We start from the raw sequence: 52,557 nt of genomic DNA on the forward strand, positions 1-52,557 counted from the left end.
ATCGCTGAGGGCGTCGCCCATCCTCTTCTAGCTCCTTCCACCCCCCGTGATCGCCTCTGAGGTCAAGCTCTTTCCCCTTACCCACGTGCCAGCAGGCACGCCATGGGTTCCAATGTCTGAACTGCAGGTCACGGCAGGTAGGGTTGACAACCGGCGGATGCCAACTATAATATGGGTTGGCCTGGACACAAGGAGCTGATTGGGTGAGGAAGCCGAGCGAATAACCGCATACGGCATCCCCGATGAGCGTCCCGGAGGGGAACTGGCTCAGCCCCTCCTTTTTGTGCCCTGTCCCGAGCCCTGCCGCCGGACTGCGGAGGCAGTGATCGGAAAGAACGCCTCAATGTTCCTGTCGGCGGCCCCGGCAGGATCCGTCACGCGAGCGGTGACGGGGCGAACCTTGACAACCGAAGATGGACGAAGACATCCCGACCCGCGGGGGAACGCAGCCCGGCGGGAAGGTGATGTGTTACCAGGCTCTATACAGCTGCTCCTAGGGCGGGTTACAAGCTACTAAGGGCACACGGTGGATGCCTTGGCGCCAAGGGCCGAAGAAGGACGCTGCTGGCGGCGAAAGGGTCGGGTAGGTGCTAAGCAACCTTCGATCCGACCATCTCCGAATGGGGCAACCCCGCGCGGGTCATGCCGCGCGATCCCGCGCTGAATCCATAGGTGCGGGAAGGCCAGCCGGGGAACTGAAACATCTAAGTACCCGGAGGAAGAGAAATCAATCGAGATTCCCCGAGTAGTGGCGAGCGAAAGGGGAAGAGCCCAAACTCCGGATGCGCGATAGCTTGCGGGCGTTGTATCCGGGGGGTTGTAGGGCACCGCCGGGCCGGACCGCAATCCGGCCGGGAAGTTACCAATCGCCATCCTAGTCGAACGGCCCTGGAAAGGCCGGCCACAGCGGGTGATAGCCCCGTAGACGAAAGGGTGGCGGCTTCCTCGGCGGTGTTCCTGAGTACCACGGGACACGAGGAACCCCGTGGGAACCCGGGAGGACCACCTCCCAAGGCTAAACACCCTTGGCGACCGATAGCGCACGAGTACCGTGAGGGAAAGGTGAAAAGAACCCCGGGAGGGGAGTGAAACAGAACCTGAAACCGTGTGCCTACAAACAGTCGAAGGGCTATGCTGGGTCTTCGGACCCGGAATGCCTGACGGCCTGCCTATTGAAGAATGAGCCGGCGAGTTGCGGCGTGTGGCGAGCTTAAGGGAGCGTATCCTGGAGGCGCAGGGAAACCGAGTCTGAATAGGGCGCCGTTCCCGGATGGGAACCCGACGCGAGTCGGGAGTCACATGTTGCAGACCCGAAACCGGGTGAGCTACCCATGACCAGGGTGAAGCGCGGCTAATCCCGCGTGGAGGCCCGAACCCTTTGGTGTTGAAAAACCATGGGATGAGTTGTGGGTAGGGGTGAAATGCCAATCGAACCCGGAGATAGCTGGTTCTCCCCGAAATGCATTTAGGTGCAGCCCCGATGCAGCACGGCGGTGGTAGAGCACTGAATGGGCTAGGGCGGGAAAACCCGTGCCGAACCCAATCAAACTCCGAATGCCGCCATGTGGTCGTCGGGAGTGAGACGGCGGGGGATAAGCTTCGTCGTCGAGAGGGAAACAACCCAGACCGCCAGCTAAGGTCCCAAAGTGATGGCTAAGTGGGAAAGGAAGTGGCATCGCTAAGACAGCCAGGAGGTTGGCTCAGAAGCAGCCATCCTTCAAAGAGTGCGTAATAGCTCACTGGTCGAGTGGTGCTGCGCCGAAAATCCAACGGGGCTCAAGCCATCCACCGAAGCTGCGGATCCAGCGCAAGGTTTCGTCCTGCGCAGGGTGGTAGGGGAGCGTTCCGCGACAGGTTGAAGGCAGACCGGAAGGACTGCTGGACGAGGCGGAAGTGCGAATGCCGGCATGAGTAGCGAAAAGGCAGGTGAGAATCCTGCCCGCCGTAAGGCCAAGGTTTCTTACGGAAGGTTCGTCCGCGTAAGGTTAGGCGGGACCTAAGGCGAGGCCGAAAGGCGTAGCCGATGGACAGCCGGTTGACATTCCGGCCCCGCCGTGAATCCGTTACGAGCCAGGGGGGGACGCAGGAGGGTAGGCCTACCGGGGGATGGTCGTCCCGGGCTAACCGTGTAGGCGGAGGCGCCAGGCAAATCCGGTGCCTCATTCAACGCCGAGACGCGAATGCGAGCTCAAGGGCAACCGCGAGCGAAGTGGCCGAGCCCACGCTGCCAAGAAAAGCCTCATGGCCAGGGTTCACGGTGCCCGTACCGTAAACCGACACAGGTGGCCGGGCACGTAGAGTGCCAAGGCGCGCGAGATAACCCTCGTCAAGGAACTCGGCAAATTGACCCCGTAACTTCGGAATAAGGGGTGCCTCAGACGGTGACCGGCCTGCGCCGGAAGCCTGATGAGGCCGCAGTTAATTGGCTCAGCCGACTGTTTAGCAAAAACACATGTCTCTGCTAAGCCGCAAGGCGACGTATAGGGGCTGACGCCTGCCCAGTGCCGGAAGGTTAAGGGGACGGGTTAGTGCGGGTTCGCCCGTGCAAAGCCCAGAACCGAAGCCCCGGTGAACGGCGGCCGTAACTATAGGCTGGACCGCTGTAGTTACGATACCAAAATCCGGCTATATGCTGGGAACCCTGTGAATCCGTCTGGACTCGCCGGTCGCTCTGGCCGGCAGTGACACACAGGCGGTGCAGGCTATCAGCAGGAAAGATCGCAACGCTCGTTGCGATTTCCTCAGAGGCCATACGCCGGACGCGAGCGCCGCCTGGCTGCTTGCGATGATATGGTCCGAACTGTGCGGCGACGCGCAGAGTGGGTAGCCAATCCCACCGCCCAACAACGGGTCGCAACAAGACGAACGGTCCTAAGGTTCATAGCGAGCCTCGCCGGCGGGCGACCGCCGGTTGTAATCCGGCCATATGCTGGGAAGTCTGAGAATCCCACGCTACCTCAGGGGATGCAAATCGGCGGAGTCCCTGCCGATGAAATGCTGAGGTGAGAACGCGATGGGTGCAGATGATCAGCAGGAAAGGCCGTCGGCTCGAGCTCGAAGGGAAGAGGGAGCACTCGACGTAGCTGGGATCCCCGTCAGTACCGGTTGGTATCTGGCTGGATTCACAGACGGCGAGGGGAGTTTCAACGTTTCCTTCCGACCCCGTACCGACTACAGCTTCCCGTGGAAGATCTCGCTGTGCTTCAATATCTCCCAGCGCGACCCAACGGTGCTCAGGCTCTTTCAGGGAACCCTGGGTACCGGAACGCTGAGACAGCGGAGCGACGGAGGCAAACGACGGTACGTGGAAGCGGAGATCCTTCGAAGACTCGAGTTGGCGGCTTCCTCAGAGACTGCACGCCGGACCCTCTGACGCAGAGGAGAAGATACAGTCCGTACTCCTGGGCGACCAGGAGAGGTCGGCAGAAATGCCGGCCCGCCTGATGAAGATCAGGTCAGTAGGCTGAACTGGCCGAAAGTAACAGACTAGAGCGAAGTTCCTTGTCGGGTAAGTTCCGACCTGCACGAATGGCGTAACGAGCTGAGCGCTGTCTCGACGAGGGACTCGGCGAAGTTGTGAGACCCGTGAAGACACGGGTTACCCGCAGCTGGACGGAAAGACCCCGTGGAGCTTTACTGTAACTTGCCATTGGACTTGCTCTTACCATGTAGAGGATAGGTGGGAGGCACAGAAGCGGGGGCGCTAGCCTCCGCGGAGCCAACCTTGGAATACCACCCTTGGCAAGATTAAGTTCTAACCGGCACCCTGATCGGGTGTCGAGACATTGGCAGGTGGGCAGTTTGACTGGGGCGGTCGCCTCCCAAACGGTAACGGAGGCGCCCAAAGGTCCCCTCAGCACGGATGGAAACCGTGCGTTGAGTGCAAGGGCATAAGGGGGCTTGACTGTAAGGCTGACAAGCCGAGCAGAGGCGAAAGCCGGGCCTAGTGATCCTACGCTGGCAAGTGGAAGCGGCGTGGCTTAACGGATAAAAGCTACCCCGGGGATAACAGGCTAATCTCTCCCAAGAGTCCACATCGACGGAGAGCTTTGGCACCTCGATGTCGGCTCATCGCATCCTGGGGCTGCAGTAGGTCCCAAGGGTTGGGCTGTTCGCCCATTAAAGCGGTACGTGAGCTGGGTTCAGAACGTCGTGAGACAGTAAGTGACCGCTGCTGTCTATAAATCTGGCTAATTGCTGGGAAGCCTGGGAATCCCACGCTACCTCCGAAAACCGACGGTCAAGTGCCGATGGGTTTGGCGAGGTGACAATGCGATGGGTGCAGGTGATCAGCAGGGAAGGCCGGATGAGCAGATCGGCCACTATGTAGCAGGTTTCGTTGACGGAGAAGGTAGCTTCCACGTGGCGGTGCAACGTAACACCACCACACGGCTGAAGTGGCAGGTGGTTCCTGAGTTCCACGTCTCGCAGAACGATCACAATCAGCACGTGTTGGCGCTGATCCGGGACGTCTTGGGCTGTGGATACCTCAAGCCGAATCATGCCGGAAGTCTCCGTGATAGGACCTGTGTACTGGTGGTGCGGAATCACACCGACCTGGTTGGGAAGGTGATACCGTTCTTCCGACGGTATCCCCTCCGGACGACGAAGCGAGCCGATTTCGATCGGTTCGCGACGATCGTCGCGATGATCGATGATGGCAGGCACCGCGATCTCTTTGGGCTACGCGAGATCGTGACGTTGGCCTACTCGATGAACCGAGGCGGAGTGGGGCGGCGAAGGCCGCTGGAAGAGATCCTTGCTCATCTGGAACCCTCAGAGACTATACGCCAGACGCCCGAACGGGGCGAAGATATAGTCCGAGCTTCTGGGCGACCAGAAGAGGCAGGCAGAGATGCCCTGTCCCCTCCAGATCCTGGAGGAGTAACAATACTGTCGGTCCCTATCCACTGTGGGCGCAGGTGACTTGAGGGGAGTTGCTCCTAGTACGAGAGGACCGGAGTGAACGGACCTCTGGTGTACCGGTTGTCCTGCCAAGGGCATGTGCCGGGTATCTATGTCCGGACGGGATAAGCGCTGAAAGCATCTAAGTGCGAAACCCACCCCAAGATTAGGTCACCCACCGGGTAACCGGGTAAGTCCCCTGGGAGACTACCAGGTTGATAGGCCGCAGGTGCAAAGCCGAGAGGCTCAGCCTAGCGGTACTAATAGGACGAGGGCTTGTTCCTGCTCTGGGAGTAGCTGTATGGAGCCTGTTTCAATGTTGTGACCGGTCTGGGGGCCGTTGATCGAAGGCCCATGTGTGCAGTAGTCCGACTCTCAGACCTGGTCAGGCAGTGTTTCCCGCAGCCGCGGGCCGCGCTGGCGGCGGGACGTAGCGAATTCCCGGTGGTGATGCCGGAGGGGCCACACCCGTTCCCATACCGAACACGGTCGTAAAGCCCTCCAGGGCCGATGGTACTGCGCTGGCGACGGCGCGGGAGAGTAGGTCGCCGCCGGGAGTAGTGCAGAGGGGAGGCGAGAGCCTCCCCTCGATGCTTCTTGGGTGACGAACTGGCCCTGCGGGCAGGGGCCTGCCCGGCTTCCTAGTTCCTCCAGACCCTACTGAACACGCGAAGCGCGTTCCCTCCGAGGATCTTGTGGATCTGCTCCACGTTGTAGCCGCGCCGCAGCAGCCCAATGGTCAGGTTTGGGAGCCGGGAAAGGACCCGCTCCGCGGTGGCCTCGCCAAGGAGTTCAGGCCAGAAGTTGACCCCGACCACGCCGCCCCGGCCGGCGATGGCTCGGAGTTGCTCATCGGTCAGGTTGCGGGGATGTGGTCGGAGCGCAGCCGCATTGGAATGGGAAGCAAGGAGCGGGCCTCGGGTCGTTCGCATCGCGTCCCAGAACGCGGCCTCAATCTTCCCGACCGTTGTGGCAGGTCCTATCTGCAGGGCGTTGGCTGTCAGAGCGTCGTGCAATGCTCGGATCAGCTCCCAGGCCCGGGCTGGCCCCTGGCCCGGCGCGGTGTAGGCCGCGAACACCTGCACTCTGCCCCCGCCCTCGCGCAGGCGCGGCAGGTCAACGTGGCCTGGCGCAGAGCGCTCCGCCAGGGTTCGCCTGCGGGCGTGGAGGTCGAGCAGGGTGTCGCAGTGCAGATCAACGATGGTCGCCGTCCTGTGCACGTCCGGCTGCTGGCTCCCCACCTGCCCGACAGCCGACCCCGTGGGCCATGTGGACGGCAAGCCAAAGACGATCAGACCGCAGGCGAGCAGGGCGACCTTCATCGTTCTCACGGCTCATCCCCCCAGGGAAGGGTTTGTGAGGCGCTACGGCGAGAACGACCGGGTGATGATGATCGTGCCGAAGGGCGCGGAGGTGCTTCGCCTCAGCACCTCCTGATCGTCCACCAGTACCCTGACGACGAGTTCGCCCTCTGCCGCGGTCTTGGTGAACGTTGCGGCCAGGCCCACCCGCGTCTTCAGCACGAACTGCGCCGGCACGGTCCCTTGCGCGGATGTGCTCTGCGCGGGCGTGCGGTAGGAGGCCTCAAACGCCAGGCCTGGAGTGCCCTCCACCAGCAGCACCACTGTCCTCTCGGCGAAGGCCCCAGGACGCACCTCGGGCCGCGGCGCCACCAACAGGCAGCCGCCGCTCACCAGGGCGAGGACCAGCAGAGACGGTACGCGCAACACTGCCATGGAGGTCTATGCCATGGGGCCTGTGCCATGAGGCCCATGCCATGGAGGCCCGGGCCCATAGGGCCTAGGCGGGCTCCTGCTCGCGTGCGAACATAAAGACGGAGTAATCCAGATTCTGCGCGGCCACGCCCATCTGCCTCAGCATGGACATCACCTGCGATCGGTGGTGCGCCTCGTGCAGGATGAGCTGCGCGCCTACCCCTGCCCGGGTCGTGGTGATGCGGACCGCCGGGCTGCCGGGTCCCTGTGGATAGATGCGGTATGCCACGGGCTCATCCCATGAGGTGACCCCTGCCAGGGCAGCGCGAGTCCCCTCGGCCATGGTGGACCAGGCAGTCTCGAGTTCGGAAAACGACCGGATCTTCTCCGGGGTGTAGGGGCTGTCGGTCGCGGCCACCTGCTGGCCCTGCAGGCGGTGGGAGTAGGCCCACTCGGCGCCGGCGGTGTGGAGCAACGTGGCATGGATGGTCTTAAGGCCGTACGGGAACTCGCGTTCGTACTGCTCCTTCGACAGCGGCCGAATCCAGTCAAAGAGCCGGCGGCGGGCCTGCACGAGGTACTCGTACATCATCTGAGGTTGCATGCGCGTCAACCCTCCCGGATGGTATACATATCGTATGGCTGGACTGTTCTTGACTCACGCGGGCATGCCCTGCCAGAGGCGGATCAACGCCGCGATGCTTGCGCTCGTCACGATCTGGGGGCTCAACTTCCCGATTGTGAAGGGCGCGTTTGCCGAACTGCCACCGTTCGCCTTCAACGGGCTGAGGTTCGCCGGCGCCGCGGTGTTGCTACTCGTCGTTCTCCGCCGCCTGGAAGGACCGCAACACATCCCGCCCTCGGACCTCCCCGGGCTCGCGCTGTTGGGTCTGCTGGGACACGCGGGCTACCAGACGCTGTTCATGGCCGGTCTCGCCCGCACAACCGCGGGCCACTCATCGTTGATCCTGGCGCTGGTGCCGCTGTTCGTGGGCGTGCTTGGTGTCGCAGTCGGCCTTGAACGGCCGTCGCTTCGCATGTGGGCAGGTCTCGTCATCGCCTTTGTCGGCGTGTTCGCGCTCATTGCCGGCCGAGGCGGCCTTCCTACCGAGGGCGGTTCCGTCGTGGGCGACCTGCTCACTCTCTGCGCATCGCTGTGTTGGGCCGCGTACACGGTGCTGTCCCGGCCCTTCTTGCGGAAGATGTCGGCCCTCCGACTTACCACGGTGACGCTCGTCCTGGGCCTGCCGGTCATCCTTGCCTCCGCGATTCCGGGCCTTCTCAGGGTGGACTGGCCGGCCGTTGGCCTGCGCTCGTGGGCCGCTCTGTCCTTCTCGGCGGTCTTTGCTGTGGTGGTCAGCTACGTGATCTGGTACACCTCGGTGCAGGCGTTTGGCAGCGCGCGCACCGCGGCGTTCTCCTACTTGATTCCGGTTGTGGCGCTGATCTCGGCGTGGGTGCTGCTGGGGGAGCCGCTGGGTGCGCTGCAGATTCTGGGGGGAAGCGTGGTGCTGTTTGGTGTGTGGCTCGCAAGGAGGGAGGTAGTTGCAGATGGGCGCAGGTGATCTGGCCGCGGGAATCGCGGCGATCGAGCGGGCACGCCAGGCGGTGATCGAGGACGCGGTAGCGATATGTGAGGTGCCCGCGCCCACCTTCGACGAGGGCGAGCGTGCCGCGCTTGTGCGCCGCCTCGGCGCCGGATTGGGTCTCGGGGCGGCATCTGTGGACGATGTGGGCAACGTCATCTGGGAGTTGCCCGGTGACCATGCGCTGGCCACCGTCGTGTTGAGCGCGCACCTGGACACGGTCTTCGGCATGGAGATCCGGCCGCGCGTGGAGCGCCGCGGCAGCGTCCTTGTTGCCCCTGGCATCGGCGACAACAGCCTGGGGGTTGCGGCGCTGCTGCACCTGGCCGATGCCCTGCGGCGGGAACTGACCCATCGAGGCACATTGGTGGCCGCGGCCAACGTGTGCGAGGAGGGCCTGGGGAATCTGCGAGGGATGCGCGCGTTGTGGGACCGCTACGGCTCGCGCGCCGGGATCTGGGTTGTGCTGGAGGGAGGGACCTTCAACACGGTGGAGGTAGCGGGGATCGGTTCACGGCGCCACCGCATCACCGTACGCGGGCCCGGCGGCCATTCCTGGCACGATTTCGGGCAACCCAGCGCGATCCACGGCCTGGCCCGCTTCATCGCAGGCCTGTCGGAGATCGAACTTCCATCAGGCGATCGGACGACCTACAACGTGGGCGTGATCTCCGGCGGGACCTCTGTGAACACCATAGCGGCCGAGGCTTTCTGCCTGCTCGACCTGAGGTCGGAGGGCCAGCAATCCCTGGCACAGATCGAGTCCAAGGTGCGCGTGCTCGCGGATGCCGCTGCCGCCTCCGCCGGGATCTCCCTCGATTTCGAGCTCGTGGGCGACCGGGCCGGCGGGCGGCTCCCCGCAGACCACTGGCTGATTCGACTTGTGGAGTCCGGTGCCGGTGCCACGGGCGTGGAGGTCCGGTGGCAGGCGGGTAGCACGGACGCCAACGTGCCGCTCAGTCACGGGGCGCCAGCCGTCTGCCTTGGGATCGGCCAGGGACGGAACCTCCACACGGTGCAGGAGGAGGTGGACACCGCCTCGGTCGGGCCGGCGCTCGAGATGGCATACCGCGTCATCGCCGCGTCGCTGCAGAGGAAGACTAGGGTTAGAACACCAGGGGCATGAACGATGTAGTGTCCTTGCGATCTCAGAGCTTGTCTATCCTTCCACCCCCGGGGGCTCCCAGATGACCATGGATTCCCTTCTGCGCGCTGTCGTGGAGCGACGGGCGTCGGATCTCCACATCAAGGCCGGTACCCCTCCGACGCTGCGCATTGACGGCAGATTGGAGCCTGCCCATGACGGGCGCCTCTCGCCGGAGACGGTCCGGGAGCTCATTGCCGAGATCCTCACGCCCGCGCAGCTCGAGGAGTTCCACCGGCAGCTGGAGCTGGACCTGGCCTACAGCCTGCCCGGCGTCTCGCGCTTCCGCGTGAACATCTACATGCAGCGGGGCAACATCGGGGCCGCGATCAGGACGATCCCGGCCGTGGTGCCGACCGTTGAGCAGTTGGGACTCCCCAAGATCCTAACGCACCTCGCCTCGCTGCCGCGGGGGCTCGTACTCGTCACGGGGCCAACCGGGAGCGGCAAGTCCACCACGCTGGCGGCGATGGTCAATCACATCAATCACACTCGGTCTTGTCACATCGTGACCGTGGAGGATCCGATAGAGTATCTACACCACGACGATAAGTGCCTGATCACCCAGCGCGAGGTCGGGGCCGACACGCACTCGTTCTCTGAAGCCCTTCGCCACGTGCTCCGCCAGGATCCCGACGTGATCCTAATAGGCGAGATGAGGGACCACGAGACGATCTCCACCGCGATCACCGCGGCCGAGACCGGTCACCTAGTCCTGGCAACGCTGCATACTGTCAACGCCCCGCAGACGGTGGACAGGATTGTGGACGTCTTCCCACCGCATCAGCAGCCACAGGTTCGGATGCAGCTATCGGTGGCAGTCGAGGGCGTGCTCTCGCAAACGTTGCTTCCGCGCCGCGAGGGGAACGGTCGCATCGCGGCGGTGGAGGTCATGGTGGGAACCTCGGCGATTCGCAACCTCATACGCGAGGGCAAGACCCACCAGATCCCTTCAACCATCCAGTCGGGCAGCAAGGACGGCATGCAGACACTCAACCAGGCCCTGCGGCACCTCGTGAAGCAGCATCTCGTCAAGTATGAGGTTGCCATGTCCCATTCGAGCAACCCGCAGGAACTGGCTCAGCTCTGCGGCCGGGATGGTCTGGCGGCCGCCGCATACTGACGCCCGGCAGCCTGTAGCCGCCGTACAGCTGGGGTGTTGACGGTTCCCTCCTGGCTGCTACAATACGGGGGTGCCACGCCGAGGTGACCGAAGTGATCAAGCCCCCCCTAGAAGAACTGCTTGAGCATGTTGAGAGCAAGTACAGTCTTGTCATCATCGCGGCGAAGCGCGCCCGCCAGTTGAAGGACAACGTTCTGCCGCTGGTGGATGTGGACAGCGCAAACCCGGTCAGCATCGCCCTCGAGGAGATCGCCACCGGCCGGGTGCGGGCGGACGCCCCTCACTCCCTGGACCGCTAGCCCTGTCGCGACAAGGGAACTCCCGGCTCCGGCCCGCCGTATCTCAATGCGACGGGAGGAGGGCTCCCCATGTACGGACTGATCGCCGCGTGCCTGCTGCTCCTGGCGCTGGTCGGCGGCGCAGCGCCGCCGCGCGCAGAGCGGACCGCCGGGGATCTGAGGGTTGAGTTGACCATCGGAAGCGCGGCCTACGCGCCCGGCGCCACCGTACAGGTGACCCTGCGGGTCACGAATCTCGCGGCGCTGCCCGCGGTGCTGACCGCTTCCAGCGCGCAGGAGTACGACTTCTTCGCCCGGCAGCGCAGTGCGCTGATCTGGCAGTGGTCGCACGATAGGGCATTCGCCCAGGTAGTCCGCGAGATGACGCTGGCTCCCGGCCAGACGCGCACCTATACCGCCTCGTGGGACCAGCGCGATCTTCAGGGGCGCCGCGTGGAGGCCGGGGCCTACGAGGTCTCCGCGGTCTTCCTGGGCGCGCAGCGCCAAGGCCCGGCAAGCGTTGAGGTGGGACCGGTCCGGATCACGATAGGTCCGTAGTCCGTCACCGGCGGTGAGCGGCAGGCAGGAGTGCCGCTCGACCGGGCTGAAGTCAGAAACCCGCGACCCGCGTGAGCGGGCGCGGGCTCCGATGCGAATCGCCGACAGGTACATCGCGAGGGAACTCCTTCCCCCGTTCCTTCTGGGGGTAGGAGGGTTCTTCGTTGTTCTGGTTGGTGATGTTCTCTATACGCTTGCCGACTACATAGTCGCGGGAACTGCTACGCCCGATGTCATCGTGCGGTTACTCGGCTACAAGCTGCCCGCGATCATGGTGATTACGTTCCCTGTCTCGACCCTCTTTGGGACGCTCCTGGGATTGGGACGCCTAGCAAGGGACCACGAGCTCCAGGCCATGCGGCTGATGGGCACCAGCCTGGTGCGGGCGTTCGCGCCCGTGATGGCGTTTGGGGCGCTGATCATGGGGCTTACTTTCCTGACGAACGAGGTCGTCTCGCCCTGGGCCAACCACAGGGCAAACAATCTGATCAGGGCGACGCTCTTCGGCGCGGCCTTCCCTCAGGTGCGCGAGCAGGTGTTCCTGCGGGGCCCCGGCAACCGGTTCCTCTATGTCCACCAGGTGGACCAGGACGCGGGGGTGCTGCGCAACGTTATGATCTACGAGGCAGAGGGGCCTCTGCCCCGTCTCATCACCGCGCGGGAAGCCACATGGTCCGCTAAGACCTGGATGCTTCATCATGGCGTGGCGCGGGAGGTGGGCCCCGACGGGTTCACGGCGTATGAGGCCGGGTTTGCGTCCATGGAGATCAACGTGGGGCTCGACGCCGGGGCGTTCCTGACCGGTCAGCGTACGCCGGAGGAGATGACGTTCCGTGAGTTGAGGGTTCAGTCGGGGATGTTCAAATCCGGGCTCTCGCCTCGGGTGGCGGTGGAGTTCCATCGCAAGCTGGCCGTCCCAGCCGCCAGCGTGATATTCGCCCTGGTGGCGGCACCGCTCAGTTTGCAGGCGGCCCGGGGCGGACGGTTCGTCGGGGTGGGGCTGTGCATCGCGCTGCTCTTCACCTACTATTCGGTCATGTCCATCGCGCGCGCGTTCGGGTCCTCCGGCGCTCTCTCACCGTTCCTGTCGGCGTGGGCGCCCAACCTGCTGTTCCTGGCCGCGGGGGGCCTGCTCATCGCCAGGGAAGAAGGCTGGTTCCGGATGCTCTTGGCGCCGCGCCGCGGGTGGGCTGCGGGAGTGCGGCCGTGAACGCACGCCGGGTGACAGTCCTGGCCTCCATCGTTGCCGCGGCGGCTGCGGGCGCCGCGGTATGGCTGGCCCACTCACCCGGCCCGGCGGCCGTTGAGCCAGCACAGCAGGCAGCGGTGCGCATGACTGGGGCGCATCTCGTGTTGCGCCAGCAGGGGGAGAAGCAGGCGGAGATCACGGCCGCTCGCGTTGAGGTCAGCGGCGACCAGCGTACCACCACCTTCACCGGGCGACCCAGCGCTGTTATCCACGTGAACGGCGTTCCTGTTTTGACCGCCACCGGAGGCCGTATCGTGCTCGATCGTCGCGACGGCTCGATGCGCATCAAGGGCGGCCTGCGCATCACAACCGTGCGGGGCGAGACCCTGTCCGCGCCGGACGCGGCGTGGAATCCCTCAACGCAGGTGGTCGAGCTGACCGGCGGTGTCACGGCGTCGGCGGCCCGCCTGCCCACAGCCCTTTTATCCACGGCCGGCCCGTCTTCGAGCCCGAAGCCCCGCTCCGATATCCCAGGACGGCTGCGGGCCGAGCGCGTCCGGTACGATGCACGCGCTCAGGTTGTGGTCGCCTCGGGCAACGTCGTGCTGATCCTGGGAGAGGTCGAAATCCGCTCCGACGTACTGCGGCTGGAACAGGTGCCCCAGGTAGTTACCGCCGAGGGCCGGGTGAGCGTGCAGCGGCGGGACCAGCGGCTTACAGCACCCGCCGTGCGCTACGAGATGCGCACTGAGACCGCCGAGGCATCAGGCGGCGTGGTACTCGTTCAGAAAGACATGACGATGAGAGCACCTCAGATGCGATTTGACCTTAGGGGAGAGGTCACGATCGCCTCCGGGGGCGTGGAGGCATCGCACGGCGGCACCACGATGAACGCCGCGTCGCTGCGGCACGAAGCCAAAACCGGTGAGGTAGTGGCCGAGGGTGGCGTGACGCTGACACAACCGGGGGGCCGGGTGACCGGGGTCCGGATGCAGGCCAACCTGCTGACCAGGCGCGCGGACGTGCGCGAGGAGGCCACCCTGATCCGCTCCGACATAGCCGTTAGCGCCGCGCGCATCGTCTTTCGTTGGGACGTCAACGAGGCCGAGGCCGAGCACGGAGTCGTTGTCCGCCAGAGCGACCGGACGGTCTGGGCCGACCGGATGACCTACTCGGAGCCCGCCGACCGGGCGGTACTGACCGGTCGAGTGGTTGTCGAGCAGCCGAGCGGCGAAGGGCTGGTGACACTCACCTGCAACCGGATGGTGATGACGCTGCGGAACAAGGACATCACCGCCGAGGGCCAGGTGACCGTGGTCCAGAAAGACCGGCGGGCGACCGGGGACCGGGGGACCTACACCGACGCAACGCGGATACTCGTGGTTACCGGGAACGTGCGTCTTCAGGACGCGGACGGAACCCGTCTGAGGGCCGACCGGGCGGTCATCTCTCTGGCCGACGAGACATTCGAGGCAGAAGGGAACGTGGAGACCGAGTTCGTCATCCGTCCCAGCCCGACCAGGAGACCGTGAATCACGCCCGCGTGCGCCACCGGCCATCCCACCGGCCGCCCAACCCGGCATCCCATCGGGTTCGCAGTTCCCTGGTCCTGATTGCCCTTGCCCTGGCAGCAGGCGCGGTTTCCGTGCCTCCGGCCATGGCGCAGGCGGAGATCCCGGTTACGCTGCGGGCTAAGACGTTTCAGTACAACCGCATCACGCGCGTGCTGGTCGCCGCCGGCGACGTGATGGTTACGTATCAGGACATCACTATCAATGCCGACCGCCTGCGCGCCGATCTTGGGACAAACGACGTGCGCGCTGAGGGGCGGGTCCGGCTGGATGTGGGCAGGCAGAGCATCCGGGGCGACTCCCTCGACTACAACCTTGTAGCGCGCCGCGGCCGAGTGACGCGGGCGGCGGCGGCGTACTCAGGGCCCATGGTTCTGGGCACAGTGTTCATTCGAGCCGAGACCATGGAGGGCGCGCTCGACTCGTTTTTCTCCGCACGTGTCTCTTCATGTACAACCTGCGAGGGCCCGAATCCAGTCGTCAATCTTACCGCGGGCGAGTTGACCGTGCACCTGAACGACAAGATCGTGGGCCGCAGGGTGACGGTGTGGATCGCGGGACGCAAAGTCTTCACCTGGCCCTCTTTCGTGATCTTCATCCGTGAGCAACGGGCCAGCCGGCTGCTCCCGGTTGTGGGTTACTCCGAGACAGAGGGGTACTTCCTGAAGACCTTCTACTCGTACGCCCTCAACGAGAACCACTACGGTTACCTGCGGCTCGACCTGATGGACCGGCTTGGTGTCGGGTACGGGGTCGAGCATGCCTACCGTCTGCGCCGGGGCAGCGGCGTGGCATTCCTCTATCGCCTTGAGAACAAGCAGACCGGGGGTGCGGACTCGCGCATCGTCCTCAGCCACCAGCAGCAGATGGGCGACGTTACCGCGCGGTTGTTTGCGGATCACGTCACTGCCACCATGCCCGGTGCACCGGTTGAGCTTTTCGCAGTCGTGGATGCCTACCACCGCGGACCGCGTTCACACTCGATGCTCTACCAGAGCTACTCCGGGCGCGACTGGCCCGGATTCTGGTCCCGCACCTACTCGGGCCGCGCTGTTCACTCCCTGCAGATGAGCGATGCGCTGTCCGCGGAGCTGGTCGCCGATTTCTCGCGCGCCGCGTCCTCGTCGGGAACCGACGACGAGCTGTTTCCCCGCCTCGTCCTACGGTACCGCGGCGCCGGCTACAGCGCGTCACTGGTTGCCGAAGGGCGCGTTGACCTGGACGGCGACGCGTTCCCAGGCGATGTCCGGTACACCGCCGAGCGCCTGCCGGAGCTGACCGTAGTGGGCGACCCGCGGCTGCTGGCCGGGACGCGTCTCGTCTACCAGTTGCAGGCCGGACTGGGGCGCTTCCGCGAAACGCTCCTCTCGGGAACCACTGATGCGCTGCGCACCGACGCGGCGGTGACCGTGGGCGGGCCTCTGCTCGTCTCTGACCGCGGCTACCTCAACCTGCGGGCTCAGGCGCGTGGATCGCACTACTCCAACGGCGATGCGCGGGCGTTCGTCTCGGGCCGGCTCGACTATACCCACCAGATCAACCCGTCCTTGACAGGCCAACTCGGCCTCACCTATCAGGATCAGGCCGGGCAGTCGCCGTTTGCGTTCGACCGGCTGTCCGGGCGCATGGCACAGGCCGATGCCACGCTGACCTACAGACAGCCGGGCCTGATCGCTACTGCCACTACCTCCTATGATGGGATCGCAGGCCGCATGGCGCCGGTAGTGGCACAGGTGCAATACGCGCCGCGGCCGGGATGGACCGCCGCGGCTGCCGCGGCCTATGATCCTTCGCTGGGAGGGCTCTCACGGGCGGAGCTCGCCTTTGACGTGACGTTGAGCCCCCACTGGCAGGCGGCCTACTACGGGTTCTATGATGGGACCACCGGCCGCTTCTACCACGACCGGCTGACGATCACGCGGATCTGGGACGACTGCCTGGCCGCGGCGATTACCTATCGCGGCGTCGCAGGGGAGATCTGGTTCGAGACATGGCTGACCGCGCTTCCCTGGGTCAGGGGACGCGTGGGGGTAAGCGGCCAGGGCACGATTCTGTTTGACCAGCCGTGGCTGTGGCCCAGGCAGTGAGATCCCAGGCCGTGGCCCCCAGGCATGCCGCGGTACACGGAGGTGAGGCAGGATGAGGCGGCTTCGAGTTCTATCGGCAGCGGCGCTGGTGACGGCGCTGATCGTGGCACCGATGATGCCCGCGGGAGCTCAGACCGGCCAGCAACTCGCGATCACCATGAACGTCGCCGGCACGCTCCAGGATCGCGGTGGTGCCTACTACATAGCGTTCACGGTCAGCGACTCGCTCCTGCTGGGCCCGCAGCCGGACAGCACTAACTGGACGCACTACGCCGTGTACCGCGACGGCCGGTTCTTCTTCGGAACAGTGCCCCAGACCACGGTTCCGCCGTTTGGGTTCAACGTGATCCGCCCTCCGGCGCCGTTCTTGGGCGGGACCGTGCTGCCCGACGGACGCGCGCTTCAGGTAGTGGTGTCCCTGACCGACCTGCGCGTCGGGCCGGCCCTACCGACGCGGGTCATGGTGAACTTCGTAACGACGGACGGGTCGAACAGGCCGCTCGATGCGCTGGGGCCGGGTGCCACCGATCGGTTCGGATTCGTGACCGTGGATCTGCGGCGCGACCTTTACGTGACCGCGCGCGACCCCCGCGGGGACTGCCCCGACCCAAACTTTGACATCCTCGGCGGCGAGATCCGAATCGTGACGCCCTGAACAAGCCGAGAAGCTGAGGCGGCGGCGTTCTCTGGGCGGCGCCGCTTCCAATGCGGCCTGACGGCTGCCGTTGGGCATAGTAGAATACGAGAGTTGTGCTTCGACTTCCCTCTGGAGGTGCAGATTGATCCTTCGCCGTGCCAGTCTTCTTGTAGTCGCTGTGCTTGTCACCGCCGCGTGCGGTGGCGGTGTGACCGGGGTAACACCACCGCCGCCCGGGACTACGGGTACCGTGACCGGGACCGTGAGCGTGGCGCCCACCGGAGCCGGTGCGCCCTCTGTCGCCGTGCCGGCGCTGCCGCTGCGGACCAGGATCGACCGGCCCGTGTACGTGCCCAACCAGCTCATGGTGAAGTTCAGGCCGGGCGTCGCGGCCGCGGCCGCAACCGGCCTGCACGCCCAGGCCGGCGGGGCGGTTCTGCGGACCATCGAACGGCTGGACGTGCAGGTTGTGCGCCTGGGGCCGGGAGTTGAGGCCGCTTCGGCCATGGCCGCCTACCGAGCTTCCGGCCTGGTTGAGTATGTTGAGCAGGATGCCTACGCCTACACGGCGGTGACGCCCACCGATCCCATGTACACCTCCCAGTGGCACTACCCGCAGATCCAACTGCCTGCCGCCTGGGACGTGACCACCGGCGGTCCGGTAATCGTGGCGGTTCTCGATACCGGCATTCGAACCGATCACCCAGATATCACCACGGCCGTGACCGTCACGGGGTACGACTTCGTCAGTCACCTAACGAACGGCGATGGGGACGGCCGAGATTCGGATCCGACCGATCCGGGATGCCCTGATGTCAACCCCGCGGACACGAGCCACGGAACCCACGTGTCCGGCACGGTGGCGGCGCGGACGAACAACGGGACCGGCGTAGCCGGGGTCAACTGGGGCGGGGTCTCCGGCACGAAGATCATGGCACTGCGGGTGTTGGGCCAGATGATGCCGCCCGACGGCTCCAGCTCCTGTGGATCGGGTTACTTCTCTGACATCGCCGCCGCGATTATCTACGCGGCCGACCGCGGGGCCAAGGTTATCAACATGAGCCTCGGGGCTCCTATCCTCTCGGATACGACCGTAGACAACGCCATCACCTACGCACGGAATCTCGGCGTGACCCTGGTGGCCGCCGCAGGGAACAACAACTGCGGCGCGGTTATCTATCCTGCCCGCAACGCGAACGTGATCGCGGTCGCCGCGACTACTAACACGAACGCACGCGCGTCGTACTCGGCGTGCGGCGCGGAGATTGATGTGGCCGCGCCGGGCGGCAGCAGCGGTGCCGGCGTGCTCAGCACCACCTGGAGCATCAGCGGTGGACACGTGTACCAGAGCTGGCAGGGCACCTCGATGGCCACGCCCCACGTGGCCGGCCTGGTCGCCCTGATGATATCGCGCGGCATCACCGGGCCCGCGACCATCCAGAGCACATTGCAGAGCACGGCGACAGACCTGGGCACGCCCGGCTTCGACAACCAGTTCGGCTGGGGTCTGGTCAACGCGGCCGCTGCGGTGAGCGGCGGTGGCTCGGGCACACAGATGCGCGCTTTCTCCGGCGTGATCGTCGGCTCGACCATCACGCGGCAGAGCAATCTCGCGAACGTCGCGGCCGGCGACGCGTTCACGATCACGAACGCCCAGACCGGCACGAAGTCCGTGTTTGTCTGGCAGGACTTCAACGGCAACGCCGTTGTGGACACCGGGGACTACTACGGGAGGGTGGACGGCGTAGTCATCAATCCCGGCGCCACGACAAACGTCGGGTCTGTGCCTGTCCAGCGGTACACCGGGACGCCCATTTCCGTGGCAGGCGTACCATTGTCCGTGGCAGGCGTTCCACTATCCGCGGCAGGTCGAGGGCATCAGGGGTTAGACGGCCTATCTGGACCGGGGCGCAGGCGCGGCTAGTTAGACCTACGCTCCGCCCAGCGGCGGAGCTCGAGCTCCAAGTCAACGGCGGCGACCATCCTGGGATAGAACTCCACCAGGGTGGTCGCCGTGCGTTCGTAGTCGGTCAGTTGCGCGGAGAAGTGATCCACCAGCACCAGCCCGCGGCGGTCCACCCCCACAGGGGCTCCGGCGGGCGGCGGTTTGGAACCCTCACGCCGCGGAGAGCCGCCTGACCTTGAGCTTGTTCCTATGCCGCTCGGCCTGCGACAGATCGAACATGGCCTGCTGGTTCATCCAGCTCTCGGCGGACGCGCCGAAGGCAATGGAAAGGCGAATGGCCATCTCGGGGCTGACGCCGGCACGGCCGTTCAGGAGACTGGAGAGCGTCTTGCGGCTCACCCCAAGCGCCCGGGCAGCCTCTGTGACACTCAGGCCCAGAGGTTCCAGGCACAGCTCGCGAAGGATCGCTCCAGGATGTGGAGGGTTGTGCATCAACATCGTTTCACCTCAATGATAGTCCGCGTAGTCGACCGCCTCGGCATCTCTGTCACGGAAGACGAACGTGACTCGCCAGTTCCCACTCACCGTCACGGCCCATGTCCCCTTCCGGTTCCCCTTGAGTTCGTGCAGACCCAGACCGGGAAGGTTCATGTCCTGTGGGCTCGTGGCCGCATGCAGGCGGGCCAGTATAAGGCGGAGTCGTTCTGCATGCTTGGCTTGGATGCCCGCCTTCGTTCCCTTGAGAAAGTATCGTTCAAGCCCCCTGTGCTTGAAGCGCTTGATCACAGATCAGAGTGTAACCCATAACGCTACAGGTTACAAGCCCTGACCTACTGAGGGCCTCGGACGATCGCGCCACTCCGGAACCCCGACCACGGTCGCGGGCGGGCCTTAGCGCGGCTAGTTAGACCTACGCTCCGCCCAGCGGCGGAGCTCGAGCTCCAAGTCAACGGCGGCGACCATCCTGGGATAGAACTCCACCAGGGTGGTCGCCGTGCGTTCGTAGTCGGTCAGTTGCGCGGAGAAGTGATCCACCAGCACCAGCCCGCGCGCGTACGCCGCGCGCAGGGCCGCCGTGGCGGCGTCGCCGGGAAGCGCCAGCCGGATAGCCGTTGCCTCCACCAGACTCTCGACCACGACCTCGGGCCACGCGCGGTACCCACCACGGGCCGCGATCTCTCGCGCCTGGAGGAACAGCGATTCTGTTCGCTGCACCTGGTCAGGGGACTGCCCGCGGACCGGATCGAGCAGCATCCGGACGAACGGGCGCACCAGCCCAATGCGGTCCACCCCCACTGGCGATCCTGCGACAATGTAGGTGCGTTCGCCCTGCCGGATCAGGAACCCCTGGCCAGGCGCGCCGAGCAGATTTGGCAGCACCGTGATCCGCCCGCCGGGCACCGCGGCTACCCGCATGTAGTCGGCGGCGCGGCCCAGCAGCGCCGGTGCTTCCCTGCGGTGGGCCTCCAGGGCCTCGGCGTAGGCGCGCTCATGCGCCTTCCACAGGTCCGCCAGCCCAGCCTGGGCATGCAACTGCGCCAGCACCGGGCCGAGGCCGGTTAGCCCCCCTGAGGTGCCAGGAGCGGGTCCGGGCCCTGGTTCTCGCAGCCCGGGCGGGCTTGTGAGCATCAGCGCCACGGCCACGTACTGCTCGGTCGTGGCCGGTCGCTCTGCCATGAACCGCCGGACCGGATCCACCGTGCCTGCCGGTAGCCCGGCGAGCCTGGCGCGCACCGCGGCGCGCACCGATCCCGGTTCTCCGGGAGGGGCGTCGGGCGTCGTGGCCAGGATGGCCGCGAAGAGGGTGAACACGCGGGCGTCCAGGCCGACGTCTATGCGCTCGGCCAGCCGGAGCCGACCTTCACCGGCCACGCCGGTGGGCGCCATGGCTGAGAAGCTCCAGGTGTAGTCCGCCGCCAGCGGGTTGCCCTGCCGGTCCCTGGCCCGGAGCCGGACCGTGTACCGCACCCCTGGAACCAGCGGGGGATTGGGCCGTACGGTGACTGTCTTGGCGTCGTCCGACCACTGGGCAGGCCCGAACGAAAGAGAAGGTTCCGCCTTGACCTCGAGCGCATCAGGGCTCATCGGTTTGTTGAACGTCGCGGTGACCGGCGTATCCGAGGGAGCGACGGAATCCGCGGCCGGCACTACCGAAGTGACAGCCGGTGGCGTGTTCTCGGAGACGCCGGGATTGGGCAGTCCCATCAGGCCTCCGACGGAGCCGCATCCGGCCAGCAGTACGGCAGCCACCAGCACGCCCGGCAGCGTGCGAGGGCAGAAAGCAGACACGGCGCGCCTCTCCATTGGGTAGATGCTTGCATGCAGCGCGCCGCGTTTCCTCCTGCTGGGATGCCGCAGGGGCGTGGACTCGTTCCCGGGCCCAGGGTATAATTAAGGATGGCTGTGGCGGTGTAGCTCAGTTGGTTAGAGCACGCGGTTCATACCCGCGGAGTCGGGAGTTCGAGTCTCCCCGCCGCCACCACGATTGAACCGGCGGTTCCAGAGGGACCGTCGTGTTTCGCTATTATGGGTAATCCGAGGTGCACCGACCAGGTGACCCGAGCGCAGACACTCCGGATGCTGCACCGCGTGCGCCAGACGCTCCGGCGCTACCGCATGCTTTCCGGCGGCGAGACGATGGTTGTGGCGGTCTCAGGCGGGCCGGACTCAATGGCGCTGCTGCGCATTCTGTGGCGGTTGCGCGATGAGCTCTCGCTGCGGCTGCACGTCGTCACGGTAGACCACGGCATCCATCGAACCAGCAGCGCGCATGCCGCTTTCGTCCGGCGCACCGCGCGGGCCTGGGGAATCCCGGCATCGTCCGTCCGGGTGAACGCCAGATCCTGGGCGCGTCGACACCGTCTCACGCTTGAGGAGGCCGCAAGGGCCGTGCGGTACGAGGCGCTGGCGAAAGTGGCCAGGCGCATCGGTGCCTCGCACATGGCCCTGGCGCACACGGCCGACGATCAGGTGGAGACCGTGCTGCTCTGGCTCCTTCGGGGAGCGAGCGCCGGCGGGCTCGCTGGCATGCCGGCCACCAGGCAGCACAACGGGGTACGTGTGATCAGGCCCCTGCTGGATCTGTGGCGCAATGAGATCGTCGCCTACCTGGAGGCCGAGGGCGTGCCCTGCAGGACCGACCCGACAAACCGGCTGCGCGGGCCGCTTCGGAACCGCATCCGCCTGGACTTGATCCCACACCTGTCGGGGTATAACCCGGGTGTCAAAGCCGTGCTGCGGCGCCTGGCTGAACAGGCGGCCGATGACGCGGACTTGATGGACCGCCTTTCAGGGGAGGCCGGATCAAGGGCGCTCAGGCGCCGTGCGGGTGTCATTGCGATTGATGCGGCGCGGTTCGCCGCGTTGCCCGTGGCCCTGCAACGCCGGGTTGCGCACCGGGCGCTGTGTGAGGCCAGCGGGAAGATTCGGGACTTGAAGTTCGTCCATGTAGAACGTATACGCGCCATGGCTGAGGGCGGGCGGTCCGGGGAGGTGGCGGACCTGCCCGGGTTGCGAGCCGAGCGCAGGGGAGGCCGCGTCGTGCTCAGGCGTGCACGCCGCACCGGCTCCCGGCGGATGCTACAATAGAGACGCGGCGCCGCGCCGTTACGGCGACACCGCCTCGGAGGAAGTGCTGGCAGTGACGAACCGTTACATGCGCAGTCTGATCGTCTGGGCCGTGATCCTCGCGGTCGCGTTCCCCTTTGCCCTGCAACTCTGGCGCCGCACCCCGCGCGAGGAGATGTCCTACAGCGCCTTCATTGAACAGGTGCAGTCCGGGCAGGTGAGCCAGGCCGAGATCGGGGACGGGGTCGTCGTAGGGAAACTGAAGAACGGCCAGCAGTTCACCGTCTACGTGCCGCAGGGCGACACGTCGTACATAGACCTGCTGAAGGCCCGGGGCGTTGCGATCAAGGTCGAGCCCCGCTCGCGCTCGGCGCTGTGGCCGACCCTGCTGTCCACGATGCTGCCAATCCTGCTGCTGGTAGGTCTGTGGATGCTGATGCTGCGGCAGGCGCAGTCGGGCAGCAACCAGGCGATGTCGTTTGGCAAGAGCCGGGCCCGGCTGCACTCCGAGGGCAAGCCCAAGGTAACCTTCGGGGACGTGGCCGGCGTGGAGGAAGCCAAGGAAGAGCTCCAGGAGGTCATCGAGTTCCTGAAGTACCCCAAGAAGTTCCAGGCGCTGGGTGCCAAGATCCCGCGCGGCGTGCTGCTCGTGGGCCCGCCGGGCTCGGGCAAGACGTTGCTGGCCAGGGCGATCGCCGGCGAGGCCGAGGTTCCGTTCTTCTCGATCTCCGGCTCGGAGTTCGTCGAGATGTTCGTCGGCGTGGGCGCCTCCCGCGTGCGCGATCTATTTGACCAGGCCAAGAAGAACGTGCCGTGCCTGGTCTTCATTGATGAGATAGACGCGGTGGGCCGCCAGCGCGGGGCAGGGCTCGGCGGCGGGCACGACGAGCGCGAGCAGACCCTCAACCAGCTCCTGGTCGAGATGGACGGGTTCGATCCCAACAGCGGGATCATTGTGATCGCGGCTACGAACCGGCCCGACATCCTGGACCCGGCCCTGCTGCGTCCGGGGCGGTTTGACCGGCGAATCGTCGTGGACAATCCCGACACCAAGGGCCGCCGCGCCATCCTGGAGGTACACGTCAAGGGCAAGCCCATGGCCGAGGACGCGGATCTTGGCGTGCTTGCCAAGCGGACGCCCGGGTTCTCCGGCGCCGATCTGGCCAACATGGTCAACGAGGCGGCGCTGCTGGCGGCGCGGCGCGACAAGAAGAAGATCGGGGCGGCCGAGATGGACGAGGCGATAGACCGGGTGATCGCCGGACCGCAGCGCCGGAGCCGCGTCCTGACCCCGAAGGAACGCGAACTGACGGCCCACCACGAGGCAGGCCACGCGTTGCTGGCCAAGGTGATTCCAGGGGCCGACCCGCCGCATAAGGTCACGATTCTACCGCGCGGCATGGCGCTCGGATACGTGATGTTTGCGCCGCCGGAGGACAAGTACACGTACACGCGCCAGGAGATCCTGGCCCGGATCACGGTGGGGTTGGGCGGGCGCGTCGCAGAGGAGATCGTCTTCAACGAGGTCACGACCGGTGCGCAGAACGACTTCGAGGCGGCTACCGACCTCGCCCGCAAGATGGTCACGGAGTACGGCATGAGCGATAAGCTGGGCCCGCTCGCACTGGGCAAGAGGCACGGGCCGGTCTTCCTCGGCCGCGACCTGGTGGAGAGCCGCAACTACAGCGAGGAGATCGCCTACGAGATAGACAAGGAGATTCGCCGGATCATTGACGAATGCTACGGGCAGGCGCGCGCGGCCATCCTGGAGCATAGGGGCGCGCTTGACCGCATCGCGCAGGCGTTGATTGAGCACGAGAGCCTGGAAGCCGAGGATCTTGCGCGGCTGTTCGCGGGCGAGCCGCTAGCGCCGGAGGGGCCAGCGGCGACCGTGGTGCCGGAGCCGCGCGCCGAACCCGCAGCACCCGAGGCGCGCCAGAGGCCGGAGGTGCCGGTGACGCAGTTGCGGCCGAAGCCGGAGGCGTCCGGATAGGCGCGCGGGCCGCACGAGGAAGGCAGAGCATGACCCGCGAGGTCGAGGTTCCTCCCTACATCGTAGAGGCACCCGTGGTCGCGTCCCCGGCGACCACGGCCATTGTAGTAGTGGACATGCAGCACGACTTCGTCACCCCCGGGGGCGCGCTCGTGGTCCCCGATGCCGCCGGCACGGTCCCGGCCATCGCGCGGCTGCTGGCGCGGAGCCGTGCGGCCGGCACGCGCATCTTCTACACCCAGGACACGCACCGCAGCGGCGACCCTGAGTTCGCGATCTGGGGGGAGCACGCGGTCGAGGGCACCTGGGGATGGCAGATCGTGGAATCCCTGCGGCCTGTCCCCGGCGACCAGGTAGTACGGAAGCCGAGCTACGACGGGTTCTTCGAGACCTCGCTGGACCGCGACCTGCGTGCGGCCGGTATCCGGACCCTGGTAGTTTGCGGTACAGTGGCCAACATCTGCGTCCTGCACACGGCCGGGAGCGCTACGCTCCGTGGCTACAAGGTGGTCTTGCCCGTGGACGCCGTGTCGGCCATCGTACCGTTTGACCTTGAGGCGGCGATCCGCCAGGTCGCGTTTCTATATCGCGGGACGATTACCACGACCGATGCGCTGGCATGGGGACCGTGACGCCACGCGCCGTCTGCGCGGCACCAGGTCGCAAGAAAGAGAGATGAGAGAGGAGCCTTCGCGATGCGCCGATTCATTGTCGTAGGCCTGATTGTTCTTGCCCTGGCCGCGACCTCCGCGGCCCAGAGCCCGGCGGTCCGGCTCACACTCCTGTACACCAGCGAGCACCACGGAAGCGTCCTGCCGTTCGACACGCCCACTGCCAAGGGCGTCGGAGGAATGGCGGCCAGGGCCTCGCTGATCGCGCAGATCAGGGGCGAAGCCCCCAACGTGCTGCTCTTGGATTCCGGCGATATCTTGATGGGAACCGCGATGTCGTCGGTCTTCCGCGGCGAGCCCGACATCCTGGCGATGAACCTGATCGGCTACGACGCGATGGCGGCCGGCAATCACGAGTTCGACTACGGGGTCGAGCACTTTCGTCGCCTGGTGCGTCTGGCCAAGTTCCCGATCATCTCCACATCGCTCCGCGGACGCGGGCAGGAACTCACGCCGCTGTTTGTCATCAAGCACGTGGCTGGACTGCGGGTGTTGATCTTCAGCGCGATGGACGAGGAGTGGGCGGATGTCATTCACCCGAGCATTTCGCGCGACCTCGAGTACTTCGACCCGATAGGGAGCGCGCAGGGACTGATTCGAGGGCTGGGCCGGAGCGTGGACCTGGTCATAGCCCTGACCCACATGAGCAACTCGCTGGATCTGGCGCTGGCCCGCGCGGTTCCTCAGATCCACGCCATCATCGGGGGCCACACGGACGGTTTTGACGGCATGCTGACCGCCGCGGGCGGCCGGCCCGTGGATGCGATTGACAACCCGCCCACCGTCTATGTCAAGACCCACCGGTTGGGAGCCACAGTTGGGCGCCTTGATCTGGTCGTACAGGACGGCAAGGTGCGCAGGGCGTCTATCCGCAACCTGCCGGTAACCGGCGCCCTGGCCCCTGATCCGGCGGTGGCAGGCCTGGTCAAGCAGTACGAGGACAAACTCCAGGCCCGGTTCGCGGAGGTGATCGGACGGGCAGCGCTGTTCCTCGACGGTGAACGTGGAACGGTGAGGGCGCGGGAGACCAACCTGGGCAACATGATCTCCGACGCGGTCCGGGAGTTCGCGCGGACCGAGGTGGCGATCATCAACGGCGGCAACATACGCGGCTCGATCAACGAGGGGCCGATTACCCTGGGCGACGCCTTCCGGGTGCTGGCTTTCGACAACACCATCGTCGTCTTCCAGTTGACCGGCGCGCAGATTCGCGAGGCCCTGGAGAACGGCGTCAGCATGGTGGAGCAGGGGGCAGGGCGCTTTCCCCAAGTCGCCGGGATGTCCTACACGTACGAGCGGGGCCGCCCGTCCGGCCAAAGGATAGTGGAGTTGCGGATCGGCGGGCAGCCGGTGGATCCTGCCCGGCGCTACTCGGTCGCCACCAACGACTTCCTCGCCGACGGCGGCGATGGATACGCGGTCTTCAAGCTGGGAGTGCAGCGGCGGGACACGCAGATGGACCTGCGTGACCTGTTCATCGAGACGGTCCGTCGTGCCGGGGTTGTCTCGGCGCGGTTGGATGGTCGCATTACAGTCCGGTAGGACGGGCTGCGCATCGGCAAAATGCGCCACGCGGGCGCAAAGGAGGGAATCATGTCGCCACGTTTGATGGCCCAGGTGGCTGTCCTAGCGGCAGTCTACGTTGTGCTGGGGCAGGTAGTCCGGTTAATACCCAACCCGATGGTGCCCGGAGCCATTGTGGCCCTCAACATGGTCGTGGTTGTGATAGCGGGCATGCTCCTGGGGCCCGCGGCCGGTGCGTCCGTCGGGCTGATCGGTACACTCGTAAACGCCCTCAGCCCCGCGGGCAATCCCTTTGAGTGGGCCGCCATTGTCCCGCACACGGTCATGGGGTTTGTGGCCGGCCTGGCCGGCCAGCGACACCTGATCCTGGGTGCGCTGACGATCATCGTGGGCCACGCCCTCAACATCCTGGCCTTCATACTGGTGGGGCTGATCCCTGCCTCGCAGGTCGCGGTGACGATCTTCTCGGTCGGCCTGCTGGCCGAGGTGGTGATTGATGTGGCCGTGATCCTGGCGGCGGTTCCGCTCCTGCGACCGGTGGTGCGCGCCGTCTTGCCCTCCCGGTAGCCCAGCCCCGCGGGCTCGCGCAGCAGGGAGTCCGGTCTCGGGGTGGAATAGACTGCTGGTCTGCCGACGGAGGTGTCAGGTGTGAGCATGCGGCCCAAGAATCTTGCGCGCAAGACCGGCATCAATCTAGTACCAATCTTGATCTACATAGGCGTGGCCGTGGTCGTGGCGGCCGGGATGTACGCCTGGGACGTGAAGTACCGCAGGGACGAGGAGGCCAGGCGGCGTCCCCCTCCGCCGGAGGTCATCGCCAAGAACTTGGTTGAGAACATCGTCGGCTCCGACACCGTTCGAGATGTTAAGGTGGATCAAGAGAAGAAGACGATCACGGTGACCTTCGGCTCGGTCCTGTTCAAGCCGGAGAAACGCAAGAAGGACCTGCGCGAGCTGCTGGAGGCCGAGGCGACACTGGCCACCCAGGCCGTTCTGATGCAGATGCGCGAGTACGGCCAGGTGAACGCCGTCCTCATGAGCCAGGGCAAGACCCTGGCGGTTGCCGAGGCAGTCCGTGGCAAGGACAAGATCTCTATCAACTTCGTGGACGAAAGGTTGAAGGACTAGCGGAGCGGCACGCGTGCTCGTCCGCCTGGGTGGGACGCTGACCATCGGCGATGTCGTCGCCGTGGCCGAGGGCCGTGCACAGGTTGAGGTGCCCGACAGCGCGCGGGAAGCCCTCGCCAAGGCCCGTGCTCAGGTTGACCGCATAGTTGCCGCGGGAACTCCGGTCTACGCCATCACCACGGGCGTCGGGAAACTGGCTTCGGTTCCTGTCTCACGCGAGGACGCCGACCGCCTGCAGCTCAACATCATCCGCAGCCACGCCGCCGGCGTTGGGTCGCCTGCCCCGACCGGCGTGGTGCGTGCCATGATGCTGCTGCGTGCGCACGGTTTGGCGCTGGGACACTCGGGCGTCCGGCCGGAGGCAGTGGACCTACTGGCGGCGTTCCTCAACCGCCGCATCCACCCCATCGTTCCCGAGCAGGGATCGGTCGGCGCCAGCGGCGACCTGGCGCCCTTGGCGCACCTGGCGCTTGCGCTGATCGGCGAGGGCGAGGTCTCTGTGGAAGGCGAGCGCCTTGCCGCGAGAGTCGCGCTCGAGAGGAACGGACTGCGGCCGCTCTGCCTTCGCGCGAAGGAAGGGGTGGCCCTGGTCAACGGGACGCAGTTCATGACAGGGTGGGGAGCCCTGACCGTCCACCTTGCACTCCGGCTCTGCGCCGCGGCCGATGCCGTGGGCGCCATGACGCTGGAGGCGCTGCGGGGCAGTTCTGCTGCGCTTGATCCACGGCTCCACCGGTTGCGCCCTCATCCCGGACAGCAGGCCAGCGCGGAGAACGTGCGACGCGTGATCGCGGGAAGCGCGCTGGTGGACAGCGTTCCCGCGCGCGTTCAGGACGCCTACAGTCTGCGGTGCATACCCCAGGTGCACGGGGCGGTGCGCGACGCCGTGACCTACGCCGCCGGCGTGGTGGGGGTAGAGCTGAACGCGGTAACCGATAACCCGCTCCTGTTCCCGGAGGAGGATCTGGTTCTCTCGGGCGGCAACTTCCACGGCCAGCCGGTTGCGGTGGCGATGGACTTCCTGGCCGTGGCGCTGGCCGGTCTGGGCACGATGTGCGAGCGAAGGGTGGAACGGCTGCTGAACCCGGCGCTGAGCGGGTTGCCCGCGTTCCTTTCCACTGACGGCGGCCTTCGATCAGGGTTGATGCTGACCCAGTATACGGCCGCTGCGCTTGTCTCGGAGAACAAGGTGCTGGCCCACCCGGCCAGCGCCGACAGTATTCCGACCTCCGCGAATCAGGAAGACCACGTGAGCATGGGTGCCACCGCTGCACGCAAGGCGGCCACGGTGGTGGCCCATCTCGAGCAGGTTGTGGCGATCGAGCTGCTGTGCGCGGCCCAGGCCCTCGAGTTCCGCGGCGCCGCGGAGATGGGACTCGGTACCGCAGCCGGCCACGCCGTGTTGCGGGAGACCGTTCCTGCGCTCGACGACGACCGCGTGCTGGCCCCGGACATCGAGGCGGCCACGGTGCTCGTGCGCAGCGGGCGCCTGCTGGAGGCGGTCGAGCGCGCAGTCGGGGTGCTCAGGTGAAGCGGGTCATCCGCGCGCCTCGCGGCACCTCGCTCTCCTGCCGTGGGTGGCCACAGGAAGCGGCGCTGCGCATGCTGATGAACAACTTGGATCCCGAGGTGGCCGAGAAGCCGGACGACCTTATTGTATACGGCGGAACCGGGAAGGCCGCCCGGAGCTGGGCGGCGTTTGACGCGCTGACCTCTGCCCTGCGCGCGCTGGGCGACGACGAGACGCTACTGGTGCAGTCGGGCAAGCCCGTGGGCGCTTTTCGCACGCACGCATGGGCTCCACGCGTCGTAATCAGCAACGCCATGCTTGTGCCGGCATGGGCCACCTGGGAGCGGTTCTGGGAGTACGAAGCCCAGGGCTTGACGATGTACGGGCAGATGACCGCCGGCTCCTGGATCTACATAGGGACGCAAGGCATCCTGCAGGGTACCTACGAAACGTTCGCGGAGGTTGCGCGCCAGCATTTCGGCGGAACCCTGCGCGGCCGGTTGGTCCTGACCGCCGGGCTGGGGGGCATGGGCGGGGCTCAGCCGATGGCAGTCACCATGAACGAGGGTGTGGCGCTCGTAGTCGAGGCCGATCCGGCCCGTATTCACAGGCGCAAGTCGCAGGGTTGGGTGGACCGGGCAACGGACTCGCTGGATGAGGCGCTGCGCTGGTGCCGCGCTGCGAGGCATGCAGGGCAACCCCTGTCGGTGGCCCTGCTGGGCAATGCCAGTGAGATCTTGCCCGAGGTCCTCCGGCGGGGGGTGCCCGTGGATGTGGTGACAGACCAGACCTCGGCACACGACCCCCTGGAGGGGTACATCCCTTCTGGGGTCAGCGCCGAGGAGGCGCCAGGAGTGCGACGACAGGATCCCGCGGGCTACGTTGCACGGTCGCGGGCCTCGATGGCCTGCCACTGCGAGGCGATGGTGGGCCTGCTGCGGTCCGGCGCGGTGGTCTTCGACTACGGCAACAACCTCCGCGGCCAGGCGCGCGAGGGCGGTTTCGCGGACGCCTTCGCCTATCCGGGATTCGTGCAGGCCTATGTTCGGCCCCTGTTCTGCGAGGGAAAGGGGCCTTTCCGCTGGGTGGCGATCTCCGGTGAACCCGCGGACATCGCGGCCACCGATGCCGCGATTCTTGATCTGTTCCCCGACAATCAGGGACTCGCGCGATGGATCCGCCTTGCCGGAGATCGGGTACCATTCCAGGGCCTGCCGGCGCGGATCTGCTGGCTGGGATACGGAGAGCGTGCGCAGGCAGGCCTGGCGTTCAACGATCTGGTTCGTGCCGGCCAGGTGGCCGCCCCGATCGTCATCGGGCGCGATCACCTGGACGCGGGTTCGGTCGCCTCGCCGCTGCGCGAGACCGAGGGGATGCTGGACGGCTCAGACGCCATCGCCGACTGGCCGATCCTGAACGCGCTGGTAAACACCTGTGCGGGCGCGACATGGGTCTCAGTGCACCACGGCGGGGGCGTGGGCATCGGCTACTCGATCCACGCCGGACAGGTCAGCGTGGCCGACGGCACCGACCTGGCCGCGCAGAAGCTCGAGCGCGTGCTGACGACCGATCCGGGTACCGGAGTTCTGCGTCACGCCGACGCCGGCTACCCTGCGGCGCTGGAGGCGGCCGTTCGTTGGGGCCTGCGCCTGCCCGGCGCCTCCTAGCCCGCGGCAGGAGTCCCCCGACGGAGGGTGAATCTGCCAGAGACCGTCGTTCCGCCACGGAGGTCCAGATGCTTGCGCTGAACTTCTACTCGACCGTGTTCGCCGATGCCCTGCGCCACGGCGTGAAGACGGCGACGATCCGGCTGGGTGACAAGAGCGACAAGTACTGCGACGGCCAGGTCGTCTGGATCACGGTTGGCCGCAGGTTCGGCACCCGCCGAAAGATCTTCGCCGCCGTCATTGACCGGGTTGAACTGAAGCGACTCGCCGAGGTTACGCCGCGCGAGATCGAGCGTGACAACCCTCAACTGCGGCGGCATGAGGACCTTGTGGAGTTCCTCTCCAAGATCTACGGTCGTCCGGTGACGCTTGATGACGAGGTCACCGTGATCCACTTCTCGCGGGTGGAGGAGGGCGAGGGCCTCCCACCCATGGACGTCTAGCTCAGGACAAACCGGGCAGATACGCCATCCGTCAGAAACAAGGCAGCCCCAGCCCGCCAGAACTCCGTCCCGGCATCATGCGCACGCCGGCTGAGGACCACCACCACTACCGGATCGGTCAGATGCCGGCGCGCCACCTCGGCAGCCGCCTGAGGCGTCGTGGAGAGGTGCACAAATCTCCTCTCCCTGGGGCGCAGGCCGGTTTCGCGGATCGTGGCGGCATTGGCCGCCGAGGTGCCGAGGTACAACCACTCAGGGGGCAGCGCTGCCTCTCCGGGTTGCTCGACCGAGACTGTGTGGCCATATCGAGCGCGGATCCGGCCATCGCTCAGCTCGTACCGCCTGGGATCGGCCACCGCCAGTGCCACAAGGTCATCTGCGCACAGGGACTCCCATCCCGGCTGCGTGCTCAGCGCCTCGGCCAGCGCCTCTATCTGGACGAAGCCTCCGCTGTCCAGCGCGATTCCAACCTCGTCGGGACGGTGACGCAGCACGAGGGCAGCCAGCCGGCTGAGCCGTGCCAGCTTCTGGTGGCGGCTGTTGTGTCGTTCGTGACCAGGGGACGGCATCGTGGCTTACCTACTAGTTGGCCGTCGGGTCTAGGAGAACCTGCCGGCACGACGAAGCATTTCACGATATGACGCCAGGAGGTGCATTCGTGGCCGGGCGGCTGGTCGAGTGTGTGCCAAACATCAGCGAGGGGCGGCGGGGTGACGTCATTGACGCGGTGGTCGACGCGGTGCGCCGCACTCCGGGGGTGAGGGTTCTCAACGTTCAGTCGGACGAGAGCCACAACCGGACCGTGATCACCTTTGTGGGGGAAGGTGAGGCGGTGGCCCGGGCGGCCCTGGCCCTGGTCGAGAAGGCGGTGGAGCTGATTGACCTGCGCCAGCACCACGGTGAGCACCCGCGTCTGGGCGCAGTTGACGTGATCCCGTTCGTGCCTCTGGGCGAAACCGCGATCGAGGAATGCGTCGGCCTGGCACGGTGGCTCGGCGAGCAGATCTGGGCAACCCTGCGGCTTCCGGTCTACCTGTATGCCGCCGCGGCGACCGCGGCGCACCGGGTCCGCCTGCCCGATATTCGCAAGGGCGAGTTCGAGGGACTGGCGGAGAAGATGCTCCGGGACGGTTGGGCGCCGGACATCGGTGATCCCCGTCCGCACCCAAGCGCCGGCGCGGTCGTCGTGGGCGCCCGATTCCCGCTCATCGCGTACAACATCAACCTCCGCACCACCGACGTGGAGATCGCGCGAGCAGTGGCGCGCGCTGTGCGCGGGTCCAGCGGCGGGCTGGCCAACGTCCAGGCCCTGGGTGTCGTCGCGGCGTCCGGTCTGGCGCAGGTAACGATCAATATCCTGGACGCGTCCAAGACGCCGATGGCCAGGATCTTCGACCTCGTGCGCGTTGAAGCGGAGAGGTACGGCGTTGAGATTGCCGAGAGCGAGGTCGTGGGGCTCGTACCGCTGGACGCAGTTGTGGACGCGGCCCGAGCCCACCTCCGCATGCACAGCTTCGATCGCGGGCAGATTCTAGAGGTGCGCCTGCTGGAGTAGACGGTCTGATGCTCTCCGCCGACCTCATTGTCGAGCATGCCTCGGAACTGATCACGCTCGCGGGTCACCAGGACGGTCCGCGCACCGGCGGGGCGCTGCTGGACCTCGGCCTGATCGCGGACGGAGCAGTGGCCGCATCCGAGAGCCGAATCGTGGCGGTCGGCCCCACGCCGCAGGTGCGCGACCTAATCCGGCTCGAACCCGCATCCACCGTCGTGGACGCACGGGGGTGCGTGGTGCTCCCGGGATTCGTGGATCCACACACGCACCTGGTCTTTGCCGGAGACCGCACGGACGAGTTCGAGATGCGGCTGCGCGGGGCGACCTATCAGGAGATCGCCGCTGCCGGAGGCGGTATCCTGCGTACGGTCGAGGCGACGAGGAGCGCCGACGAGGAGACACTGGTGCGGCTCGGCAAGGCGCGACTGGATCGGATGCTGCTGTGCGGCACGACCACCGCCGAGGTCAAGAGCGGGTACGGGCTGTCGGTGAGGGATGAGGTCAGGCAGCTGCGCGCGATCCGGCGGCTCTCCCAGATGCACCAGGTGGGCCTGATCCCCACGGTTCTGGCGGCCCACGCCGTGCCCGAGGAGTTCCGCGGAAATCCCGACGGGTACGTCGCCGAGATCATCGGGCAGATCCTGCCGGCGGCCGCGAAGGAGGGCCTGGCGGAGTTCTGCGACGTGTTCTGCGACGAGGGCGCGTTCACGCCCGACCAGGCGCGGGCCGTCTTGAGAGCAGGCGTCGAGATGGGGCTGGCTCCCAAGATCCACGCGGACGAGCTCTCCGACCAGGGCGGCGCAGCCCTGGCGGCAGAGGTCGGAGCGATATCGGCGGACCACCTGCTCTATTCCTCTGAGGCCGGCCTTGCGGCGATGGCCCGCAGAGGCACGGTGGCCGTCCTGCTGCCGACCACCGCGTTCTTCCTGGGGCTGCCCTACGCCGATGCCCGCAGGATGATCGAGATGGGTGTGCCCGTGGCCCTGGCGAGCGACTTCAACCCGGGTTCGTCGCCCACATGGGCGATGCCCGCGGTGATCTCCCTGGCCTGCGTCGGCATGAAGATGCTTCCCGCCGAGGCGGTTGCGGCGGCCACGATCAACGCGGCCTGGGCCGTTGGCAGGGCGCGCGACGTCGGCAGCCTGGAGCCCGGCAAGTCGGCGGATGTGCTCGTGCTGGAGGTTCCCGACTATCGGGAGCTGGCCATGCACATCGGTGCGCCGATCGTGCGCACGGTGATCAAGCGCGGCCGCGTGGCGATCCAGTGACCATCCGCACCAGCCAGCCGAGGGCCCGGCAGCACACCCTGCTTCCCCCTGAACCGCGCGGATGGATGATCGCCGTGGAAGGGCCCATCGGGGTGGGCAAGACCACGCTGGCACGGCGCCTGGCAGAGCGCATGGGCGCGGAGTTGCTCCTGGAGGTCGTGGAGGAGAACCCCTTTCTGCACGGCTTCTACCAGGACATCCGCGGCCGGGCGTTCCCGACCCAGCTGTTCTTTCTTCTGAGCCGCCACCGTCAGCAGCGGTCCGCGCTGGGCCGGCTCGCCGCCGGAGGGCTGGTGGTTTCCGACTACATGTTTGCCAAGGACCGGCTGTTCGCCTCGCTGACCCTCGATGCCCCCGAGCTCGCGCTCTACGAGACCGTGTACGAGCTCATCGCCCCGCAGGTGCCGGAGCCCGACGTGGTGGTCTACCTGAGGGCCACGCAGGACACGCTCCTTCGGCGCATCGCCGCTCGTGGACGGCCCTTCGAGCGCGCCCTCGGCCCGGCGTACCTGGCACGCCTGGCCGAGGCGTACGATGCATACTTCGAGCGGTTCGACGGGGCGCCGGTGATAACGGTGGACACCGATGCCCTGGATCTGCTGCACGAGACCGGGCTGGCGCGGGTCGTGGGCGCCGTCGCCGAGGTGCGAGCATGAAGTGGTTTGTGGCGATGAGCGGCAACATCGGCTCTGGTAAGTCCACCCTGACCACGCTGCTGTGCCAGCGGCTGGGATGGCAGCCCTACTACGAGGTCGTGGACGAGAACCCGTATCTTCCGGACTTCTACGCCGACATGGCCCGGTGGAGCTTCCACCTCCAAGTGTTCTTCCTTTCGCGCAGGTTCCGGCACCACCAGGAGATCCTGCAGGCAGGGCACGCCGTGATCCAGGACCGCACGATCTACGAGGATGTGGAGATCTTCGCACGCAACCTGTACCTGCAGGGACTGATGGACGAGCGCGATTTTCGGGCCTACCACGACCTGTTCCAGACAATGGTTGGGTTCCTTCGGCCTCCCGACCTGGTGATCTACCTGCGAGCGCCGGTGGAAGTGCTGCTGGAACGGATCAGGGCCCGCTCGCGCGACTTCGAGCGGAAGATCCCGGCCGACTACCTGGCCCAACTCAACGAGCGCTACGAGGAGTGGGTCGCGCGCTTCACCCTGTGTCCGGTGTTGGAGGTGGACGCCGCCGCGCTCGCCCTTGACGACATTGACGGACTGATCGTCCAGATGCAGCAGCGCCTCTCGTCTCTCTTCCCCCTGGGCGATGCGCGGCCGTGACCGTCTCGGCTGAGTCAGTACCGGCCGGCCACCTGGGACGGCCTTTCATTTGGGTAGGCGAACTGGGGTCCACCAACGATCTGGCACGGCTGCTGGCGGGTGCCGGGTGTCCAGAGGGCGCCGTCGTCGTGGCGGATCGGCAGACACGCGGGCGCGGGCGCCAGGGGCGGGCGTGGGCATCGCCGGCGGGTGGTCTGTGGTGTTCAATACTACTGTACCCCTCTGTGGATTCGCCACGGGGCCTCCTGAGCATGGCCGTGGCCGTGGCGGTTGCCCAGACGGTCGAGCAGTTCGTCCCGGGGCCGGCAGGGATACGGTGGCCCAACGACATCGTGATCGCAGGCAGGAAGGTGGCTGGGATCCTGCTCGAGGCCGCAGGCGCGGCTGTGGTGGCCGGAATTGGGATAAACGTGGGCATCGAATTGCAGGCGATGCCTCCTGAGGTGGCCGCAATCGCCGGGTCGCTCCACCTGATCGCCGGCCACCCTATCGAGAGGCGTGCCGTGCTCGATGCACTGCTCGCCCGCCTGGCAGACTGCTACTCTGCATGGGCCGCCGGCGGGGACGCCGTGAGCGACGCCTGGGGCTCCCGCGACCTGCTGCGTGGGAAGCCCATTGCCGTGCTGCAGTCGGGTCAGGGGATCGAGGGCGTCGCGGAAGGGATAGACCGTGAGGGTGCCCTCAGGATCCGCACGGCCTCCGGAGCCGTCCGGCCAATGGTGGCCGGCGACGTGATTCAGGTCCTGGGGCCGGAGGATCCGTCAGGGTGACAGGAAACGCGGTCTCCGCGTCAAAATACCCCTACTCATGAAGTCCGAACGACACGTGGTCAGCGTCAGTCTCGGTTCCAGCAGCGGGGATCATCGGGTCGAGACCGTGCTCCTGGGCCATCCGTTCATCATCGAACGGATAGGCACCGGCGGCGACTACCGGCTGTTCTGCCAGAAGATACGCGAACTGGACGGCAAGGTGGACGCCATCGGCATCGGCGGTATCAACCTGACGCTCGTGGCGGGTCGCCGCAAGTACTACATCCGCGATGCCGTACGCGCGGTCGAGGGGATGCGCACGCCGGTCGTGGACGGGGGAGGCATCAAGAACAGCTGGGAGCGCCACCTGATCCAGCACATCCTTCCCGAGGAGGTAGGGCTGACGCTGCGGGGCAGGCGAGTGCTTCTGGTGGCATCGGTGGACAGGTACGGCATGGCAGAGGCGCTTGTGGAGGTTGGAGCGGACGTGGTCTTTGGTGATCTGATGTTTGGATTGGGCGTTCCCATCGGCCTGCGCGGGCTCGCCACGATCAGGGTGCTGGCAGCGATCTTGCTACCCGTGCTGACCCGAGGGCCGTTCACGTGGCTCTACCCGACGGGCAAGAAGCAGGACCAGGTGACACCGAAGTTCGGGCGGGCCTATCGGTGGGCCGAGGTGATCGCCGGAGATTCGCATCTTATCCAGCGGTTCATGCCTGACGACCTGACCGGGAAGACCATCATCACCAACACCATCACCGCTGCCGGAGTGGAGGCATTTCGGAGCAGGCGCGCCGCGCTGCTGGTTACCACGACGCCCGAGATGGAAGGACGTTCCTTCGCCACCAACGTCCTGGAGGCGATCGTGGTCGCGCTTTCGGGCCTGCGCCCAGAACAGCTCGGCCCTGCAGACTACCTCGATTGGATCCGGCGTGCAGGGCTCAGGCCCCGCGTCGAGCGGCTGGCCTGAGGCCCCTGGGCGCGGAACATGGCCCGCGAGACCCGACGCTTCGCCTTCGTGGTTCACCCCCTGGTGGCGAGGGACTTCGTTCGGAAGTACCCGATTGCCCGCCTGGTGCCCGATTCGGTGCTAGAGCGGATCGGCGGATGGATGAAGCCGCTGGTCGCATCGCACATCACCGGCGTTCGCTCGGCCACCGGCGTGGAGGCAGAAGGATGGTTCATCGGCCTTCCGATGACCTCGTCGCTGCTCCTGCGTTCGGATCCCGAGGCCGTCTACCGCAAACTCGTGGCCTGCGGGCACCTGGCCGAGTCGCTGGGCGCGGGCATCATGGGCCTGGGAGCATATACTAAGGTCATCGGAGACCGCGGGGTGACGGTGGCCGAGCGGCTGGGCCTGCCGGTGACCACGGGCAACAGCTACACGGCGGCCACCGCGGTGGAGAGCTCGCTGCTGGCCGCGGAGGAGATGGGGAAGGCGCCGCGGGCGGCGCACGCCGTGGTGGTCGGCGCCACCGGCTCGATTGGAGCGGTGTGCAGCCGTATACTGGCCAGGCACGTGGGTTCCCTGTTGCTGGTGGCCCGCAACTTCGACCTGCTCAACGGGCTGGCGGAGCGCATTCGTGCCGAATCCGGGACGGACGTTGGGGTTACCTCGGACGTCCATGCCGCGGTGCGGCAGGCCGATCTGCTCCTGGCGGTGTCCGCTTCGCCCGAGGTCCTGATCGAGCCCGAGGACCTTCGCCCGGGGGCAGTCGTGTGCGACGTGGCACGTCCCAGGAACGTCTCGCGGAAGGTCTGCGAGCGGCGTGACGACGTGCTCGTCTTCGACGGAGGGGTGATAAAGATCCCGGGCGAGCCCGATTTCGGCATTGACTTCGGGTTCCCGCCGGGGCTCGGCGAGGCGTGCATGGCCGAGACGATGGTGCTGGCCCTGGAAGGCAGGCTTGAGGACTACACGCTGGGCCGTGACCTTTCCTGCGAGCAGGTGGATGAGATCGCGGAGATGGCGCGCAGGCACGGGTTCTCGATAGCGGGGTTCAGGCGGTTTGAGCGGGCGATCTCGCCGGAGGAGATCGCATCCATCAGGGATGCGGTGGCAAGACGCGCTGCGCCCGCTTGACCGGATGTCCCCGTGGGGGTATGCTTGTATGTAGCAACCTCCGACCGCCGGGCAGCCGCCCGGCGGTTCGTGTCCGTTGTGGCAACAGATCGCTTAGGTGACGCAAGATGAAGAACAACAGAAACGCCCGACCCAACAACGCTGAGAAGGAAACCATCCTCACGGCCGCCGGGCTCCGCAGGGTCGAGGAAGAGCTCGAACAGTTGAGGGGATCTCGTCGCAAGGAGATCGCGGAACGCATCAAGATGGCAAAAGAGTTCGGCGATCTCTCGGAAAACGCGGAGTACGACGACGCCAAGAACGAGCAGGCCTTCGTCGAGGGCCGCATCCTCCAGCTCGAGCACATGGTCCGCAGCGCGCGTGTGATTGACAGCAGCGCAGCGGCCGGCGACGCGGTGTCGGTGGGTGCCACGGTGCGTCTCAAGGACCTTGCCACGGGGGCCGAGCTGAGGTATACGATCGTGGGTTCCCCGGAGGCCGACCCCCTGCTTGACCTCATCAGCAACGAATCGCCGGTGGGTGAAGCGCTCATCGGGCGCAAGAAGGGCGAAACCGTGCAGATCCGGGTCCCTGCCGGGGAGATCAGGTACAAGATCCTCGAAATCGTCCAGTAGCCGGGCTGGCGGGAGGCGGTCATACCCCCCTGACGGGGAATACGCCCTGCCCCGGCGCCGTAGTCTCAGGTGAGGGTCCGGATGTCCTGCGGACGGCTGGGGGGCGGTCGGGCAGGATAGAGACCCGGCCGGACAGAAGACTTGGAGGACAGCATGCGGGATTCCTCTCACCCTCCAAAGAGAGGGGAGTTCGGTGGCAATGTTTGAACGGTTCACGGAGCGCGCTCGCCGCGTAATCATCCTCGCCCAGGAAGAGGCCAAGCGCCTCAACCACAGCGCCGTGGGGACCGAGCACATCTTGCTGGGCATTATCCGAGAAGGTGAAGGAGTGGCCAGCAAGGTCCTGGAGAGTCTGAACATCAGCCCTGAGAGGGTGCGCTCTGAGGTCGAGGGAGCCATCGGGCGTGGGGAGCGCTCGCCACACGAGGAGGTCGCCTTCACGCCGCGGGCCAAGAAGGTGCTTGAGCTGGCGCTGGACGAGGCCAGGCGCCTCGGACACAACTACATTGGCACCGAGCATCTCCTGCTGGGTCTGATCCGTGAAGGAGAAGGCGTGGCCGCCCGCGTGCTCGAGGCGATGGGCGCTGATCTGGACCGCGTCCGCGCGCAGGTGGTCTATCTCCTGGGCGAGGAGGGTACAACCTCGTACGCCAAGCAGGCGAGCAAGACGCCCACGCTGGACGAGTTCGGCCGCGACCTGACCAAGCTTGCCCGGGATGGCAAGCTCGACCCGGTAATCGGGCGCCAGCGCGAGATCGAGCGCGTCATTCAGGTGCTCTCCCGCCGTACGAAGAACAATCCCGCGCTCATTGGGGAACCCGGTGTTGGCAAGACCGCCATCACCGAAGGGCTGGCCCAACGGATCGTGAGCGGCGACGTTCCGGACGTGTTGCGCGGGAAGCGCACCGTGCAACTTGATCTGGCCGCGCTGGTCGCGGGCACCAAGTACCGTGGCGAGTTCGAAGAGCGCATGAAGAAGGTCATGGAGGAAATCCGCAAGGCAGCGGGCGAGGTGGTGCTGTTCGTTGACGAGCTGCACACCCTGGTGGGCGCCGGCGCCGCCGAGGGCGCCATTGACGCCAGCAACATCCTCAAGCCGGCGCTTGCCCGCGGGGAGCTGCAGTGCATAGGTGCCACGACGCTCGACGAGTACAGGAAGTACGTCGAGCGTGACGCGGGGTTGGAGCGCCGCTTTCAGCCGATCCTTGTATCCGAGCCAGACGTGGAGCAGACCAAGGAGATCCTCCGCGGCCTGCGCGAGCGGTATGAGGCGCACCACGGGGTCAGGATCAGCGACGAGGCCCTCGTGGCCGCGGCCACTCTTGCCGAGAAGTACATCTCGGACAGGTTCCTCCCGGACAAGGCGATTGACCTGATGGACGAGGCCGCGTCCAAGGTCCGCCTGCAGGCCTCGTTTCTGCCCCAGGAAGTGCGCCAGGCGATGGAGCGCGTGGAGCGGGCCAAGCGCGAGAAGGAAGAGGCCAGCAAGGCGGAGGATTTCGAGCGCGCCGCGCAACTGCGCGACCGCGAGCGGGTGCTGCGACAGAAGCTGGACGAGATGGAAGGATCAATCAGTCGGGATAAGCGCAGGTCGGATCTCAACGTCGTGAGCGGCGATGATGTGGCCGATGTTGTGAGCTCCTGGACCGGCATCCCGGTCACGCGCCTGGTCGAAGAGGAATCGCACAAGCTATTGCGCATGGAGGAGTCGTTGCACGAGCGGATCGTGGGCCAGGAAGACGCGGTGCGGGCCGTGAGCAAGGCGGTGCGGCGGGCGCGGGCCGGCCTGAAGGACCCCCGCCGGCCCATCGGTTCGTTTATCTTCCTGGGACCCACCGGGGTGGGCAAGACCGAGCTTGCCCGGGCGCTGGCCGAGTTCCTGTTCGGAGACGAGGGTGCGCTCATCCGCATAGACATGTCGGAATACAGCGAGCGGCACACGGTCAGCCGGCTGGTCGGTTCGCCACCCGGCTATGTTGGCTACGACGAGGGTGGCCAGCTCACCGAGGCGGTACGCCGCCGGCCCTTCGCGGTGGTGCTCTTCGACGAAATCGAGAAGGCCCATCCCGAGATCTTCAACGTGCTGCTCCAGATCCTTGATGACGGTCGCCTGACCGATGCCCAGGGTCGCACCGTGGACTTCAAGAACGCGGTCATCATCATGACAAGCAATGTGGGCGCCCCGCAGCTCAACAAGGAGATCGGGATCGGATTTCGGACCTCGGGATACGACGACACGGTGGACCGCGAGCGCGTCTACCAGCGCATGCGCGATCACGTGATGGAGGAGCTGCGCCGGACGTTCCGGCCCGAGTTCCTCAACCGTCTGGACGAGATGATCGTGTTTAGGCCCCTGACCAGCGAACAGATACTGGAGATAGTTGGGATCCTAGTGGAGCGGGTACGGCGCGAGCTGCGCAGCCAGAAGATGGACATGGAGCTGACCCCCGCGGCCCGGGAGGTCCTCGCGCGGGAAGGATTCGACCCGACCTTCGGGGCCAGGCCGCTGCGCCGCGCCATCCAGCGCCTCGTGGAGGATCCCCTCAGCGATGAACTCCTTCGCGGCCAGTTCACCAGCGGCGACATGCTGGTTGTGGACGCAAGGGAGGGACAGATCGTCTTCGAGCGCAAGCGGGAGCCTGCGCTCGCCGAGTAGCCCTGTCGGACCGCACGCGCATCCGGTACGTCTGCCAGAGCTGCGGGCACTCCGCGGCGAAGTGGTTGGGCCGGTGCCCGGCGTGTGGGGAGTGGAACTCCCTTTCGGAAGAGATAGAGCACTCCCTGGCCGCGCCCGCCAGCCACGCTCCGGCCGCAGAGCCCGTCTCCCTCGCAGAGGTGATCGTGTCGGCCGAGACTCGCCAGCAGACCGGATCCGAGGAGTTCGACCGGGTTCTGGGTGGTGGCGCGGTAGCCGGCTCCGTCGTGCTCGTCGGCGGGGATCCCGGTATAGGAAAGTCAACGCTGTTGCTCCAGACCGCCGAGAGGGCGGCGCGTGCCGGCGGAGCGGTCCTCTATGTCAGTGCCGAGGAGTCGGTGCCCCAGATCAAGCTCCGCGCGGAGCGCCTGGGAGCCGCTTCTCCGCGCCTCTACCTGCTCGCGGAAGTTGACCTGGAGGCGATCCTTCAAGCAGCCGGACGGCTCCGGCCGGCGATGCTGATCGTGGATTCCATCCAGACCGTCCACCGCTCCGACGTATCCTCCACGGCCGGAAGCGTTGCGCAGGTTCGAGAGTGTACGGCCGCGCTCGTCAGGCTGGCCAAAGATCAGGGAGTTGCCACGTTCATCGTGGGCCATGTCACTAAGGAAGGCGCACTCGCCGGGCCGCGGGTCCTGGAGCACCTGGTTGACACGGTGCTGGCCTTTGAGGGAGACCGGCACCACGCCTACCGGATCCTCCGCGCCACCAAGAACCGGTTTGGCTCTACCAACGAGATAGGCGTCTTTGAGATGGCCGGGGGAGGACTCGTCGAGGTTCCGAATCCATCGGCCGCGTTCCTCTCCGAGCGCCCGGAGGCAGCGCCCGGCTCGGCGGTGGTGTGCGCGATCGAGGGGACCCGGTCCCTGCTCGTTGAGGTGCAGGCCCTAACAATCCCCACCTCGTTTGGCATGCCCAGGCGAACCGCGGCAGGTGTTGACTACAACCGGCTCCTGGTACTCCTCGCGGTGCTCGAGCGCCGCGGCGGCCTGCAGCTCTCCGGGCAGGACGTGTACGCGAGCGTTGCCGGAGGCATCTCGGTGGACGAGCCGGCCGCGGACCTCGGCATCGCGGCGGCGGTGGCCAGCAGCCTGCGCAACCGTCCGGTGGATCCCAGGACCGTGGTCGTGGGCGAGGTGGGTCTTGCGGGAGAGGTACGCGCAGTGCCGCAGGTGGAAAAGCGGCTCGCAGAAGCCGCCCGGCTAGGGTTCGCCCGGGCCGTCGTGCCGCGGGCAGAGTCCCTCAAGGGGCCGGCCGGCCTGGAACTAGTACGCGTGGGCGATCTGACCGAGGCGCTTCGGGCGGTGCTCTAGGCGCTCAGGTCAGGCGGAAGACCCCCAGCGAGACGGCCCGGCCGTGCTCCTTCCGGAGGATCTCGCCGAAGTCCAGGTCGAGCAGGTTGCAGGTCGCAGCCAGGTAGAACAGCGCCATTCCGATCTCGGTCTCGAGGACCTCCCGGCACCGCTCGCACATGGCTCCATCCAGGTGGGTCTGCATGGCATTGCGCAGCTCCGCCATGCTCACATCCGATGGAAAGCACTGCCGGCCGGCCTGAATCCTGATGCAGCCGCAGTTCGTGACAGACTTGGCAACCGCGCGGTTGACGCGGGCAACCGCTTCGGCGAGCTTGCTCTGGACATCCAGGATGCTGCGGTGGCGGATCAAGTACTCGGCGACGGCGCTCTGGAAGGTGCCTTCGCTGATCTTTGCCATCCGCGCCACCTCGAGGCAGTCAGACCTGCGGTGCAGAACACGCGTCTATGATTATAGTGATCGGCCGTCGCCACTGTCAATTTGCGCGCGGCGGCTCGGCTTCTCGTGGCGCAACCGCGTGTGGTATACTCGGGCGCGTAGGCCGATCGCACCGGCTCCTACGGGCAGTGTGTCCTCATCATGCGCGATCCGTTTGTCCGCGTTGCCGGAGTTCTCGTCGGCGGCATTGCCGGCTACCAGGCGGTGATCCTCGCATATGCGTGGGTTCCGGCCGCCTTGAGCCTGGGATTCGTGGACGAGGCGGCCGGCGTGGTTCTCGGCGGGCTCGTCGGCTTCCTGCTTGGACCTCCTGTGGCCAGGGTGTTCGTCAACGCGATGGAGTGGGTCCTGGGCGGTCTATCGCACCTCTCCCTCCACGACCTGCTCCTGGCGGCGTTCGGCCTGACCTCGGGCCTGGTTCTGGCGTTCTTCGTCGGGTACCTGCTGGAGGGAGTGCCACTCATCGGGCCCTACGTCCGGCTGGTGGCGGGCATCGTCCTTGGCTATCTCGGCCTGCACGTGGCACTACGGCGGCGGGACGAGGTTTCCGGTGCGCTGTTGCCGCAGGGCCGCATGCCGGCCGGAGGCCGCCCCGGTCCGCAGGCGACTCCCAAGATCCTCGACACCAGCGTCATCATAGACGGCCGCATCGCGGAGATATGCACAAGCGGGTTCTTGGAAGGCCCGCTATTCGTGCCCCGCTCGGTGCTCGCGGAGTTGCAACGTATCGCGGACTCGCCGGATGCGCTTCGGCGCAACCGGGGCAGGAGAGGCCTGGACATCCTCAACCGACTCCGCCGCGAGATGGCAACCGTGCAGATCTTGGACGAGGAGGCACCTCCTGGACAGGACGTGGATGCGCGGCTGGTGACGCTGGCCAAGATGCACCACGCCGCGATCGTGACCACCGATTTCAACCTGGGCAAGGTTGCTGAACTGGAGGGCGTGCGCGTTCTCAACGTGAACCAGATGGCCCAGGCGCTACGGCCACCGGTGCTGCCGGGCGAAGAGCTCTCGGTGCATGTCGTCCGCGACGGGAAGGAGGCCGGGCAGGGTGTGGCCTACATGGAGGACGGGACGATGGTCGTTGTCGAGGGTGGCCGGCGCTACATCGGCGAGACCTTCGACGTCGTCGTAACCAGCGCGCTTCAGACCTCTGCCGGACGTATGGTATTCGCGCGTCCCAAGATGGGCGACCCTGCCGGACGGCCTGACCCGGAGCGAGGGTGAAGTGAAGACCGGCCTGACCGGCGCGGTGATCGTTGCCGCCGGCAGTGGTACACGGCTTCCAGGACCTGCGCCCAAACCGCTGCTGCGGCTGGGGTCCACCACGATCCTGGAGCGGACGCTTCAGCCCTTCGAGCAGTGTCACTCGGTTGACCGGATCGTCGTCGTGGTGGGCGCCGACCACGTGGCTTCGCTGTCAGACCGATTGGCAGGCAAGGTGGCGGCGGTTGTCGGTGGCGCCCCCGACCGCCGGGGATCCGTGGCAGCCGGGCTTGACGCGCTTCCCCAGGCACAGTGGCTCGTCATCCACGACGGGGTCCGTCCCTTCGTGACCCCGGCCTTGATCGAGCGCGTGCTGGAGGCGGCCATGCGATGGGGCGCAGCCACCGCCGGGATTCCGGTTGTTGACACACTGAAGGAAGTGGACCAGAACCTGGTCCTTAGGACCCTCGACCGGGCCGGACTCTTCGCCGTGCAGACGCCGCAGGCGTTTGCCGCTGGCCTGTTGCGCGAGGCGCACCTCCGCGTGCCCCAGACCGCGCCGGCCACGGACGACGCAGGGCTCGTCGAAGCCCTCGGGGCGCCGGTGGCCGTGGTCACGGGTGATCCTGCCAACTTCAAGATCACCACCGGGGCCGACCTTGAGTTGGCGCGCCTGAGGGTCGCCGAAAGAAGCGGGCCGGGATTGCGCGTGGGCACCGGATGTGATCTCCACCGGCTGGCACCCGATCGGGCACTGGTGCTGGGCGGTGTTCGCATCCCCCATGCGCGCGGCCTTGCCGGGCATTCCGACGCCGACGTCCTGACCCACGCCGTTATGGACGCGCTTCTTGGGGCTGCGGGCGAGAGCGACATCGGCCACCATTTCCCGCCCGCGGATCCCGCGCTTCGAGGCGCGGACAGCATTGGGCTGGCAGCGTCGGTTTCGGGCATGCTACGCGCGGCGGGATGGACAATCGTGAACGTGGACGCCGTGGTGCTGGCCGAGGCGCCCATGCTGGCGCCGCACATCGAGGCGATGCGGGCGAGACTGGCCGGGGCGCTGGGAATCGGGGCGGACCAGATAGGGATCAAGGCCACCACCGCAGAAGGCATGGGACCTGTAGGCCGCGGTGAAGGGATAGAAGCCCGCGCCGTGGCACTGCTGCGGAAGGCGGAATAGAATGGCCCGCCGCCCCAAGCCAGGGGGCGTTTCACCGCCGGAGATGCTGTTCGTCGAGCGCGCCGCGGTCGCCGAGCCGATCACCGTAGAGGTTGAAAGGCCCCTTGCATTTCGCCCCCGCCTTGTGGGGTTCTGGCGAGGCAACGTGTTTCACCTCATCGCACGGGTGGTCGCCACGCGCCGCGAGTACGATGCCACCTACCACCGGGTGCTGACCGACCGGGGCGCCTTCGACCTGCGTTCCTTCCGGCGGGCCGACGCGGTGACACTGCGTTCCCGCTGCTGCTGGGAGGTCTGCGCCGAACTCGACGCCATCCCCATCGCCCGGCTGCCGTAGCCGGCACCTCCCCTTGTGGCTCCTTCAACGCTCCGATAGACTTGACAGTCGAGGTGGCGCTATGGGCCTGGAGATACACAACTCGCTGAGCCGACAGAAGGAGCCGTTTCGCACGCTGGTCCCGGGCGCTGTCAGCATGTACGTCTGCGGGCCGAACCTGTACGGACCGGCGCACGTGGGCCACGCGCTCTCGTACATCTTCTTCGATGTCGTGAGGCGCTACCTTGAGTACAAGGGGCTCGAGGTCCGCCACGTTCAGAACTTCACCGACATCGAAGATCGCATAGTGGCGCGCGCGCAAGAGGAAGGCAGGAGCATCTTCGCGATTGCCCAGGAGTACATCGAACGGTTCCTCCAGGAGATGGACGCCCTACGCGTGCAGCGGGCCCATCACTACCCGCGGGCGACCGAGGTCATCCCAAAGATGATCGAGATCATCGAAGGGCTGATCACAGGCGGGCATGCCTACACGGTGGACGGGGACGTGTACTTCCGCGTCACTTCCTTTCCCAGGTACGGTCTTCTGTCCGGCCGGTCGCTGGAGCAGATGCAGGCCGGCGCCCGCATCGAGGTGGACGAGCGCAAGGAGCACCCCATGGACTTCGCGCTCTGGAAGGCGTCCAGGCCAGGAGAACCGTCATGGGAGAGCCCCTGGGGTCAGGGACGGCCCGGCTGGCACATCGAGTGCTCGGCCATGTCCATGCAGTTCCTGGGGGAGCAGATTGACCTGCACGGTGGCGGGGACGACGTTCGCTTCCCGCATCACGAGAACGAGATTGCACAGTCCGAGGCCTACACGGGCCGGGCGCCCTTCGCGCGATTCTGGGTGCACAACGCGTTGATGAAGCCGCCGGTTGGGGATGAGATGCACCGGCATCTTGGCAACTTCGTGGCGATTCGGGACGCCCTGGCGCGGTATGAGCCGGACGCGATTCGCCTGTTCGTCCTCTCGGCGCACTACCGGACCCCATCACGCTGGACCGACGAAGCAGTGGACGCCGCCGGAAGAGGCCTCGAGCGGCTGCGGGCTGCTCTCGCCAACGCCGACACCGTGCTGGGAGGGCATCCGGTACCGTCTCCTGATGGGCCCATGGCCCAGCGGGCCTCGGAGATCCGGACCGCGTTCGAGCGTGCGATGGACGACGACTTCGGCACTCCCCAGGCGATCGCGGTTCTGTTCGACCTGGCGGCTGAGATCAACCGCGCCGCCGGCGCAGCCATGGCCGGGAACCCTGGGGCATCCGGCGGGATGGCCCAGGCCGCCTCAGCCCTGCGCACCCTTGCCGGCGTCTTGGGACTGCGCGTGGTTCCGGATGCGATTCCTCCTGAGGCAGCGGCGGCGGTATTCCAGATCCTGGATGAGATGCGGGCCGCGGATCCCGCCCTGTTTCCAGGAGAGGGAAGCACGCCGGGCGCCGAGGAGGCGGTGGCGTTGCTGCTCTCGGGCCGCAGCCGAGCCCGCGAGGCGAGGCGGTTTGCCCTGGCCGATCTGGTGAGGGCCCGCCTGGGCGAGGCCGGGATCGCCGTCGAAGATCTGCCAGGAGGCAGCCGTTGGCGCCTGGTGTCGCGCCGCGACGCGCGCGCCTGACATCGGCCGAGGCGCAGATCGAAGGCAGGCACCCGGTCCTGGAGGCGCTGCGCGCCGGCAGGCCGCTCCGGAAGCTGCTGGTGGCCAGGGGCAGCACCACGGACAGGGCGATGCGCCACCTGATCGGAGAGGCACGGGCCCGGGGCGTGCCTGTCCAGGAAGTGGACCCGGCGATCCTGCTCCAGCAGGCACAGACGCGCTCGCCCCAGGGCGTGATCGCCTACGCGGCCGCGCACAGGACGTTCGAGATCCCAGACATCCTGGGGCGTGCCCGCGCAAGGTCCGAGCCGCCATTCCTCTTGTTGCTTGACGGGGTTCAGGATCCCGGCAATCTGGGCGCCATCATCCGGTCTGCTGACGCCGCCGGTGTTCACGGTGTTGTGATTCCGCGGCACCGGGCGGTCGGACTGACGCCAACGGTCGCGGCGTCCTCGGCAGGAGCGGTCGAGCACGTTCCCGTGGCCGTGGTGCCCAACCTTGGGTCGGCGATTGAGTACCTGAAGCAAGAGGGCATCTGGGTGACCGGGGCCGATCCCACTGCCCGCGATCCCGTCTATGCCGTTGAGTTGATCCCGCCGCTGGCGCTCGTTCTGGGCGGCGAGGGGCGCGGTCTGTCGCGGCTGGTGCGCGACCGTTGCGACCGGCTGGTCCGCATTCCCATGCACGGCGCGACATCTTCGCTCAACGTGTCGGTGGCCGCCGGCGTTCTCCTGTTTGAGGCCAGACGCCAGATGGCCGCGCGCGCCAGGGGGAACGGGTGAGCCGCCGGCTGATAGTCCTGGGGACCGGCCTGCTCGTGGCGATAGCCGCCGGCACAGCTGCCTGGGTCGCGCTGGCCGACCTGTACTACTCCGGCCGGCCACTGCCCGGCGTGACCATCGCAGGCCATCCAGTGCGGGGCATGAGCCCGGAGGACCTGGCCGCGCGCGTGCAGGCTCTGGCCAGGCCGGCCTTGATGCGGCAGGTCAGGGTGCGCGCCGCAACGGCCGAGGCCACGCTCGCGGCTGGCGCGCTGGGACTGGGGCCTGCCGTGGACCAGACGGTGGCCACCGTCCTGGCCGTTGGACGCACCGGCACCCTGCTCCAGCGATGGCTCCGGCGGCTGGCGCTCCTGCGCCAGCCGGTGGACGTGCCCATAACCTACCGCGTAGATCTCGATGCCGTCCGGGCCTCCGCAGCCGGGGTGGCCGCACCCCTACTAATCGAGCCAAGGGACGCAGTCGTGGCGGTCCTTGCGGGGCGTCTTACCGTGCTCCACCCAAGCCAGGACGGCGTGGTCCTGGATGAGCCGGCCTCGGTCGCCCGTGTGGCCGTCGCGCTTGAACAGCACCTGCCTGTCGTGGAGATGATTGTGACCCTGCGGCGGCCGGCGTTCACTACCGAGATGGCCGACCTGATGGCAGAGCCGCTGGCGCAGTCTACGACGCGCTTCTCCAACAATCCGGACAGGGTTCACAATATCCATCTCGCCTCCGCTGCCCTGCGCGGTCTGCTGCTGCCGCCGGAGGCCGTGCTCTCCTTCAACCAGGCCGTGGGGCCCCGTGACCCGGCCCGCGGCTACAGGAAGGCCCCGGTGCTGGTCAGCAACGAGTTGGTACCGGGCGATGGGGGTGGGGTGTGCCAGGTTTCCTCAACGCTCTACAACGCGGCGCTGCTGGCTGGGATGGAGGTCCAGAGCCGGACCAATCATTCCAGGCCGGTTCCCTACCTGCCGCCTGGCCGCGACGCCGCGGTCGTGCACGGGCTGATAGACCTGCGCCTGCGCAACTCGAGCGGGCACCACATGTTCGTCTGGACGGAAGCCACGGCGCGTCGCGTGACGGTCGCGTTGTACGGAGCGCGGCAGCCGGGCCGGTCCGTCGAGATCGTGGTGACCGACCGGACCGTCATTCCACCGCCGCCGCACACGGTCACCCGGCATGACCCGGCAATTCCCGCCGGCCAGACGAGGATCGAGAAGGCCAGGTCCGGGCTTCGAGCGCGTACGCTCCGCATCGTGAGGCAGGACGGCGCGGTCCTCCAGCAGGAGGTCGTGTCCACGAGTTACTATCAACCGACGCCGCGCACGGTCAAGATCGGCACAGGCGGTGTGAACAAGCGGGCTTCCGCTCCTTGACGCAACACAACGCGGTTCCTATAATAAGAACGAATTACGACGATGGACACCTGCTTCCGCACTGCTCGTCCGCAGTCACCCCCACATCTCTCTGCACCTGGCCGGAGGGGATAGCCGGTGGCGCTCGTGCGCAGGGAAGGGCTCGGCTACGGTGATCTGGTTGACGAAGAGCTGGTAGATCACGCCAAGTCCGGGGACGATCGCGCCGCGGAGTTCCTGATCGGGAAGTACCGCAACTTCGTCCGCGTCAAGGCCAAGGCGTACTTCCTGATAGGCGCCGACCGTGAGGACATCATCCAGGAAGGGATGATCGGCCTCTACAAGGCGATCCGGGACTTCCGGCGCGACAAGCTCTCCTCGTTCCGGGCGTTCGCCGAGCTGTGCATCACCCGTCAGATCATCACGGCTATCAAGACCGCGACGCGGCAGAAGCACATCCCGCTCAACTCGTACATCTCCCTGAACAAGCCGATCTACGATGAGGATTCCGATCGCACGCTGCTGGACGTGATCAGCAGCATCAAGGTCAGTGATCCCGAGGAACTGGTCATCAACCAGGAAGCCTCGGCGACCATGCGCGAGCGCATCCGCAAGAACCTCAGCGAACTGGAGTGTCGTGTGCTCACCGCGTACCTGGAGGGCAAGTCCTACCAGGAGATGGCCAACGAACTCACCCGGCACGTCAAGTCCATTGACAACGCCCTGCAGCGCGTCAAGCGCAAGCTCGAACGCAACCTCGAAGACGACGCCTGACCCGGCGCTCTATCCGCCTATCCGGCCCATCAAGCACGATACGGGAGAGGTGGCCTGGTCGAGCGCCTGGCCGATCGGACGCCGGTAGGCCGCGGCTTCGAGCAGGACCTTCATCTGGTCGCGCGAGGCTCCGGCGCGCAGCGGCGCCAGGAGGTCTTCCTCGTCCTCTCTCAGCAGGCACAGGCGCAACCGTCCGCTCGAGGTGAGCCGGAGCCGGCCGCACTTCTCGCAGAACGGCTCGCTCATGGAGCTGATCAGGCCAATACGGCCCCGGGCCCCGGAGAGGCGGTAGGTCCTGGAGGGGGCGCTGCCGCTGAGGTCCAGCGGCTCAAGGTGTCCCAGCGCCGCCTCGATGCGGGACCTGGTCTCCTCGGAGGGCACCATGCCCGCCCCCTCAATCCCGGCCAGGGACGCGAACGGCATCATCTCTATGAAACGTACCTCCCACGGATGCTCCAGGGTAAGGGCGGCCAGGGAGACCACATCGTCCTCGTTGTGGCCTCTGATGACCACCGAGTTGATCTTGATCGGGCCCAGACCGACCTCCTCGGCGCGCCGCACGCCTGCGAGCACACGCTCCACCTGCCCGCCCCGCGTGATCCGCCGGAACTTCTCCGGGTCGAGGGTGTCAATGCTGACGTTGACCCGGTCCAGCCCGGCGGCGGCGAGCGGACCGGCCATTGGCTCGAGCAGGATCCCGTTGGTGGTCATGGCCACGTCCCTGATCCCCGGGACCGAGGCGATGCGCCGGACGAGCTCCACTATGCCCGCCCGGATGATGGGCTCTCCGCCGGTGAGGCGGATCTTCTCGACCCCGAGCTCCGCGGCGATCTCGACTAGGAGGAGCAGTTCGTCGTCCTGGAGCAGTTCGGCCGGCGGGCGGTGGGAGATCCCCCGCTCCGGGACGCAGTAGACGCAGCGCAGGTTGCACCTGTCCGTGAGGGAGATGCGAAGGTCTCGAAGCGGCCTCCCGTGCTGATCGCGCATGGATGAAATCATTCTAGCACAGCGCCGCGCCGGAGAAACCTGGCAGGTTGACTCGCTGGTGGATCTTGAGCCGCCGGCCGGAGTCGAACCGGCTGGGGGTCCTGGAGCCGCCGACCGGAGTCGAACCGGTAACCCCCGCATTACAAGTGCGGTGCTCTGCCGGGTTGAGCTACGGCGGCCCGGTGCGGTCCGAATTATAGCACAGGCGGCAAGATTGACGCTGCGTCTACGCGCCGCCTATAATCGTCCCGGGAGGGCGGGTACCCAAGTGGCCAAAGGGGGCTGACTGTAGATCAGCTGGCGGATGCCTTCGGAGGTTCGAATCCTTCCCCGCCCACCAACAAGCCCGCGGGAGTAGCTCAATGGTAGAGCTCCAGCCTTCCAAGCTGGTGGTGCGGGTTCGATTCCCGTCTCCCGCTCCACTTCCGATTTCGGCACCAGCGGCGTAGTCCCGGTGACTAGCACGCCGGACTTGTGGGCATGAGTATGTTCGGCCACTCCCGCAAACGGGACAGGCCTCAACCGTCACGAAGGCAGGGTGGAGATGGGATCGGATGAAGCCGGAGCGCGGATCACGGTTGTCGGCCTGGGATATGTCGGCCTGGTGGCTGCGGCCTGTTTTGCGAAGATGGGCAACAGGGTTGTCGGCCTTGAGACCAACGCGGCGTACCTCAAGAACCTTCGGGCCGGGAGGATCCCGTTCCACGAGCCCGGGCTTGAGGAGCTGATCGCCGAGCAGTTGGCCGTGGGGCGCCTCTCACACACCGGCGATCCCGCGGAGGGCGTAAGGGGATCGGAGTTCATATTCCTGGCTGTAGGCACGCCCAAGCACTCCGACGGTCAGGCCGATCTTTCCCAGATTGAATCGGCCGTGGAGCAGATTGCCGAGTTCCTTGAGCCGGATGCGGTTGTCGTGATCAAGAGCACTGTCCCGGTGCGCACGGCCGAAAGGGTGCGAGGCCTGATCCAGGGCGTCCGCGGCCCCGAGTTCCGCGTCAGCTTGGTCTCCAACCCGGAGTTCCGGAACGTGTCAACACCTCTGAGACAAGTTCCTTTGTGAATTATTGACCCTTGCATAAGTAATGGGACGATGGTATCTTCCCATGCATGAGACCACACGGGAGTCCCGCAGCGTTGGAAGCACGGCGACGCCGGGCCGTCGCCCTCGTCGCGGACGGGCTGGGCGT

At 66.5% G+C, this 52,557-nt stretch carries 46 protein-coding genes, 4 tRNA genes and 2 rRNA genes; 42 read left to right on the top strand and 10 right to left on the bottom strand.

Going from position 1 to position 52,557, the window contains the following annotated elements; genetic code table 11:
• The first annotated feature begins 505 nt into the window (after window positions 1–505).
• Window positions 506–5,190 (top strand): 23S ribosomal RNA (locus FJX73_09780).
• Between the two features lie 155 nt (window positions 5,191–5,345).
• A 5S ribosomal RNA gene (gene rrf, locus FJX73_09785) occupies window positions 5,346–5,462 on the top strand.
• 84 nt (window positions 5,463–5,546) lie between these two features.
• On the opposite strand, the gene FJX73_09790 is transcribed toward rrf, so the two are convergent.
• The 3 genes from FJX73_09790 to FJX73_09800 all read right to left on the bottom strand — a co-directional run bounded on the left by FJX73_09790 (window position 5,547) and on the right by FJX73_09800 (window position 7,224).
• Window positions 5,547–6,227 (bottom strand): hypothetical protein, encoded by a 681-nt coding sequence (locus FJX73_09790; GenBank protein MBM3471064.1) that lies wholly within the window; start codon window positions 6,225–6,227, stop codon window positions 5,547–5,549.
• Between the two features lie 42 nt (window positions 6,228–6,269).
• Complete coding sequence (locus FJX73_09795) at window positions 6,270–6,641, bottom strand: hypothetical protein (GenBank protein ID MBM3471065.1); 372 nt, start codon at window positions 6,639–6,641, stop codon at window positions 6,270–6,272.
• Window positions 6,642–6,705: 64 nt separating this feature from the next.
• On the bottom strand, window positions 6,706–7,224 hold the full coding sequence (locus tag FJX73_09800; protein ID MBM3471066.1) for a hypothetical protein: 519 nt from the start codon (window positions 7,222–7,224) through the stop codon (window positions 6,706–6,708).
• Here FJX73_09800 and FJX73_09805 point away from each other — a divergent pair.
• The 10 genes from FJX73_09805 to FJX73_09850 all read left to right on the top strand — a co-directional run bounded on the left by FJX73_09805 (window position 7,223) and on the right by FJX73_09850 (window position 18,717).
• On the top strand, window positions 7,223–8,185 hold the full coding sequence (locus FJX73_09805; GenBank protein MBM3471067.1) for a DMT family transporter: 963 nt from the start codon (window positions 7,223–7,225) through the stop codon (window positions 8,183–8,185). The two genes, FJX73_09800 and FJX73_09805, sit on opposite strands and share 2 nt — an antisense overlap.
• Window positions 8,172–9,332 (top strand): M20/M25/M40 family metallo-hydrolase, encoded by a 1,161-nt coding sequence (locus tag FJX73_09810; GenBank protein MBM3471068.1) that lies wholly within the window; start codon window positions 8,172–8,174, stop codon window positions 9,330–9,332. Before FJX73_09805 ends, FJX73_09810 begins: the two co-directional genes overlap by 14 nt.
• A gap of 61 nt (window positions 9,333–9,393) precedes the next feature.
• Entirely contained in the window at window positions 9,394–10,473 is a 1,080-nt protein-coding gene (locus FJX73_09815) for a type IV pilus twitching motility protein PilT (GenBank protein MBM3471069.1), read from the top strand.
• A 92-nt stretch (window positions 10,474–10,565) separates the two neighbouring features.
• The gene (locus FJX73_09820; protein ID MBM3471070.1) at window positions 10,566–10,772 is read left to right on the top strand and encodes a DNA-directed RNA polymerase subunit omega; all 207 of its coding nucleotides are present in this window, start codon (window positions 10,566–10,568) and stop codon (window positions 10,770–10,772) included.
• 69 nt (window positions 10,773–10,841) lie between these two features.
• Window positions 10,842–11,309 carry a hypothetical protein gene (locus tag FJX73_09825; protein ID MBM3471071.1) on the top strand — a complete coding sequence of 156 codons (468 nt, stop codon included), beginning with the start codon at window positions 10,842–10,844 and terminating at the stop codon, window positions 11,307–11,309.
• A gap of 91 nt (window positions 11,310–11,400) precedes the next feature.
• Window positions 11,401–12,519 (top strand): YjgP/YjgQ family permease, encoded by a 1,119-nt coding sequence (locus FJX73_09830; protein MBM3471072.1) that lies wholly within the window; start codon window positions 11,401–11,403, stop codon window positions 12,517–12,519.
• Entirely contained in the window at window positions 12,516–14,030 is a 1,515-nt protein-coding gene (locus FJX73_09835) for a hypothetical protein (protein ID MBM3471073.1), read from the top strand. Before FJX73_09830 ends, FJX73_09835 begins: the two co-directional genes overlap by 4 nt.
• Window positions 14,027–16,156, top strand: a complete 2,130-nt coding sequence (locus FJX73_09840; protein ID MBM3471074.1) for a hypothetical protein — start codon at window positions 14,027–14,029, stop codon at window positions 16,154–16,156. Before FJX73_09835 ends, FJX73_09840 begins: the two co-directional genes overlap by 4 nt.
• A gap of 52 nt (window positions 16,157–16,208) precedes the next feature.
• Window positions 16,209–16,811, top strand: a complete 603-nt coding sequence (locus FJX73_09845) for a hypothetical protein (protein MBM3471075.1) — start codon at window positions 16,209–16,211, stop codon at window positions 16,809–16,811.
• Window positions 16,812–16,935: 124 nt separating this feature from the next.
• Window positions 16,936–18,717, top strand: coding sequence for a hypothetical protein (locus FJX73_09850; protein MBM3471076.1), 1,782 nt, complete (start codon window positions 16,936–16,938; stop codon window positions 18,715–18,717).
• A gap of 192 nt (window positions 18,718–18,909) precedes the next feature.
• On the opposite strand, the gene FJX73_09855 is transcribed toward FJX73_09850, so the two are convergent.
• From FJX73_09855 to FJX73_09865, 3 genes are all read right to left on the bottom strand, one after another.
• The gene (locus tag FJX73_09855) at window positions 18,910–19,197 is read right to left on the bottom strand and encodes a HigA family addiction module antidote protein (protein MBM3471077.1); all 288 of its coding nucleotides are present in this window, start codon (window positions 19,195–19,197) and stop codon (window positions 18,910–18,912) included.
• Between the two features lie 9 nt (window positions 19,198–19,206).
• Window positions 19,207–19,485 carry a peptidase gene (locus tag FJX73_09860; protein ID MBM3471078.1) on the bottom strand — a complete coding sequence of 93 codons (279 nt, stop codon included), beginning with the start codon at window positions 19,483–19,485 and terminating at the stop codon, window positions 19,207–19,209.
• A 114-nt stretch (window positions 19,486–19,599) separates the two neighbouring features.
• Window positions 19,600–21,003 carry a hypothetical protein gene (locus tag FJX73_09865; GenBank protein ID MBM3471079.1) on the bottom strand — a complete coding sequence of 468 codons (1,404 nt, stop codon included), beginning with the start codon at window positions 21,001–21,003 and terminating at the stop codon, window positions 19,600–19,602.
• Between the two features lie 101 nt (window positions 21,004–21,104).
• Between FJX73_09865 and FJX73_09870 the strand changes: the two genes are divergently transcribed.
• The 10 genes from FJX73_09870 (at window position 21,105) to FJX73_09915 (ending at window position 31,202) form a co-directional block, all read left to right on the top strand.
• A tRNA-Met gene (locus tag FJX73_09870) sits at window positions 21,105–21,181 on the top strand.
• 44 nt (window positions 21,182–21,225) lie between these two features.
• Complete coding sequence (gene tilS, locus FJX73_09875; GenBank protein MBM3471080.1) at window positions 21,226–22,287, top strand: tRNA lysidine(34) synthetase TilS; 1,062 nt, start codon at window positions 21,226–21,228, stop codon at window positions 22,285–22,287.
• Between the two features lie 67 nt (window positions 22,288–22,354).
• Window positions 22,355–24,259 (top strand): ATP-dependent metallopeptidase FtsH/Yme1/Tma family protein, encoded by a 1,905-nt coding sequence (locus tag FJX73_09880; protein MBM3471081.1) that lies wholly within the window; start codon window positions 22,355–22,357, stop codon window positions 24,257–24,259.
• A gap of 29 nt (window positions 24,260–24,288) precedes the next feature.
• Window positions 24,289–24,891, top strand: a complete 603-nt coding sequence (locus tag FJX73_09885; GenBank protein MBM3471082.1) for a cysteine hydrolase — start codon at window positions 24,289–24,291, stop codon at window positions 24,889–24,891.
• A gap of 63 nt (window positions 24,892–24,954) precedes the next feature.
• Complete coding sequence (locus FJX73_09890) at window positions 24,955–26,472, top strand: hypothetical protein (GenBank protein ID MBM3471083.1); 1,518 nt, start codon at window positions 24,955–24,957, stop codon at window positions 26,470–26,472.
• Between the two features lie 21 nt (window positions 26,473–26,493).
• Window positions 26,494–27,021 carry an ECF transporter S component gene (locus FJX73_09895; protein MBM3471084.1) on the top strand — a complete coding sequence of 176 codons (528 nt, stop codon included), beginning with the start codon at window positions 26,494–26,496 and terminating at the stop codon, window positions 27,019–27,021.
• 81 nt (window positions 27,022–27,102) lie between these two features.
• Window positions 27,103–27,582 carry a hypothetical protein gene (locus FJX73_09900; protein ID MBM3471085.1) on the top strand — a complete coding sequence of 160 codons (480 nt, stop codon included), beginning with the start codon at window positions 27,103–27,105 and terminating at the stop codon, window positions 27,580–27,582.
• A 13-nt stretch (window positions 27,583–27,595) separates the two neighbouring features.
• Window positions 27,596–29,113 (top strand): histidine ammonia-lyase, encoded by a 1,518-nt coding sequence (hutH, locus tag FJX73_09905; protein MBM3471086.1) that lies wholly within the window; start codon window positions 27,596–27,598, stop codon window positions 29,111–29,113.
• Window positions 29,110–30,759: a urocanate hydratase gene (gene hutU, locus FJX73_09910; protein MBM3471087.1), complete on the top strand. Its 1,650-nt coding sequence runs from the start codon at window positions 29,110–29,112 to the stop codon at window positions 30,757–30,759. The genes hutH and hutU overlap by 4 nt, the downstream gene beginning before the upstream one ends.
• Window positions 30,760–30,827: 68 nt before the next feature.
• Window positions 30,828–31,202 carry an ASCH domain-containing protein gene (locus tag FJX73_09915; GenBank protein MBM3471088.1) on the top strand — a complete coding sequence of 125 codons (375 nt, stop codon included), beginning with the start codon at window positions 30,828–30,830 and terminating at the stop codon, window positions 31,200–31,202.
• Here FJX73_09915 and FJX73_09920 read toward each other — a convergent pair.
• Window positions 31,199–31,771: an RNA 2'-phosphotransferase gene (locus FJX73_09920; protein ID MBM3471089.1), complete on the bottom strand. Its 573-nt coding sequence runs from the start codon at window positions 31,769–31,771 to the stop codon at window positions 31,199–31,201. The genes FJX73_09915 and FJX73_09920 overlap by 4 nt on opposite strands.
• Before the next feature lie 68 nt (window positions 31,772–31,839).
• Between FJX73_09920 and ftcD the strand changes: the two genes are divergently transcribed.
• From ftcD to radA, 10 genes are all read left to right on the top strand, one after another.
• A complete protein-coding gene (gene ftcD / locus FJX73_09925; protein ID MBM3471090.1) occupies window positions 31,840–32,757 on the top strand; it encodes a glutamate formimidoyltransferase in 918 nt (305 codons plus the stop codon).
• 8 nt (window positions 32,758–32,765) lie between these two features.
• Window positions 32,766–34,025 carry an imidazolonepropionase gene (locus FJX73_09930; GenBank protein MBM3471091.1) on the top strand — a complete coding sequence of 420 codons (1,260 nt, stop codon included), beginning with the start codon at window positions 32,766–32,768 and terminating at the stop codon, window positions 34,023–34,025.
• Window positions 34,026–34,090: 65 nt separating this feature from the next.
• Window positions 34,091–34,681 carry a deoxynucleoside kinase gene (locus tag FJX73_09935; protein MBM3471092.1) on the top strand — a complete coding sequence of 197 codons (591 nt, stop codon included), beginning with the start codon at window positions 34,091–34,093 and terminating at the stop codon, window positions 34,679–34,681.
• Window positions 34,678–35,307, top strand: a complete 630-nt coding sequence (locus FJX73_09940) for a deoxynucleoside kinase (protein ID MBM3471093.1) — start codon at window positions 34,678–34,680, stop codon at window positions 35,305–35,307. Before FJX73_09935 ends, FJX73_09940 begins: the two co-directional genes overlap by 4 nt.
• Window positions 35,304–36,077 carry a biotin--[acetyl-CoA-carboxylase] ligase gene (locus tag FJX73_09945; GenBank protein MBM3471094.1) on the top strand — a complete coding sequence of 258 codons (774 nt, stop codon included), beginning with the start codon at window positions 35,304–35,306 and terminating at the stop codon, window positions 36,075–36,077. The genes FJX73_09940 and FJX73_09945 overlap by 4 nt, the downstream gene beginning before the upstream one ends.
• A 37-nt stretch (window positions 36,078–36,114) precedes the next feature.
• Window positions 36,115–37,026, top strand: coding sequence for a quinate 5-dehydrogenase (locus tag FJX73_09950; GenBank protein ID MBM3471095.1), 912 nt, complete (start codon window positions 36,115–36,117; stop codon window positions 37,024–37,026).
• A gap of 18 nt (window positions 37,027–37,044) precedes the next feature.
• The gene (locus tag FJX73_09955) at window positions 37,045–38,139 is read left to right on the top strand and encodes a shikimate dehydrogenase (protein ID MBM3471096.1); all 1,095 of its coding nucleotides are present in this window, start codon (window positions 37,045–37,047) and stop codon (window positions 38,137–38,139) included.
• Window positions 38,140–38,246: 107 nt separating this feature from the next.
• Complete coding sequence (gene greA / locus FJX73_09960) at window positions 38,247–38,753, top strand: transcription elongation factor GreA (GenBank protein MBM3471097.1); 507 nt, start codon at window positions 38,247–38,249, stop codon at window positions 38,751–38,753.
• Window positions 38,754–38,952: 199 nt separating this feature from the next.
• Window positions 38,953–41,409: an ATP-dependent Clp protease ATP-binding subunit gene (locus FJX73_09965; protein ID MBM3471098.1), complete on the top strand. Its 2,457-nt coding sequence runs from the start codon at window positions 38,953–38,955 to the stop codon at window positions 41,407–41,409.
• Between the two features lie 2 nt (window positions 41,410–41,411).
• Window positions 41,412–42,761 (top strand): DNA repair protein RadA, encoded by a 1,350-nt coding sequence (gene radA / locus FJX73_09970; protein ID MBM3471099.1) that lies wholly within the window; start codon window positions 41,412–41,414, stop codon window positions 42,759–42,761.
• Window positions 42,762–42,765: 4 nt separating this feature from the next.
• Here radA and FJX73_09975 read toward each other — a convergent pair whose 3' ends face one another.
• Complete coding sequence (locus tag FJX73_09975) at window positions 42,766–43,161, bottom strand: DUF1573 domain-containing protein (protein ID MBM3471100.1); 396 nt, start codon at window positions 43,159–43,161, stop codon at window positions 42,766–42,768.
• Window positions 43,162–43,341: 180 nt separating this feature from the next.
• Between FJX73_09975 and FJX73_09980 the strand changes: the two genes are divergently transcribed.
• The 7 genes from FJX73_09980 (at window position 43,342) to sigH (ending at window position 50,383) form a co-directional block, all read left to right on the top strand.
• The gene (locus tag FJX73_09980; protein MBM3471101.1) at window positions 43,342–44,430 is read left to right on the top strand and encodes a TRAM domain-containing protein; all 1,089 of its coding nucleotides are present in this window, start codon (window positions 43,342–43,344) and stop codon (window positions 44,428–44,430) included.
• Between the two features lies 1 nt (window position 44,431).
• Window positions 44,432–45,589 (top strand): 2-C-methyl-D-erythritol 2,4-cyclodiphosphate synthase, encoded by a 1,158-nt coding sequence (locus FJX73_09985; GenBank protein ID MBM3471102.1) that lies wholly within the window; start codon window positions 44,432–44,434, stop codon window positions 45,587–45,589.
• A gap of 1 nt (window position 45,590) precedes the next feature.
• A complete protein-coding gene (locus FJX73_09990; GenBank protein ID MBM3471103.1) occupies window positions 45,591–45,926 on the top strand; it encodes a hypothetical protein in 336 nt (111 codons plus the stop codon).
• A gap of 61 nt (window positions 45,927–45,987) precedes the next feature.
• Window positions 45,988–47,514: a cysteine--tRNA ligase gene (locus FJX73_09995; protein ID MBM3471104.1), complete on the top strand. Its 1,527-nt coding sequence runs from the start codon at window positions 45,988–45,990 to the stop codon at window positions 47,512–47,514.
• Window positions 47,511–48,275: a 23S rRNA (guanosine(2251)-2'-O)-methyltransferase RlmB gene (gene rlmB, locus FJX73_10000; GenBank protein MBM3471105.1), complete on the top strand. Its 765-nt coding sequence runs from the start codon at window positions 47,511–47,513 to the stop codon at window positions 48,273–48,275. Before FJX73_09995 ends, rlmB begins: the two co-directional genes overlap by 4 nt.
• Complete coding sequence (locus FJX73_10005; protein MBM3471106.1) at window positions 48,272–49,630, top strand: hypothetical protein; 1,359 nt, start codon at window positions 48,272–48,274, stop codon at window positions 49,628–49,630. The genes rlmB and FJX73_10005 overlap by 4 nt, the downstream gene beginning before the upstream one ends.
• Window positions 49,631–49,747: 117 nt before the next feature.
• Window positions 49,748–50,383: an RNA polymerase sporulation sigma factor SigH gene (sigH, locus tag FJX73_10010; GenBank protein ID MBM3471107.1), complete on the top strand. Its 636-nt coding sequence runs from the start codon at window positions 49,748–49,750 to the stop codon at window positions 50,381–50,383.
• Between the two features lie 9 nt (window positions 50,384–50,392).
• On the opposite strand, the gene moaA is transcribed toward sigH, so the two are convergent.
• Both moaA and FJX73_10020 read right to left on the bottom strand, forming a co-directional pair.
• Window positions 50,393–51,511 (bottom strand): GTP 3',8-cyclase MoaA, encoded by a 1,119-nt coding sequence (moaA, locus tag FJX73_10015; GenBank protein MBM3471108.1) that lies wholly within the window; start codon window positions 51,509–51,511, stop codon window positions 50,393–50,395.
• Window positions 51,473–51,549: transfer RNA gene (locus FJX73_10020), tRNA-Thr, on the bottom strand. Before FJX73_10020 ends, moaA begins: the two co-directional genes overlap by 39 nt.
• A gap of 75 nt (window positions 51,550–51,624) precedes the next feature.
• On the opposite strand from FJX73_10020, the gene FJX73_10025 reads away from it, so the two are divergent.
• The 3 genes from FJX73_10025 to FJX73_10035 all read left to right on the top strand — a co-directional run bounded on the left by FJX73_10025 (window position 51,625) and on the right by FJX73_10035 (window position 52,430).
• A tRNA-Tyr gene (locus tag FJX73_10025) sits at window positions 51,625–51,710 on the top strand.
• 8 nt (window positions 51,711–51,718) lie between these two features.
• A tRNA-Gly gene (locus FJX73_10030) sits at window positions 51,719–51,792 on the top strand.
• Between the two features lie 122 nt (window positions 51,793–51,914).
• Window positions 51,915–52,430 carry a UDP-glucose/GDP-mannose dehydrogenase family protein gene (locus FJX73_10035; protein MBM3471109.1) on the top strand — a complete coding sequence of 172 codons (516 nt, stop codon included), beginning with the start codon at window positions 51,915–51,917 and terminating at the stop codon, window positions 52,428–52,430.
• The last annotated feature ends 127 nt before the right edge of the window (window positions 52,431–52,557 follow it).

The sequence above is a fragment of the Armatimonadota bacterium genome (genome assembly GCA_016869025.1).
In the GTDB taxonomy this organism is placed as follows: domain Bacteria; phylum Sysuimicrobiota; class Sysuimicrobiia; order Sysuimicrobiales; family Humicultoraceae; genus VGFA01.

Bases quoted from the DNA above. Each gene is read 5' to 3' on its own strand.
- FJX73_09790 (MBM3471064.1), bottom strand. From the start codon at position 6,227: ATGAAGGTCGCCCTGCTCGCCTGCGGTCTGATCGTCTTTGGCTTGCCG.
- FJX73_09795 (MBM3471065.1), bottom strand. From the start codon at position 6,641: ATGGCAGTGTTGCGCGTACCGTCTCTGCTGGTCCTCGCCCTGGTGAGC.
- FJX73_09805 (MBM3471067.1), top strand. From the start codon at position 7,223: ATGCGCGTCAACCCTCCCGGATGGTATACATATCGTATGGCTGGACTG.
- FJX73_09800 (MBM3471066.1), bottom strand. From the start codon at position 7,224: ATGCAACCTCAGATGATGTACGAGTACCTCGTGCAGGCCCGCCGCCGG.
- FJX73_09810 (MBM3471068.1), top strand. From the start codon at position 8,172: ATGGGCGCAGGTGATCTGGCCGCGGGAATCGCGGCGATCGAGCGGGCA.
- FJX73_09815 (MBM3471069.1), top strand. From the start codon at position 9,394: ATGACCATGGATTCCCTTCTGCGCGCTGTCGTGGAGCGACGGGCGTCG.
- FJX73_09825 (MBM3471071.1), top strand. From the start codon at position 10,842: ATGTACGGACTGATCGCCGCGTGCCTGCTGCTCCTGGCGCTGGTCGGC.
- FJX73_09830 (MBM3471072.1), top strand. From the start codon at position 11,401: ATGCGAATCGCCGACAGGTACATCGCGAGGGAACTCCTTCCCCCGTTC.
- FJX73_09845 (MBM3471075.1), top strand. From the start codon at position 16,209: ATGAGGCGGCTTCGAGTTCTATCGGCAGCGGCGCTGGTGACGGCGCTG.
- FJX73_09855 (MBM3471077.1), bottom strand. From the start codon at position 19,197: ATGTTGATGCACAACCCTCCACATCCTGGAGCGATCCTTCGCGAGCTG.
- FJX73_09865 (MBM3471079.1), bottom strand. From the start codon at position 21,003: ATGGAGAGGCGCGCCGTGTCTGCTTTCTGCCCTCGCACGCTGCCGGGC.
- tilS (MBM3471080.1), top strand. From the start codon at position 21,226: ATGGGTAATCCGAGGTGCACCGACCAGGTGACCCGAGCGCAGACACTC.
- FJX73_09880 (MBM3471081.1), top strand. From the start codon at position 22,355: ATGCGCAGTCTGATCGTCTGGGCCGTGATCCTCGCGGTCGCGTTCCCC.
- FJX73_09885 (MBM3471082.1), top strand. From the start codon at position 24,289: ATGACCCGCGAGGTCGAGGTTCCTCCCTACATCGTAGAGGCACCCGTG.
- FJX73_09890 (MBM3471083.1), top strand. From the start codon at position 24,955: ATGCGCCGATTCATTGTCGTAGGCCTGATTGTTCTTGCCCTGGCCGCG.
- FJX73_09895 (MBM3471084.1), top strand. From the start codon at position 26,494: ATGCGCCACGCGGGCGCAAAGGAGGGAATCATGTCGCCACGTTTGATG.
- FJX73_09915 (MBM3471088.1), top strand. From the start codon at position 30,828: ATGCTTGCGCTGAACTTCTACTCGACCGTGTTCGCCGATGCCCTGCGC.
- FJX73_09920 (MBM3471089.1), bottom strand. From the start codon at position 31,771: ATGCCGTCCCCTGGTCACGAACGACACAACAGCCGCCACCAGAAGCTG.
- ftcD (MBM3471090.1), top strand. From the start codon at position 31,840: ATGACGCCAGGAGGTGCATTCGTGGCCGGGCGGCTGGTCGAGTGTGTG.
- FJX73_09930 (MBM3471091.1), top strand. From the start codon at position 32,766: ATGCTCTCCGCCGACCTCATTGTCGAGCATGCCTCGGAACTGATCACG.
- FJX73_09935 (MBM3471092.1), top strand. From the start codon at position 34,091: ATGATCGCCGTGGAAGGGCCCATCGGGGTGGGCAAGACCACGCTGGCA.
- FJX73_09940 (MBM3471093.1), top strand. From the start codon at position 34,678: ATGAAGTGGTTTGTGGCGATGAGCGGCAACATCGGCTCTGGTAAGTCC.
- FJX73_09950 (MBM3471095.1), top strand. From the start codon at position 36,115: ATGAAGTCCGAACGACACGTGGTCAGCGTCAGTCTCGGTTCCAGCAGC.
- FJX73_09955 (MBM3471096.1), top strand. From the start codon at position 37,045: ATGGCCCGCGAGACCCGACGCTTCGCCTTCGTGGTTCACCCCCTGGTG.
- greA (MBM3471097.1), top strand. From the start codon at position 38,247: ATGAAGAACAACAGAAACGCCCGACCCAACAACGCTGAGAAGGAAACC.
- FJX73_09965 (MBM3471098.1), top strand. From the start codon at position 38,953: ATGTTTGAACGGTTCACGGAGCGCGCTCGCCGCGTAATCATCCTCGCC.
- FJX73_09975 (MBM3471100.1), bottom strand. From the start codon at position 43,161: ATGGCAAAGATCAGCGAAGGCACCTTCCAGAGCGCCGTCGCCGAGTAC.
- FJX73_09980 (MBM3471101.1), top strand. From the start codon at position 43,342: ATGCGCGATCCGTTTGTCCGCGTTGCCGGAGTTCTCGTCGGCGGCATT.
- FJX73_09990 (MBM3471103.1), top strand. From the start codon at position 45,591: ATGGCCCGCCGCCCCAAGCCAGGGGGCGTTTCACCGCCGGAGATGCTG.
- FJX73_09995 (MBM3471104.1), top strand. From the start codon at position 45,988: ATGGGCCTGGAGATACACAACTCGCTGAGCCGACAGAAGGAGCCGTTT.
- moaA (MBM3471108.1), bottom strand. From the start codon at position 51,511: ATGCGGGGGTTACCGGTTCGACTCCGGTCGGCGGCTCCAGGACCCCCA.
- FJX73_10035 (MBM3471109.1), top strand. From the start codon at position 51,915: ATGGGATCGGATGAAGCCGGAGCGCGGATCACGGTTGTCGGCCTGGGA.